This is a genomic window from Dactylosporangium sp. NPDC049525, assembly GCF_040676755.1.
Taxonomy (GTDB): Bacteria; Actinomycetota; Actinomycetes; order Mycobacteriales; family Micromonosporaceae; genus Dactylosporangium.
In genome coordinates, this window is record NZ_JBFAPO010000001.1 from 1 (window position 1) to 57,671 (window position 57,671).

Annotated in this window: 42 protein-coding genes and 1 riboswitch (1 of these 43 running past the window's edge); of the genes, 15 read left to right on the forward strand and 27 right to left on the reverse strand. The window is 71.1% G+C overall.

All coding sequences use genetic code 11. From position 1 onward, the window contains the following. The 4 genes from AB0K00_RS00005 to AB0K00_RS00020 all read right to left on the reverse strand — a co-directional run. Positions 1-536 (reverse strand): TCP-1/cpn60 chaperonin family protein (locus AB0K00_RS00005; RefSeq protein WP_363512709.1); only part of this gene is annotated, 536 nt, incomplete at its 3' end. A 387-nt stretch (positions 537-923) separates the two neighbouring features. Continuing rightward, a complete protein-coding gene (locus AB0K00_RS00010) occupies positions 924-1,127 on the reverse strand; it encodes a cold-shock protein (RefSeq protein ID WP_203848689.1) in 204 nt (67 codons plus the stop codon). A gap of 304 nt (positions 1,128-1,431) precedes the next feature. Beyond that, positions 1,432-3,105 (reverse strand): phenylacetic acid degradation protein PaaN, encoded by a 1,674-nt coding sequence (paaN, locus tag AB0K00_RS00015; RefSeq protein ID WP_363512712.1) that lies wholly within the window; start codon positions 3,103-3,105, stop codon positions 1,432-1,434. A 96-nt stretch (positions 3,106-3,201) separates the two neighbouring features. After that, positions 3,202-4,458 (reverse strand): MFS transporter, encoded by a 1,257-nt coding sequence (locus AB0K00_RS00020; RefSeq protein WP_363512715.1) that lies wholly within the window; start codon positions 4,456-4,458, stop codon positions 3,202-3,204. A 51-nt stretch (positions 4,459-4,509) separates the two neighbouring features. Here AB0K00_RS00020 and AB0K00_RS00025 point away from each other — a divergent pair, with 51 nt between their 5' ends. Then, positions 4,510-5,016: a helix-turn-helix domain-containing protein gene (locus AB0K00_RS00025; RefSeq protein ID WP_363512718.1), complete on the forward strand. Its 507-nt coding sequence runs from the start codon at positions 4,510-4,512 to the stop codon at positions 5,014-5,016. Here AB0K00_RS00025 and AB0K00_RS00030 read toward each other — a convergent pair. Further along, a complete protein-coding gene (locus tag AB0K00_RS00030) occupies positions 5,005-6,030 on the reverse strand; it encodes a GNAT family N-acetyltransferase (protein ID WP_363512721.1) in 1,026 nt (341 codons plus the stop codon). The two genes, AB0K00_RS00025 and AB0K00_RS00030, sit on opposite strands and share 12 nt — an antisense overlap. A 357-nt stretch (positions 6,031-6,387) precedes the next feature. Continuing rightward, positions 6,388-7,656, reverse strand: a complete 1,269-nt coding sequence (gene thrC, locus AB0K00_RS00035; protein ID WP_363512724.1) for a threonine synthase — start codon at positions 7,654-7,656, stop codon at positions 6,388-6,390. A 10-nt stretch (positions 7,657-7,666) separates the two neighbouring features. Beyond that, positions 7,667-7,805, reverse strand: a riboswitch (SAM riboswitch). Between the two features lie 107 nt (positions 7,806-7,912). Between thrC and AB0K00_RS00040 the strand changes: the two genes are divergently transcribed. Next, positions 7,913-8,833, forward strand: a complete 921-nt coding sequence (locus AB0K00_RS00040; RefSeq protein ID WP_363512727.1) for a glucosyl-3-phosphoglycerate synthase — start codon at positions 7,913-7,915, stop codon at positions 8,831-8,833. A gap of 213 nt (positions 8,834-9,046) precedes the next feature. On the opposite strand, the gene AB0K00_RS00045 is transcribed toward AB0K00_RS00040, so the two are convergent. Genes AB0K00_RS00045 through AB0K00_RS00055 form a run of 3 tightly spaced genes read right to left on the reverse strand, consistent with a single transcriptional unit; the run spans position 9,047 to position 13,215 of the window. Then, a complete protein-coding gene (locus AB0K00_RS00045; RefSeq protein ID WP_363512730.1) occupies positions 9,047-9,544 on the reverse strand; it encodes a hypothetical protein in 498 nt (165 codons plus the stop codon). A 36-nt stretch (positions 9,545-9,580) separates the two neighbouring features. Next, a complete protein-coding gene (locus AB0K00_RS00050) occupies positions 9,581-10,456 on the reverse strand; it encodes an ABC transporter permease (protein ID WP_363512733.1) in 876 nt (291 codons plus the stop codon). Continuing rightward, complete coding sequence (locus AB0K00_RS00055; RefSeq protein WP_363512736.1) at positions 10,453-13,215, reverse strand: alpha/beta fold hydrolase; 2,763 nt, start codon at positions 13,213-13,215, stop codon at positions 10,453-10,455. The genes AB0K00_RS00050 and AB0K00_RS00055 overlap by 4 nt, the downstream gene beginning before the upstream one ends. Positions 13,216-13,338: 123 nt before the next feature. Here AB0K00_RS00055 and AB0K00_RS00060 point away from each other — a divergent pair, with 123 nt between their 5' ends. Next, positions 13,339-15,528: an AAA family ATPase gene (locus AB0K00_RS00060; protein WP_363512739.1), complete on the forward strand. Its 2,190-nt coding sequence runs from the start codon at positions 13,339-13,341 to the stop codon at positions 15,526-15,528. Between the two features lie 176 nt (positions 15,529-15,704). Here AB0K00_RS00060 and AB0K00_RS00065 read toward each other — a convergent pair whose 3' ends face one another. Together AB0K00_RS00065 and AB0K00_RS00070 are read right to left on the reverse strand one after the other, a co-directional pair. Next, positions 15,705-16,184 (reverse strand): DUF3263 domain-containing protein, encoded by a 480-nt coding sequence (locus tag AB0K00_RS00065; RefSeq protein ID WP_363512742.1) that lies wholly within the window; start codon positions 16,182-16,184, stop codon positions 15,705-15,707. A 77-nt stretch (positions 16,185-16,261) separates the two neighbouring features. Beyond that, a complete protein-coding gene (locus tag AB0K00_RS00070; RefSeq protein WP_203848668.1) occupies positions 16,262-17,047 on the reverse strand; it encodes a DeoR/GlpR family DNA-binding transcription regulator in 786 nt (261 codons plus the stop codon). A gap of 186 nt (positions 17,048-17,233) precedes the next feature. Here AB0K00_RS00070 and AB0K00_RS00075 point away from each other — a divergent pair, with 186 nt between their 5' ends. Then, a complete protein-coding gene (locus AB0K00_RS00075) occupies positions 17,234-18,199 on the forward strand; it encodes an ROK family protein (protein WP_363512744.1) in 966 nt (321 codons plus the stop codon). Further along, complete coding sequence (gene nagA / locus AB0K00_RS00080; RefSeq protein ID WP_363512747.1) at positions 18,196-19,308, forward strand: N-acetylglucosamine-6-phosphate deacetylase; 1,113 nt, start codon at positions 18,196-18,198, stop codon at positions 19,306-19,308. The genes AB0K00_RS00075 and nagA overlap by 4 nt, the downstream gene beginning before the upstream one ends. Before the next feature lie 45 nt (positions 19,309-19,353). Here the strand turns inward: nagA and AB0K00_RS00085 are convergent, their stop codons facing one another. The 3 genes from AB0K00_RS00085 to AB0K00_RS00095 form a co-directional block, all read right to left on the reverse strand. After that, on the reverse strand, positions 19,354-20,067 hold the full coding sequence (locus tag AB0K00_RS00085) for a phosphatase PAP2 family protein (RefSeq protein ID WP_363512750.1): 714 nt from the start codon (positions 20,065-20,067) through the stop codon (positions 19,354-19,356). 63 nt (positions 20,068-20,130) lie between these two features. After that, the gene (locus AB0K00_RS00090; protein WP_363512753.1) at positions 20,131-21,339 is read right to left on the reverse strand and encodes a serine protease; all 1,209 of its coding nucleotides are present in this window, start codon (positions 21,337-21,339) and stop codon (positions 20,131-20,133) included. Between the two features lie 108 nt (positions 21,340-21,447). Further along, the gene (locus AB0K00_RS00095; RefSeq protein WP_363512755.1) at positions 21,448-23,271 is read right to left on the reverse strand and encodes an NAD(P)-binding protein; all 1,824 of its coding nucleotides are present in this window, start codon (positions 23,269-23,271) and stop codon (positions 21,448-21,450) included. Positions 23,272-23,396: 125 nt separating this feature from the next. On the opposite strand from AB0K00_RS00095, the gene AB0K00_RS00100 reads away from it, so the two are divergent. After that, on the forward strand, positions 23,397-24,509 hold the full coding sequence (locus AB0K00_RS00100; RefSeq protein ID WP_363512758.1) for a hypothetical protein: 1,113 nt from the start codon (positions 23,397-23,399) through the stop codon (positions 24,507-24,509). A gap of 50 nt (positions 24,510-24,559) precedes the next feature. On the opposite strand, the gene AB0K00_RS00105 is transcribed toward AB0K00_RS00100, so the two are convergent. Next, the gene (locus AB0K00_RS00105) at positions 24,560-25,123 is read right to left on the reverse strand and encodes a DUF1684 domain-containing protein (protein ID WP_363512761.1); all 564 of its coding nucleotides are present in this window, start codon (positions 25,121-25,123) and stop codon (positions 24,560-24,562) included. A 140-nt stretch (positions 25,124-25,263) separates the two neighbouring features. Beyond that, a complete protein-coding gene (locus AB0K00_RS00110) occupies positions 25,264-26,265 on the reverse strand; it encodes an acyl-CoA desaturase (RefSeq protein ID WP_363512764.1) in 1,002 nt (333 codons plus the stop codon). Positions 26,266-26,365: 100 nt separating this feature from the next. Between AB0K00_RS00110 and AB0K00_RS00115 the strand changes: the two genes are divergently transcribed. Further along, on the forward strand, positions 26,366-27,319 hold the full coding sequence (locus tag AB0K00_RS00115) for a lactonase family protein (RefSeq protein ID WP_363512767.1): 954 nt from the start codon (positions 26,366-26,368) through the stop codon (positions 27,317-27,319). Here the strand turns inward: AB0K00_RS00115 and AB0K00_RS00120 are convergent. Together AB0K00_RS00120 and AB0K00_RS00125 are read right to left on the reverse strand one after the other, a co-directional pair. After that, positions 27,316-27,558 (reverse strand): hypothetical protein, encoded by a 243-nt coding sequence (locus tag AB0K00_RS00120; RefSeq protein WP_363512770.1) that lies wholly within the window; start codon positions 27,556-27,558, stop codon positions 27,316-27,318. The two genes, AB0K00_RS00115 and AB0K00_RS00120, sit on opposite strands and share 4 nt — an antisense overlap. 148 nt (positions 27,559-27,706) lie before the next feature. Beyond that, complete coding sequence (locus AB0K00_RS00125; protein WP_363512773.1) at positions 27,707-28,717, reverse strand: hypothetical protein; 1,011 nt, start codon at positions 28,715-28,717, stop codon at positions 27,707-27,709. 409 nt (positions 28,718-29,126) lie between these two features. On the opposite strand from AB0K00_RS00125, the gene AB0K00_RS00130 reads away from it, so the two are divergent. Beyond that, positions 29,127-30,239: an EamA family transporter gene (locus AB0K00_RS00130; protein WP_363512775.1), complete on the forward strand. Its 1,113-nt coding sequence runs from the start codon at positions 29,127-29,129 to the stop codon at positions 30,237-30,239. 247 nt (positions 30,240-30,486) lie between these two features. On the opposite strand, the gene AB0K00_RS00135 is transcribed toward AB0K00_RS00130, so the two are convergent. Both AB0K00_RS00135 and AB0K00_RS00140 read right to left on the reverse strand, forming a co-directional pair. Continuing rightward, the gene (locus AB0K00_RS00135) at positions 30,487-36,156 is read right to left on the reverse strand and encodes a ThuA domain-containing protein (RefSeq protein WP_363512778.1); all 5,670 of its coding nucleotides are present in this window, start codon (positions 36,154-36,156) and stop codon (positions 30,487-30,489) included. Between the two features lie 321 nt (positions 36,157-36,477). Further along, complete coding sequence (locus tag AB0K00_RS00140) at positions 36,478-37,341, reverse strand: helix-turn-helix transcriptional regulator (RefSeq protein WP_363512781.1); 864 nt, start codon at positions 37,339-37,341, stop codon at positions 36,478-36,480. Positions 37,342-37,443: 102 nt separating this feature from the next. On the opposite strand from AB0K00_RS00140, the gene AB0K00_RS00145 reads away from it, so the two are divergent. Further along, positions 37,444-38,850, forward strand: a complete 1,407-nt coding sequence (locus AB0K00_RS00145; protein WP_363512784.1) for an MFS transporter — start codon at positions 37,444-37,446, stop codon at positions 38,848-38,850. Here AB0K00_RS00145 and AB0K00_RS00150 read toward each other — a convergent pair. Next, complete coding sequence (locus AB0K00_RS00150; RefSeq protein WP_363512787.1) at positions 38,844-40,394, reverse strand: ricin-type beta-trefoil lectin domain protein; 1,551 nt, start codon at positions 40,392-40,394, stop codon at positions 38,844-38,846. The two genes, AB0K00_RS00145 and AB0K00_RS00150, sit on opposite strands and share 7 nt — an antisense overlap. Before the next feature lie 128 nt (positions 40,395-40,522). Between AB0K00_RS00150 and AB0K00_RS00155 the strand changes: the two genes are divergently transcribed. Continuing rightward, on the forward strand, positions 40,523-44,449 hold the full coding sequence (locus AB0K00_RS00155; RefSeq protein ID WP_363512790.1) for a hypothetical protein: 3,927 nt from the start codon (positions 40,523-40,525) through the stop codon (positions 44,447-44,449). Here AB0K00_RS00155 and AB0K00_RS00160 read toward each other — a convergent pair. Then, positions 44,429-45,373, reverse strand: a complete 945-nt coding sequence (locus tag AB0K00_RS00160) for a TIGR03557 family F420-dependent LLM class oxidoreductase (RefSeq protein ID WP_363514950.1) — start codon at positions 45,371-45,373, stop codon at positions 44,429-44,431. The genes AB0K00_RS00155 and AB0K00_RS00160 overlap by 21 nt on opposite strands. 86 nt (positions 45,374-45,459) lie before the next feature. Between AB0K00_RS00160 and AB0K00_RS00165 the strand changes: the two genes are divergently transcribed. Next, a complete protein-coding gene (locus AB0K00_RS00165) occupies positions 45,460-46,686 on the forward strand; it encodes an MFS transporter (RefSeq protein ID WP_363512793.1) in 1,227 nt (408 codons plus the stop codon). On the opposite strand, the gene AB0K00_RS00170 is transcribed toward AB0K00_RS00165, so the two are convergent. Beyond that, on the reverse strand, positions 46,656-47,042 hold the full coding sequence (locus AB0K00_RS00170) for a hypothetical protein (protein WP_363512796.1): 387 nt from the start codon (positions 47,040-47,042) through the stop codon (positions 46,656-46,658). The genes AB0K00_RS00165 and AB0K00_RS00170 overlap by 31 nt on opposite strands. A 2-nt stretch (positions 47,043-47,044) precedes the next feature. After that, on the reverse strand, positions 47,045-48,838 hold the full coding sequence (locus tag AB0K00_RS00175) for a sigma-70 family RNA polymerase sigma factor (protein WP_363512799.1): 1,794 nt from the start codon (positions 48,836-48,838) through the stop codon (positions 47,045-47,047). Between the two features lie 1,064 nt (positions 48,839-49,902). Here AB0K00_RS00175 and AB0K00_RS00180 point away from each other — a divergent pair. Together AB0K00_RS00180 and AB0K00_RS00185 are read left to right on the forward strand one after the other, a co-directional pair. Next, entirely contained in the window at positions 49,903-50,919 is a 1,017-nt protein-coding gene (locus AB0K00_RS00180; protein WP_363512802.1) for a hypothetical protein, read from the forward strand. Positions 50,920-51,066: 147 nt separating this feature from the next. Continuing rightward, on the forward strand, positions 51,067-53,670 hold the full coding sequence (locus AB0K00_RS00185; RefSeq protein WP_363512805.1) for a Tex family protein: 2,604 nt from the start codon (positions 51,067-51,069) through the stop codon (positions 53,668-53,670). A 665-nt stretch (positions 53,671-54,335) separates the two neighbouring features. Here AB0K00_RS00185 and AB0K00_RS00190 read toward each other — a convergent pair. Both AB0K00_RS00190 and AB0K00_RS00195 read right to left on the reverse strand, forming a co-directional pair. Then, complete coding sequence (locus AB0K00_RS00190) at positions 54,336-54,908, reverse strand: 50S ribosomal protein L11 methyltransferase (protein WP_363512808.1); 573 nt, start codon at positions 54,906-54,908, stop codon at positions 54,336-54,338. After that, positions 54,905-55,240, reverse strand: coding sequence for a helix-turn-helix domain-containing protein (locus tag AB0K00_RS00195; protein ID WP_363512811.1), 336 nt, complete (start codon positions 55,238-55,240; stop codon positions 54,905-54,907). Before AB0K00_RS00195 ends, AB0K00_RS00190 begins: the two co-directional genes overlap by 4 nt. A gap of 71 nt (positions 55,241-55,311) precedes the next feature. Here AB0K00_RS00195 and AB0K00_RS00200 point away from each other — a divergent pair, with 71 nt between their 5' ends. Beyond that, complete coding sequence (locus AB0K00_RS00200) at positions 55,312-56,268, forward strand: zinc-binding alcohol dehydrogenase family protein (protein WP_363512814.1); 957 nt, start codon at positions 55,312-55,314, stop codon at positions 56,266-56,268. A 69-nt stretch (positions 56,269-56,337) separates the two neighbouring features. Further along, positions 56,338-57,177 carry a hypothetical protein gene (locus AB0K00_RS00205; protein ID WP_363512817.1) on the forward strand — a complete coding sequence of 280 codons (840 nt, stop codon included), beginning with the start codon at positions 56,338-56,340 and terminating at the stop codon, positions 57,175-57,177. On the opposite strand, the gene rho is transcribed toward AB0K00_RS00205, so the two are convergent. Beyond that, a protein-coding gene (gene rho / locus AB0K00_RS00210; protein ID WP_363512820.1) for a transcription termination factor Rho crosses the window boundary here: on the reverse strand, positions 57,174-57,671 show its final stretch. Its footprint extends 723 nt past the window's final position; the window shows 498 of its 1,221 coding nt (coding positions 724-1,221); the start codon falls outside the window, past its right edge; the stop codon is at positions 57,174-57,176. The genes AB0K00_RS00205 and rho overlap by 4 nt on opposite strands.

Here is a 57,671-nt window from a genome sequence, read left to right on the forward strand (position 1 = left end):
TTGCTCTCCTCGACAGTGATGACGCCTTCCTTGCCGACCTTGTCCATCGCCTCGGCGATGATCTCGCCGACCGTGGAGTCACCGGCGGAGATCGAGGCCGTGGAAGCGATCTGCTCCTTGGTCTCGACGTCCTTGGCAAGGTTGGCCAGCTCCGTCGCGACAGACGCGACGGCAGCCTCGATGCCACGCTTCAGCGCCATCGGGTTGGCACCCGCGGCGACGTTGCGCAGACCTTCACGAACCAGCGCCTGGGCGAGGACGGTCGCGGTCGTCGTGCCGTCACCGGCAACGTCGTCCGTCTTCTTCGCGACCTCCTTGACCAGCTCGGCGCCGATCTTCTCGTAGGGGTCCTCGAGCTCGATCTCCTTGGCGATGCTCACACCATCGTTGGTGATGGTGGGCGCGCCCCACTTCTTCTCGAGGACGACGTTGCGGCCCTTGGGGCCCAGCGTCACCTTGACGGCGTCGGCGAGGGTGTTCATGCCCCGCTCGAGGCCGCGGCGCGCTTCCTCGTCGAACGCGATAATCTTGGCCATTCGGCGTTGTCCTCCTGGACACTCCGGTTACGCCTCGCGACCCACGTGGGGCCGGCGGCTCACCGCCTGCTTTCGCACCTTCAAGGACCCGGTGGGATCCCCGGTGGTCGGGCCGGATGAGCCCGCGACGACCAGCCTCCCGACGCTCTCGCGCCCAGACGCTGCACCGCCCCGACCGTTGGCACTCACCTGACGCGAGTGCCAACTCCTGTTTAGCACTCTGCCCGGGTGAGTGCAAGCAAACCCGAGGTGACGACACGGGTGGTCGAAGCGCCCTAAAGGTCGACAAACCAGGCATGAATGGTACGAACAATGCCGGAATAGACGCAGGGCACCGTTCCTCATCAATGAGAACGGTGCCCCGGCGGGGTGAATCCAGACGATGTCTCAGGCGAGATGACGGACCTTCTCTGCCTGCGGGCCCTTCTGGCCCTGCGCGATCTCGAACTCGACGCGCTGTCCGTCTTCCAGCGATTTGTAGCCATCCATCTCAATCGCGGAGAAGTGGACGAAGACGTCCTGCCCTCCGTCGACCGCGATGAAGCCATAGCCCTTTTCGCTGTTGAACCACTTGACGGTGCCCTGTGCCACGGTGCACTTCCTCTACTTCGGTCCCTCTTCGTCACTCCGGCTGGCTGTGGGGACCAGCCTTGAGGTCCTCGGCCGGGCACGCCGGGCCTTGGGGTGGCACCGGCGCGAGGATCGACGACCGAAACGGACGGTACACGAGATAACCCGAGGCCCGACAGCCCTAAATCGGACAGCAAGGTCACGAATCATGCGTACGCAAAAGGTTTCCGATGAGACCTTTTCGAGACACCTTCTTGAACGGTTTCTTGCCGGCGCAAACATCGCCAGTCGACTAAGCCGCGACCCGGCGCCGACAAGGCCCCGACTAGGCGTGCCTGCGCGACTGCACCACGCGGAAGCGACTGGCCACGTATGCACCGTCAGTGAGCGCGGCATTGGCGGCAGGATTGGCGCCGCTGGCGTGGAAGTCCGAAAACGCGGCCGACTGGTTCACGAAGACACCACCGGTAAGGTTGACTGACAAATGGACGCCGGCCTGGAGGGCGGCCTCTTCCATCGCGTCCAGCACATCGGCAGCCGTCGAATAGACCGAGGCGGTGAGTGCGCCCTTCTTACCGACCGTGTCGGCGAAGATCCGCAAACTGCCGGCGGTCGAATCGGTGCCGACAACGAAGGAAATAGGACCGAACCACTCAGTGCCATAGGTTGCCGCGGCATCCGCGTCGAGTCGCACGATGAGTGGCGTGCGGACGGTCGCGTTCTGATATACCGGATGCGTAACGTCTGACGATTCCAGCAGCACCGTGCCGACCGTGCGGGCTTTCTCCAACCGGCGCAGGACGCCTTCATTGACGATGGCACCTGAAAGCTCCACGCCCTTGGCCGGATCGCGGGTCAGCGCGGCGACCGCCCCGGCGATCCCGGCGGCGACGTCTTCGAAAGAGCGATGGCCGTCCTCGGTGGCGATGCCGCCGGTGGGCACCAGCACGTTCTGTGGCGTCGTGCACATCTGGCCGGAGTACAGCAGCAGCGAGAAGCCGATGTTGCGGCACATCCCGGCAAAGTCGTCGGTCGAGTCGACGACGATCGTGTTGACCCCGGCCTTCTCGGTGTAGACGGCGGCCTGGCGGGCGTTGTCCTCCAGCCAGTCGCCGAACTCGGTCGAGCCGGTGAAGTCGATGATGCGCACCTCAGGGCGCAGCGCGAGGACCTTGGCGAGCCCCTCCCCCGGCGCCTCGGGCGCGAGGAGAACCAGGTTGGGGTCGAAGCCGGCGTCGGCGAGCACCTCGCGGGCGATCTTGACGGTGATCGCGAGCGGCAGGACGGCGCCCGGGTGCGGCTTGACCACGACGGGGTTGCCGGTGGCGAGGGAGGCGAACAGGCCGGGGAACGAGTTCCAGGTCGGGAACGTGTTGCAGCCGATCACCAGCGCGATGCCGCGGGGCACGATGTGGAAGGTCTTGCTCATCCGCAGCGGATCGCCCTTGCCGGCCGGCTTCTCCCAGGTGGCGGTCGCCGGGGTGCGGGCCATCTCGCGGTACGCGTAGGCGATCGCCTCGAGCGCGCGGTCGAAGGCGTGCGGCGCACCGGCCTGGAACGCCATGACGAACGCCTGGCCGGTCGTCACGTGCACGGCGTTGGCCAGCTCGAACGCGTTGGCGTGCAGCCGGGCGAGGATCTCCACGCAGACCCCGGCCCGGGTCTGCGGCCCGGCGTCGCGCCAGGCGGGCATCCCCGCCGCCGCGGCGATGAGCAGGCCGTCGACGTCGAGATGCGGGTAGCGCACGTCGAGCGGGATGCCGAACGGCGAGACCTCGGTCGCGACCCAGTCCGTGATCGCCGGCTGGTCCTTGAGCGGGAAGTCGTTGCCGAGATACGCGCGGAACGCGGCCTCACCGTCGGCCGCGGCGTGCTCGCCGTAGACGCGGGGGCTGGGCGACTCCGGGTACGCCGACCAGTACGCACGCTCGGCGATCGCGGTCAGCGCCCGCTCGAGGGTGGCGGTGTGGGTGGTGAACATGGGGTGTGAGTTCTCCATGCCAACCATCCTGCCATCTGGGAAGCGCCGATCTTGCGGTTGTGACCGGAAGCCGCGACTGGAACCACGCAACCGCTTCACAACCGCAAGATCGGCCTACTTCCGCACCACTTCCGTGCCCGCGGAGGGTGCGGACGTCAATTCGCGGAGCTTCCGCAAGGGTGACAGAACGAGTGGCACCACGGATAGCAGCTCTCCGGCGCAGGCCAACCAGATTGTCGGATGGACACCGATGGCCGCGCCGAGCAGGCCGCCGACGAGACCGCCGATCGGCATCGTGCCCCAGACGATGAACCGCATGGTGGCGTTCATCCGGCCGAGCAGGGCGTCCGGGGTGATCTGCTGCCGGAAGCTGACCTGGGTGACGTTGTAGACGACGACCCCCACGCCGAACAGGATCATGCCGAAAGCGGCCAGCCAGAGTCTCCAGTCCGCCTGCGCGAACGGCACGAGGAGCCCGCCGAGCGATGCGCCGAGCATCGAGATCCACATCGCCGGCCCCTGGCCGAACCAGCGCACGAACGGCCCGACGAGGAACGCGCCGGCGAGCGCGCCGAGGCCCGTGACGCTGAAGAAGACACCGATCAGCGACGGCGACAGTGCCAGGTCGCGGGCAAGGTAGATGATCAGCATCACGTTGAAGATCGAGCCGAAGAAGTTGCCGGTGCCCGTGCACATCGAGATGGCCCGCAGCAGCCGGTTGCCCAGGACGAACCGGAGGCCCTCCATGATCTCGCGGCCGAGGTGGGCGTCGGCCTTGCGGACCGGACGGTCCTCGATCTTGCGGATCCGCCACAGGGCCAGCGCCGAGACCAGGTAGCTGGCCGCGTCGGTGGCGATCGCCCAGGGCCCGCCGAGCAGCTTGACCAGGCCACCGGCGACCGTCGGGCCGCCGATCTGCGAGGTGGAGCGGACCATTTCGAGCCGCGCGTTGCCCTCGACCAGGTGCTCCTTGCCGACCAGGAACGGCAGGTAGCTCTGGTACGCCACGTCGAAGAAGACCGTGCACACCCCACAGAGCAGGCCCACCACGTACAGCTGCGGCATGCGCAGCTGGTCCATCCACCATGCCAGCGGCACCGAGGCGAGCAGGGCGGCCCGCAGGACATCGGCCACGATCATCGTCCCGCGCCGGCGGAGCCGGTCGACCAGCGCCCCGGCGGGCAGGCCCACCAGCAGGAACGCGGCGGTCTCGCAGGCGGCCAGGACCCCGACCTCCAGCGCCGTCGCGTCGAGGGTGAGCACCGCGACCAGCGGCAGCGCCAGCAGGGTCACCTGCGTGCCGACCTGGCTGATGGTGTCCGCCGTGAACAACAGCCGGAAGTCGTGATCGCGGAGCAGTCCGAGTCTCACCAGCACACTGTCAATGACCGATTGGGAAAAGTCAATCGATAGAATCGGACGATGCGGCGACCAGCTACCGACGCGGAGGCCAAGGCACTCGCCTCCGGCGTCCGCCTGCGCATCATCCGGCTCTGCCTGGACCGGGCGCTCACCAACAAGGAGATCGCCGAGCGGCTCGACGCCAACCCGGCCACCGTGCTGCATCACGTCCGGACGCTGGTCGCGACCGGTTTCCTGGTGCCGCAGGAGGAGCGCCGCGGGCCGCGCGGCACCCGCGAGGTGCCCTACCTGTCGACGACCAAGTCGTGGGACCTCAGCCTCGGCGACCAGGTCTCGGCCACCAACCGGGCGATGCTCGACGCGTTCGAGCACGAGCTCGCGCTCCTGGAGGACACCACCGACACGGTCAACTTCGCCCGCCTCGGCCTGCGGCTCACCCCGCAGGAGTGGCAGGAGCTGCAGGACCGCTTCCAGGTGCTGCTGGACGAGTACGCCGGCCGCGAGCGCACCCACGGCCGGCCCTATTCGATCTTCCTCGCCATGTACGAGGACCGATCACGCGACTGACGCCTGCCAGTTCGCCCAGCGATCCACCGCGCGGAACCCCATCGCCTCGTTGATCGCGATCATGTGTGCGTTGACCTCGGCGTTGAAGGTGTCGATCATCTGTACCGCCGGCTCCTGCGCACGCAAGGTCCGCAGGTTGACCGCCTTGGTGATCATGCCGAGGCGGTGGCCGCGGTGCTCGGGGTGCACCAGGGTGACCAACTGCCAGGCGTGCCAGTCGATGGTCTTCGCGACCCGCATCGCGGTCCACGCGACCAGTTGCCCGGTCGCCTCGTGGATGACGCCGGTCTCGTACCGGCGGGCACCGTACTGGGCGCGGACCTCCGAGGCGCGGCGCAGGCGGTCGGCGTCGATCTTCTCCGGCTCGTAGTCCAGCTCACCGTTCGGGGCCTCGTCGAGGAAGGAGCTGTCCAGCAGCGCCAGGTCCTCGATCAGGTCCTCCGGCGGCAGGTTGCCCCATTGGACGGTTGTGTAGCCGGCCGCCTTCGGCCAGCTCTCGGCGAGCAGCCGGTCCAGCTCGGCGTCGTCGGCGGTGGACAGGTCGAACCGGCGGCGGACGTCGAGGAGCTTGTTCTCGTGGCCGATGGCGGCGGCGAACGGCGCCGCGGAGCCGACCGGCGCACCGTCACGATCGGTGATCACGCTGAAGCCCATCACCGAGGTGCGGCCACGGGCCAGCCCGAAGTCGACCGCGTGCCGATACAGCGCTCGCCCGACGCCCTGGCGGCGGTGCTGCTTGAGCACCAGCAGCTCCAGGATCGCCTTGTCGAGGTTGTCGTGGACCGGCAGGTCCACCTGCAGGAGCCCGACCGGCTCCTCGCCGCGATACGCAAGGAACGTGTGCCGGTCGGCACCCGGCATCGGCAGCCGGATCCGCACGTCGTGCTCATAGCGGCAGACCGGCGGGAGGTCCGGCAGATCGGCGGCGATCGCTTCGTTACCGATGGTGTAGGCCGCGTCGACCGCCGTCGGGTCATCGACGTCCAGCTCGACGATGCGCAGATCCTGGCTCATGCCGCCAGGGTGGCCCACCGCACGCCGGGCGACAACAGATATAACCTGGCCGGAAATTGGTCGAGAGGACGCTCGCCAACACCTCCGGTGTTGTGGTCGCGGGCCTGGACCAGGGTCCGGGCCTCGCGGCGACACGTCCTCCCGCATCGAGCATCCTGGCGCGCGGTCCCGAGGTCGTCAAGTCCCTCGGAGGGTGGCTTCGAGACGCTCGGCTTGACCGCGATCACCGTGCGTCGCGGTCGACTCCGTCGATCGGCTGAGTCGCTCCTCGTCCAAGCGTGGAAGCGCTCTCTCAAACGCAGCCGGACCGACACCGAGCGTCACCGCTTTTCGCCGGTTGCACAAAAAAATCAGCCATCAGCTCAAAAGGCCGGCCTCGCGCACGGACTTCAGCGACGGCTTCACCCGGTGCGTCGGACCGACCGAGCCGGCCACCGCGTCGAGGGTCTTGAGCCCGTCACCGGTGTTGAAGACGACCGTCTCCTTCGTCGGGTCGAGCTTGCCGGTCTCGACCAGCTTCTTCAGCACCGCGGCGGTGACCCCGCCGGCGGTCTCGGCGAACACGCCGGTGGTCCGGGCGAGCAGCTCGATGCCGGCGCGGATCTCGTCGTCGTCGACGTACTCCATCCAGCCGCCGGTGCGCCGCACCGACTCCAACGCGTAGACCCCCGCGGCCGGGTCGCCGATGTTGAGCGACTTCGCGATGCCGGTCGGCTTGACCGGGACGATCTCGTCGGTGCCGTTGTGCAGCGCGACCGCGATCGGGTTGCAGCCCGCGGACTGCGCGCCGAACACCGCCCACTCCGTCGCCGGGACGAGGCCGATCTCGACCAGTTCGCTGAACGCCTTGTCGATCTTCGTGAGCAGCTCGCCGCTGGCCATCGGGATGACGACCTGCGCCGGGATCCGCCAGCCGAGCTGCTCGGCGACCTCATACCCCAGGGTCTTGGAGCCCTCGGCGTAGAACGGCCGGACATTGACGTTGACGAACGCGGTGTCCTCGAACTCGTCGGTCTCCGTCAGCTCCGAGCACAGCCGGTTGACGTCGTCATAGGACCCCTCGATCGCGACGACGTCGCCGCCATAGACGGCGCTCATCACGACCTTGCCGGGCTCCAGGTCGGCCGGGATGAACACGGTCGAGGGCACCCCGGCCCGCGCGGCGTGCGCAGCGACCGAGTTGGCCAGGTTGCCGGTGGAGGCGCACGAATAGCGGGTGAACCCGAGCGCCTTCGCGGCGGTCAACGCCACCGAGACGACCCGGTCCTTGAACGAGTGGGTCGGGTTGGCCGAGTCGTCCTTCACCCACAGCTGCCCGGTGATGCCGAGCTCCTTGGCCAGCAGGTCGGCCTTGACCAGCGGGGTCAGCCCCGGGTCGAGGGTGACGCGGCTGGCGGGGTCGGTGCCGACCGGCAGCAGCGGCGCATAGCGCCAGATGTTCTGCGGGCCCGCCTCGATCTGCTCCCGGGTGACCCGGCTGAGCGCCGCGGCGTCATAGCCCACCTCGAGGGGGCCGAAACACTCGTAACAGGCGTGCTGGGCAGCGAGCGGGAACTGGGCGCCGCAGCCACGGCAGACCAGGTGGCGGGCGGGCGAGTCGGTGAAGACGCTGAGCGTCGAGGTCATGGAGGCCTTCCTCTCATCTTCCCCAGGTGCATGGCCTTGCGCACCGGGACGGATTTGGCACCTACCGCGACCGGCCTCAACGTCGAGACGCGTCGCAGGGGTTGCCGGGGCTTCATCGGGCCGTATCCCTCTGCCCCTCTGGATGAGGTATTCAGTTGTGTCGTGCGCGTATGTCCTGCGTGTTTCAGTGTAAGGGCCGACACGGGCCGTGCCGTATGAGTCATCTCACGAGATGGACCTGACTACGGTTTCACTCATGCATCCCGACGCGGCGGACTGGTTCGCCAAGCGCACCTCGACCTGGCGTGACTGGCCCCTCGCCGACCTGCACCGGCGCAAGGGCGACACCCGCGTCAGCGTGGTGCTGCCGGCGCTGGACGAGGAGCCGACCGTCGCGGAGATCGTCACCGGCGTGCGCTCCCTCATGCCCCTCGTCGACGAGGTGATCGTGGTCGACTCCGGCTCCGTCGACCGCACCGCCGAGGTCGCCCGCCGGGCCGGCGCCGCGGTCCACCACCGCGACGACATCCTCCCCGCGACCGGCTCCCGCCCCGGCAAGGGTGAGGTGCTGTGGAAGGCCCTGGCCGTCGCCACCGGCGACATCCTCGTCTACGTCGACGCCGACCTCACCGACTTCCGCCCGCACTTCGTCACCGGCCTGCTCGGCCCGCTGCTGGAGGACCCGGCGACCCTGATGGTGAAGGCCTTCTACGACCGCCCCCTGCTCGACGTCTCCGCCGCCGGCGGCGGCCGGGTCACCGAGCTCGCCGCCCGCCCCCTGCTCAACGCCTACTTCCCCGAACTGGCCGGCGTCGTGCAACCCCTCGCGGGCGAATACGCCGCCCGCCGCTCACTGCTGGAGTCGCTGCCGTTCGCGGCCGGCTACGGCGTCGAGACGGGCCTGCTCATCGACACCTACCGCGCCGCGGGCCTCGACGCCGTCGCCCAGGTCGACCTCGGTCAGCGCACCCACGGCCACCAGGACACCGCCGCCCTCGGCCGCATGGCCGCCACGATCCTGCACACCATCCACTTGCGCGTCTTCCCCGACCGCGCCTCGTGGCCGACCCTCACCCAGTTCGAACGGCATGACGTCACGGTCACCCCCACCGACCACGACATCGCCCTTCCCGACCGCCCCCCGATGACGTCGGTCCCCGGCTACCGCTCCGCGTAGCCACCGCCGCTCGGCCCGCCGTTTGCCTGCTCCGGTCCGCCGTGGGCGCGGCCCGCCGCTCCCGTCAGCCACCGGTCGGGCCTTGGCGGCCCTCCCTGCCAGGTCCGTGTGCGGTCACCCCGCCGCGACCTACGGCCGCGAAGAGCCGCGGCCGCGGACGGCCGCGACGCGACCTGCGGCCGCGATCACCCGTCGGCGGCGCCCCGCCCGGCATCAGGCGATGAGGTCGCGCTCTTCCAGCTCGACCGGCTCGGGGGTGAACTGCCAGAGCGTCGACGTGGTGATGCCCGCGCCCAGGAGGGCGGCGGCGACCGCGGCCCACTCCGCCAGCAGCAGCCACGCCGGCGTGTCGATCACGGCGGTCGGGGCCTCACCGGTGAACGACGCGACCACGACCACCACCGCGACCAGCGCGAGCAGCACGAACGTCAGCACCACGGTCAGCCGCAGCGCCCAGTGCCCGAGCCTCCTGCCGGTGGCGAACAGCAGGGCGCAGACCAGGACCAGGGACGCGACCGCCGCGGACGCGAACGCGCCGATCAGGGTGAAGATCTGCGCCGTGAGGGCCTCGGCCGGGCCGTTCATCGCGTTGGACGAGGGCCGGTAGCTGGTCCAGCCGGCGATGTTGGCCTGGTCGTAGTAAAGGGTGCCGGACAGCACGGCGAGGCCGAGCACGAGCAGCCACGCGCCACGCAGCGCCGAAGTTCGCATGGACCGGCACCCTACCGGTCAGTACGTGAAACGGCTTCAGCTGACGACGTCTTTTCGCAGGAATCGCCACCACGCGAGGGAGAAGAAGATCGTCGCGTACGCAAGGGAGGCGATGCAGCCCTTGACGATGTCGTCGGTCTGCAGCGGCGTGGACAGCAGGCCGAGCCACGCGTCGCCGTAGTGGGTGGGCAGGAAGTTGCGGATCGTCCCGAGGGCGGTGATCTGGTCGAGGATGTTGGACAGGATCTGCAGCAGGACCGCGCCGCCCACCGCACCGAGCGGGGCATCCGTCGACACCGACAGCAGGAACGCGAGCGACGCGACGACCAGCAGCGAGACGCACAGGTACCCGACGATCTCCAGCAACCGCACCACGCTCGTGCCGGCCGCGATCTCGCCGCCGATCGGGGCGTTGAGCGGGGCCCAGCCGTAGCGCAGGGTCCCCGCGAGCATGGCGGTGCCGACCAGGACCAGCATCGCGACGAGGCAGTAGAGCAGCGCCACGGTCACCTTGATGCCGAGCAGCCGGGCCCGCGGGACGGGCATCGCCAGCAGGTACCGCAGGCTGCCCCACGACGCCTCGCTGGCCACCGTGTCGCCGCAGAAGAGGGCGATGACGACCACCAGCAGGAAGCCCGAGGAGACCAGCAGGGTGAACAGGGTGAAGTTGGCGCCGCCGGCCGTGGCGAGGTCGGCCAGGCGGGCGAACTCGCCACCGTTGCCGCCCTCGTCGTCGCCGCCGTTGTCGAGCTGGAACGCGACGAGAATGATCAGCGGCAGCAGGACCATGAAGCCCAGCGCCATCTGGGTGCGCCGGCGGGCCGCCTGACGGCGGATCTCCGTCCACAGCGAGAGGGTCGCCCCGGGCTTGTACCCCGGCGCACCGCCGACGACATCTACGGACGTTGTCATGACCGCTCCCCACTGGCCTTGGTGTCGCCGCCGACGAGCGACAGGAACGCGTCTTCGAGCCGCCGCCGCGGGGTCACCCGGTCGATCCCGATGCCGGCCCGCACGAGCGCGGCGACGACCTCCGACCTGGGCACGCCGTCGATGTCGACGACCAGCCCGCTGCCGCCGGACCAGGCGACCGAGCGGATCCCGTCGAGCTCCTCGAGGACCTTCTCGGCGGCGTCCACGTCGGACACGTCGAGCTGGACGGTCGGGGAGTCGCCGACGATGTCGTCGACCTTGCCGGCCGCGACGACCTCACCCCGGTGCATGACGACCACGTCGGTGCAGGTCTGCTCGACCTCCGCGAGCAGGTGGCTGGAGACCAGGACGGCCCGGCCCCCGGTCGCGTAGCGGCGCAGCACCTTGCGCATCTCGGCGATCTGCGGCGGGTCCAGCCCGTCGGTGGGTTCGTCGAGGACGAGCAGCTCCGGCAGGCCGAGCATGGCCTGCGCGATGGCGAGGCGCTGGCGCATGCCGTGGCTGTAGGTCTTCACCCGCCGGTTGACGGCCGTGCCGAGGCCCGCGATCTCGAACGCCTCGTCGAAATGCGCGTCGTCGTGGGGCCGGCCGGTCGCCGCCCAGTACAGGTGGAGATTCTGCAGACCGGTCAGGTGTGGCAGGAAGCCCGGCCCCTCGACCAGGGCGCCGACCCTGGACAGCACCGGCGCACCCGGCAGGAGCTGGTGACCGAAGACGAGGATCTCGCCCTGGGTCGGCCGGGTCAGCCCCATCAGGACCCGCAGCGACGTCGTCTTGCCGGCGCCGTTGGGTCCGAGGAGGCCGACCACCTGTCCACGCTGGACGGTGAAGTCGACCTTCGCGACGGCGACGAAGTCCCCGTAGGTCTTGCGCAGCCCCCGGACCACGAGGGGCGTGTCGGTGAGGTCCGGGTCGACCCGGCGCTCGATGCGCCTGGCCCGGCCGCGGGCGATCAGCAGCGTGACGGTGAGCCCGACCGCGAGGAGCGCGACGAGCCCGGCGAGGACGTACCGCCAGATGATGTTCGGGTTGGCGAGCGGCGTCCCGGCGACGTTCGGCAGCGTCACCGCCCCGTCGACGGCGACCTGGTAGACGACCGGGTCCGGCGGCGACCAGTAGGCGGTGTCGGCGGCCGCGACGGTGATCCGCACCCGGCTGCCCGCCTCGAAGCGGTGCACGATGGCGGGCAGCGTCACGGTGACCGGCTGCGCGTCGGCGATGCTCTTGGGCAGCCCGGTCAGCCGGACCGGGGCGATCAGCCCGTCGGGGATCGACGCGGCGCCCTTCGCGGGCACGTCGTACAGCTTGACGAAGAGCACCGCCTCACCGGTCGGCGACGCGGCCCGGATGCGCACCGTCGGCGCGCCGGCCACGTCCATCGTCGCCGGCAGTGCGGCGGAGGTGTAGTCGGCGTGCTGGCCGGGGATCTCGGCGGAGACGCCGTTGCCGAGCAGGCTCGCGATGTTGGCGATCGGCAGCGAGGAGATCGCGGCCGGGTTGCCGTTGGGCGGGTTGGCGATGTCCTCCGGCCCGCCGGTGAGCGACACGCTCGCGGTGGAGGTGCCGGCGATGCCCGGGTACGCGTCCAGCTTCGACGCGGCCGTGACCAGCCCCCGGCCCTGGGCGTTGAGGCCCGAGACCCGCGAGTAGGTGAAGCTGTCCTCCGGCGCCTTGCCGTTGCCCTTGACGTAGTGATCGAGCCACTGCGCGGTCAGGAACCGCAGCCGGTCGACCTCGGACTGGGGGCCCGTGCCGCCGTCGTGGCCGCCGGTGAACCAGGCGACCCGCACCGGGGTGCCGGCGGCGGCGATGCCACGGGCGTTGGCGTCGCCCTCGCTGAGCGGGAACAGCGTGTCGACCTGGCCCTGGATCACCAGCGTCGGCGCCTTGATCCGGCTCAGGACCGGTGCCGGGCTCGACCGCCGCAGCAGCGCGATCGCGTCCTCGTCGGCCTTGCCGGTCGTCGCGATGTCCAGGTACGCCTCGCAGATGTCCCTGGCGAAGCGCCCGCACTGCGCGTCGCCGCTGGCAGTGCGCTGCGGCGTGGTACCACCGCCGCCGCCGCTCAACACGTCACTGACGGGGTCGGCACTGCCGGAGCCGAAGAACAGGCCGGCCCACTGCTTCTTGAACACGCCGGCGGAGGGGCCCTGGCCGGTCGACTCGGGCAGGAAGACCCGGGACAGGTCGTTCCACGTGATCATGGGGACGATCGCGTCGACCCGGGGGTCCTGCGCGGCCAGCAGGAGCGCCAGCGCGCCGCCGTAGGAGCCGCCGACCGCGGCGACCCGCGGGTCACCGCCGGCGTCGGTCTGGATGTCGGGGCGGGCGGCCAGCCAGTCCAGCAGCCGGGAAGCGTCCTTGACCTCCCAGTCCGGGCTGTCGACGTGGATCTCCCCGGTCGAGCGGCCGAAGCCCTGCGCGGTCCAGGTGAGCACCGCGTAGCCGAGGTCGGCGAAGTCCTGGGCGTCGGACTTCACGCTCTGCTTGGTGCCGCCGAAGCCGTGCGCGAGCAGGATCGCCGGTTTCTTGCCGCTCTTCTTGGGCAGGTACAGCGTCGTGTCGAGGGTCACCTCGGTCGCGTCGTCGGGGCCGGTGCGCACCGTGATGCGCTGTTCCTCGGTGCGGAACGTGGCGGGCGAGGGAATGACCGCCCAGCCGACCAGTCCGACCAGCAGCAGCGTGATCACCGAGCCGGCGATGACCCTGCGCCGGTTGAGACGCGGTAAGAGACGCATCGGCCAAACGTACGCAACCGATGTTGCGCCCTGGCGAATTCCTCAGCACGCTCTCAGCAAGCGGTCCCGGCGAGTGCTCTCGGCTGGCGGTCGGGGCAAGCGGCCGGGTTATAGGCTCGCTGCGTGTCCGCGACGTTGACGCTCACCGCGAGTCTGCGCCCGGCGGCGCTGGACGCCCGCCGTGGCGTGGTCCGGCTCCACCCCGAGGTGCTCACCGCGCTGGGCCTGCGCGCCGGTGACCCGATCACGCTCACCGGCCGGCGCGAGTCGGCCGGGATCGCCGCGGTCGCCGAGGCCAGCGCCAGCCGCGCCCTGCTCTACGCCGACGATCTCCTGCTGGGCAACCTCGGGCTGCGCGACGGCGGCCAGGTGACCGTGTCGGCGGCGCCGCTGCGGGCGGCGGCGTCGGTGACCCTCGCCGGCCCGGCGGAGATCGCCGCGGTCGTGTCCCCGGAGATGCTCCGGCTGGCGCTGCTCGGCAAGGTCGTCACCGTCGGTGACAACGTGTCGCTGCTGCCGCAGGACGTGTCGCTCACGTCACTGGACCCCGGCGTGTTCGAGGCGGCGCGGCGCAGCCTGTCCAACACCGTCGGCTACGCCTGGACCAGCGCCCTGCTCACCGTCGTCACCGCCGACCCCGGCTCGGGGTCGCTGGTCACCATGGACACCGCGGTCGGCTGGCAGCACGGGCACGCCACACACGCCCCGGGCAGCGTGATCACCGCGCCCGCCTTCGAGGAGGACGTGCCGTCGCTGGACGACCTCCCGGGCCTGCGCGCGCAGGCGGAGCAGCTGGTCGAGCTGCTCGACCTCGGCTTCCACCACGGCGACGTCCTGACGAAGCTCGGCACGTCGGTGTCGCTGGGGGTGCTGGTGACCGGCCCCGCCGGCTCCGGCAAGTCCGACCTCGTCCACGTCGTCGCGACCAGCGTGGAGGCGCGGGTCGTGCCGCTGTGGGCCCCGGAGCTCGCGGCGCTCACCAACAACGACGCGGCCGCCCGGCTGCGCAAGGCCGCCGGCGAGGTGCGCGCGCCCGGCCCGGCGATCCTGCTGGTGGCCGACGTCGAGGCGCTCGCCCCGCGCGACCAGCCCGGCCCGCTGTCGACCGTGTTCCGCCAGCTGATCGGCGAGCTCATCCGCGACGGCGAGGCGGTCGTGTGCACCACCAGCCGCCCCGAGTCCGTCGACCCGGCCCTGCACTCCCCCGGCCTGCTGGCGCACACGATCGCGGTCCCGCTGCCCGACGCCGCCCTGCGCCGCGAGCAGCTCACCGTCCTCACCCGCGGCATGCCCCTGGACGAGGGCGTCCGGCTCGACGACGTCGCCGCCCGCACCCCCGGCTTCGTCGCCGCGGACCTGGCCGCGCTGTCTCGCGAGGCCGGCGTACGGGCAGCACTGCGCCACCGCCGCGAGGGCGAACCGCCGCTGGTGCTCATGGTCGACTTCGACGCGGCCCTGGAGGTCGTGCGCGCCACCTCGATGGCCGACTCGTCCCTGGAGCTGGCCAAGATCACCCTCGACGACGTCGGCGACATGGTCGAGGTGAAGCAGACCCTCACCGAGTCCGTCCTGTGGCCACTGTCCTATCCGGACGCGTTCGCCCGCCTCGGCGTCGAGCCGCCGCGTGGCGTCCTGCTCTACGGCCCACCCGGCTGCGGCAAGACGTTCCTGGTCAAGGCGATTGCCGGCACCGGCAAGGCCAACGTCCTGTCGGTCAAGGGCGCCGAGCTGCTGTCGAAATGGGTCGGCGAGAGCGAGCGCGCGGTCCGCGAGCTGTTCCGCCGCGCCCGCGAGGCCGCACCCACCCTGGTTTTCCTCGACGAGGTCGACGCGCTCGCCCCGACCCGCGGCCAGGCCACCGACGGCGGCACCACGGACCGGGTCGTCGCCGCCCTGCTCACCGAGCTCGACGGCGTCGAGTCCCTGCGCAACGTCGTCGTCATCGGCGCCACCAACCGCCCCGACCTGGTCGACCCGGCGCTGCTGCGCCCCGGCCGGCTCGAACGTCTCGTCTTCGTCCCACCCCCGGACGCCGACGCCCGCGCCGAGATCCTGCGTGCCGCGTCGAAGCCGGTACCCCTCGCCGCGGACGTCGACCTGAAGGCGCTCGCGGTGTCACTGGAGCGATTCTCCGCCGCGGACTGCACGGCGCTGATCCGCGAGTCCGCCCTGGCCGCGATGCGCGAGTCGCTGGAGGCCACCGAGGTGACCGCCGCGCACGTGGCCCTCGCCCGCGACCGCGTCCGCCCGTCCCTGGACCCGGTCCAGGTCGCCTGGCTCGCCGCCTACGCCGAACAACAGCAGTCCCGCTGACGCCCCCAGCCGCCGTCTCGCCCTGCTCCTGCCCCCTGCCCCCTGCTCCTGCCAGCGGGCACCCTGGCGCTGCCCGCCCCTCCCCACGCGCGAACAGACGTTGGTCAATCAGCAACGGGCTGTTGCAACGCCAAGCGGCAACGCGCCGCGCGGCGAATGCGGCGCGAGCGCCAGGATCAGCGGCGGCGGGAGCGGGACGCGCGCAGGCGGCGCAGGCGCTGGACGACCACGGGGTCGTGTGCCAGTGCCAGGGGGTTGTCCAGCAGAGCGTTGAGCAGCTGGTAGTAGCGGGTCGCGGACAGGTTGAACGTGTCGCGGACGGCCTGCTCCTTGGAGCCGGCCTGGCGCCACCAGCGCCGCTCGAAGTCCAGGATCTGCTTGCTGCGCTCGTCGAGCTCCGGCGGCTCCTCCGCCTCGGCGACGTCCAGCACCTCGGCGTCCTCAGCGGCGTCCGAGCCGGCATCCGAGCCGGCATCCGAGCCGGCATCCGAGCCGGCATCCGAGCCGGCATCCGAGCCGGCATCCGAGCCGGCATCCAGGTCGGTGTCCGAGTCGGGGAACAAGCCAGGGGACAGATCGGTGTCCACGAAGTCGTCGGCGTCCTGGGTCGACGGCTGCGCCGGGACACGAGCGGCGGCGAGGTCGTCGCGCTTCATCGTCGCTCCAAAGGCTCCGGTCCGGGGTCCGCCCAGCCTACCGGCGCACACCCGTGATCGCCCGCACCCGCAGCGGGCTACGCAGTCACGATCTTGACGCCGGCAGCCGTGAACGCGGCCAGGGTCTCCGGGGTGGCGTTGAAGTCCGTGACCAGCGTGTCGATGCGGTCGATCGGGCAGATGCGGGCAAACGCGTGGCCGCCGAGCTTGGAGCTGTCGGCGATGATGACGACCCGGCGGGCGCGGGCGACCATGAGGCTGTTCATCGCCGCCTCGCCCTCGTGGTGGGCGGCCGCGCCGAGGGTGACGTCGAGCGCGTCGACGCCGAGCAGGGCGATGTCGAGGGTGACGTCGCGCAGGATGTTGCCGCCGAGTGGGCCGACGAGCTCGAAGGACTGCGGGCGCACCACGCCACCGGTCACCACGATCTTCATACGGGAGCGCACGAGCAGCTCGTTGGCGATGTTGAGGGCGTTGGTGACCACGGTGAGCTGGGCGTCGTCGACCCCGCCGGTCAGCTCGGGGCGCACCGCCAGGGCGCGGGCGACCTCGGTGGTCGTGGTGCCGCCGTTGAGCGCGACGACCATGCCCGGCGAGACCAGGGCGGCCGCGGCGGCGCCGATGCGCTGCTTCTCGGGCGCGTGCTTCGCCGTCTTGTACCGCAACGGCAGGTCATACGAGACGCCGTTGGCGACCGCACCGCCGCGGGTGCGGGTGATCATCTGCTGCTGCGCAAGCTGGTCGAAGTCGCGGCGGATCGTCGCCTGCGAGACGTCGAGGCGCTCGGCCGCGTCCTCGACGCTGATCCGCCCGCTGTCGGTGAGGATCTCGAGGAGCGCGTTCCAGCGCGCATAGCGGTCCACGGGCCCCTCCCCTGCGCGTACGGTGCGAGATGTGTGCACAATGATGCGCGAAACTACGGGTAAACGCAAAGGCAACTGCTCAAACTAACCCGAGGGGTACGGTTGCCAGCCTGCCCGACCGTGCGCAATGATGCGCAAACCCGCCGAGTTTCATGCCACATCGATCAGCGCGAGGACGAGCTACACATGACGCAGACCGTGATCGCCCTCGATGTGGGGGGCACCGGGATCAAGTGTGCACTGGTCGGCGCCGACGGCGACACACGGCACACGGTCCTGCACTCCGAGCGACACGCCACCGGCCGCGAGCGCGGCTCCGACGCCGTCGTCGCGACGATCCTCGACATCGCCGAGGGCCTCGCCGAGACCGCGCGCGCGAAGGGCCTCGACCCGCGGGCCGCCGGCGTGGCCGTGCCGGGCGTGATCGACGAGCGCAACGGCATCGCCGTCTGGGCCGCCAATGTCGGCTTCCGCGACGTACCGCTCAAGGCCCTGCTGGAGGAGCGCCTCGGCCTGCCCGCAGCGCTGGGTCACGACGTGCGCGCCGGCGGGCTCGCCGAGGCCCGGCTGGGTGCCGGTCGGGACCACTCGTATGTGCTGGTCATCCCCATCGGCACCGGCATCGCCGCGGCCAACGTCGTCAACGGGCAGGTCTACACCGGCGCGCACGGTGCCGCCGGCGAGATCGGCCACATCGTGGTGCGCCCCGACGGCCCGATGTGCGGCTGCGGCCAGCGCGGCTGCCTGGAGGCGATCGCCTCCGCATCGGCGGTCGGCCGCCGGTACGGCGAGCAGGCCGGCCGCCCCGCCACCGCCGAAGAGGTCGCCCGGCTCGCCGCCGAGGGTGACGCGATCGCGGTCGCCGTGTGGCAGGAGACCATCGACGCCCTCGCCGACGGCCTGATGACCGGGATCGCGCTGTTCGACCCGGCGGTCATCGTGCTCGGCGGCGGGCTCGCCGAGGCGGGTGAGGCATTGCTGGCCCCGCTGCGGGCAGGGGTCCACGCACGCGTGACGTTCCACCGCGAGCCGACCATCACCCGCGCCGCGCTCGGCGACGAGGCCGGCTGCCTCGGCGCCGCCCTGCTCGCACTGGACAGCCTGCACGCACTGGACAGCCCGCACGACGACAGCTCAGGAGGAACGCAATGACGGTGGTGTCCGGCGTACGGGTGATCGCGGGCGACCGCGTCATCGAGGACGGTTTCGTCCGGATCGAGGGCGACCGCATCGCCGAGGTCGGTTCGTCGCCTTCCGGCGCTGCGTCCGGTGCCACCGTGGTGCCCGGGTTCGTCGACATCCACGTCCACGGCGGCGGCGGCGCCACGTTCACCACAGGCGATCCCGAGGCGGCCCGCACCGCAGCGGCGTACCACCTGCGCCACGGCACCACCACGCTGCTGGCGAGCCTCGTCACCTCGCCCCCCGACCTGATGCTGTCCGCCACGAAGGCATTCGCGCCCCTGGTCACCGAGGGCGTCCTGGGCGGCGTGCACTTCGAGGGCCCGTACCTGTCGCAGGCCCGCTGCGGCGCGCAGAACCCGGCGTACCTGCGCCACCCGTCCCTTGACGAGCTCACCGCCCTCATCGACGCCGGCGACGGCGCGGTCCGCATGGTCACCGTCGCCCCCGAGCTCCCCGGCGCCCTCGACGCGATCAAGCTGCTCGTCTCCCGCGGCGTCGTCGCCGCCATCGGCCACACCGACGCCACCTGGGAGGAGACCCTCGCGGGCGTCGACGCCGGCGCCACGGTCGGCACCCACGTCTTCAACGGCATGCGCCCACCGCACCACCGCCAGCCCGGCCCCGTCTTCGCCCTGCTCGGCGCCGCCCCGGTGACCTGCGAGTTCGTCGCCGACGGCGTCCACCTGCATGACGGCACCCTCGCCTTCGCGGTCTCCGTCACCGGTGCAGCCCGCGCCGCGCTCATCACCGACGCGATGGCCGCCGCCGGCATGCCCGACGGTGAGTACGACCTCGGCGGCCAGGGCGTCGCGGTCGCCGACGGCGTGGCCCGCCTGACCCGCGACGGCTCGATCGCCGGCAGCACCCTCACCATGGACGCCGCCTTCCGCCGCGCCGCGGGCGCCGGCCTGTCCCTCGTGGACGCCTCCCGGATGGCCTCGACCACCCCCGCCGCCGCCATCGGCCTCGCCGACGAACTCGGCACCCTGCGCCCCGGCCTCCGCGCCGACCTCGTCCTGCTCGACGAGTCCCTTCACGTCACCCGCGTCATGCGCGCCGGCACCTGGCTCTCATAAGCCTCGAGTAAGCCTCGCGAGTTTGCTGAAACGGCGAGTTTGCTGCTACCGCAAACTTGCTGTTTCGGCGAACTTCGGGGGTGCGATGGGGCCGGACCAGCCGCGGGTGGTGAACCAGGACGGCAGCGGGATGGTGTCCCAGGGGACGCGTTGCAGGACGCGGTCCAGCACGACGCCGAGGCAGATGGCGGCGAGGCCGTCGGTGAGCCAGTGGAAGCTCAGGAACGTCGTGGTGAACAGCACCACGGCCGGGGCGGCGTAGCGGATCGCGCGCAGCTGGCCGGGGCGCAACAGGCCGCCGAGGAGGATGGCGAGCACCCCGTACCAGACGATCGCGTTGACCACGTGGCCCGACGGGTACGACATCCCGGTCGGCACGTGGAAGAGGTATTCGGGGTGCACGACCTTGTGATCGCTGGCCGCGGTGCGGTCGGTCCAGATCTTCAGCGGGCCGATCGTCAGGTAGGTGATGGCGTAGCCGCCGATGACGGGCAGGGCGGGGCGGACGGAGTGGGTGCGCCAGCCGACGTAGGCCGCGGTCAGCACGGCGAGGGGGGTGAGCACCTGGCCGCCCTGGCCGAGGTAGTTGAAGACGCGGGCCGTCCAGTACGCCCATGACGGGCGGTGCGCGTCGACGACGTCACGGACGGCGAGGTCGACCGACAGCAGTGGGGTGCGCAGCGCCAGGGCGACCGTGATCGCCGCGAAGAGTGCCAGGAGCACCAGGTCGAACCACAAGGCCGGGCGCACGTTCCGCATGTCGGAAAACCTACCCGACGGCGCGAAACGGGCCCGGCCCCTGCACAAGACCTCTCCAGACCTCTACAGAAGGTTCCTGATGTCCGCCGCGATGTGATCCATGCGGACGCCGGAGTTCGGGCAGCCGCCGAAGTGGTGCAGCGCGATGACCTTGTTGGTGCGGCGGGAGATGACGGGCGAGCCGGAGGAGCCGCCGTCGGTGTCGCAGTAGTAGGACATGTCGGTGTCGACGTCGTAACCGTCGTACGCGGGGTTTGCCACGGCGCAGTTGCCGCTGCGCTCGCTGGTGTCGTGGGTGGTGATGACGGTCGGCATGCCGCGGGGGTGCTGCGGGATGTAGAGCTCCTCGCCGCGGACCGGGGCCCGGTCGTCCATCTGCAGGTAGCCGAAGCGGGCGATCGCGTCGAAGTTGCGGACGGTGAACAGCGTGTAGTCGAGGATGTCGTCGGTGGCGAGGACCTGGTCGGCCATGACCTTGGTGGGCCGCAGGGTGGCGCCGCCGCCGCACTGCGCGCACTCGTAGTTGAACCAGACCTCGGTGTTGCGGGCCTCACGGGTCGTGGTGAAGCAGTGGTGGTTGGTCATCATGCGGTTGTTCGCGCCCAGCCGCCACGCGGTGCACAGCTCGACGCCATTGATGAGGATGCGTGCGACGGGCTTGGCGTTGGCGTACGCGACGGGATCGGCCGACTTGTAACAGACGGCGTCCTGCTTCTCGTCGTGGCCGCAGATGCTCTCCTCGTGTCGCTGCGCGGCGGCCGCGGCCTTGCGCTTGGCCTCCGCGTCGGCGCGTTCCGTGGGGGTCTGGCCGCGGGCGACCTGGTCCACGCTCAGGCCGAGGTTCGCCAGCTTCGATCGGATGCCGAGCGGGTCGTCCTTGGCCTTCTCGACGCTGACCACGGCCGACTCGCCCGAGACGGACATCGACCAGTTGCCCGTGTCCTGCAGCTGCGCGGCGGTGTACCGGTGGACCTCGGTCCCGCTCACGTCGGACACCTTGACGGTGTCGCCGGGGTCGAGCTGGAGGCGGGAGAAGTGCACCTTCACGTAGTCGGCGCCGGGGTAACGGAACGTCGTGGCGCGCTCGATCGCGCCGCCCGTCACCGCCTCCAGGACTCCCGACGGCTCGGGCGCGGGCTCTTCGTGCGCGGGCGCCGCGAACGCGGCCGCCGGCGGTCGTGCGGGGGCGAACGACGTCGCCGCGGCGACTCCCGCCCCGGTGAGCGCGACGACGGCGCACACCCCGGACACCAGCAAAACCCTTCGGCGCATGAGCGCATTCCTCCCGATGGTCCGCATGAAGGGCCGCCCGGACTGTTAGGGGTAAATCGGGCGATCCGCCCCATTCAACGACGGATCCCAGGCAGAGGAGGCGGGAACTCAGGGAGTTGGGTCGAGCGTGCCGCCGGTCTGAGCCAAAAGGTTGCCCAGGCCCAGCCGGGTCGCTACCACGATGAGCAGGTCACTCTCGCACAGCACGTAGCCGGCCGGCGGGCTCCAGATCGTCTGCCGGCCCCCGTCGGTGGTGACCGCGAGCACCCGGACCTCGCCGACGTCCTCCGCCGCCGCGACCGCACCGCCGTCGAGGTCGGACGCGGCGACGACCGGCACCTCGGCCAGCAGCAGCACCCGGCGGTCGACGGGGATCGTGCCGATCACCTCGCGCTCCAGCAGCGCGGCCGCGAACGCCGGCGCGGCGAGGTAGGAGACGCTGCGCGACGCGGTGATGCCGAACGCCCGCTGGACCCGGTCGGCGAACGCGCCGTCGAAGAGCCGCAGCACCACCCGCAGGTCGGGCTTGAGCTGGCGACCCTCCAGCGCCGCCTCCAGGTTGGCCTGGTCGTCGGTGGAGACCACGACCAGGGCCCGGCTGGTGTCGACGGATGCGGCCCGCAGCGTGGCGATCCGGCTCGCGTCGCCGACGATGAACGGCACGCCGCGGTCCCGGGCCGACTGGGCACCCCGGGCGTTCTCGTTGCGGTCGATCACGACGACCGGCACACCGAGGTCGACGAACGCGTGCATGACCCGGGTGCCGACGTTGCCGAGACCGACCAGCACCACGTGGTCCGACAGCGGCTCGCGCAGCCGGCCGAGCGCGAGGGCCAGCTTCGCGTTGACGACCGTCTCCACGACCGCGGCCGTGATGACGGGGATCAACGCGATGCTGACCAGGCTCAGCAGCACCGTGACCACCTTCTCGGGCCACCGCGCCTCCAGGTCCGGCCCGGCACCGACGAGCTCGGACAGCAGCGTCACGTACGCCGCGTCCCACCAGGAGATCTGCTTGTAGTGCGCGATGATCCCGGTGCCCACGGCGAGCAGGCCGAGCATGATCATCGCGGTGGTCCAGAGCCGCCGCCCGACCAGCCCCCGGAAGGTGCGCACCGGATGGCGCAGCCAGCGCCAGCGGCGACGCCTGCGGCGGACCGGCACATGCTCCGGGCCGTCCTCGCGGCCCATGACGGTGCTGACCGGTTCGCCGGTCGCGACGGCCAGGACGAGGTCGGCGGCGGCCTGGTCGGCGGGCAGCAGCACCGGCTCGCCGTCGCCGGCGGTCACCGCGAGCCCGCAGATCACGTCCTCGGCGCGCACCTCCGAGCGCCGGGCCACGAACAGGGTGCGGCGCGCGACGCGGACGTGCACCGGGGCGACCTCGCCGAGCGCCTCCGACACGAACGCCGGCGCCGCCATCTGCGCGTCGGACAGCACGCGGGCGTCGGCGAAGAGGCGGCGGACGCTGTACCCCAGGCGCAGGTTGAACATCCGGATGACCAGCCGCAGCCCGGGGTTGATCTCCTGCGCCTGCAACGCCGCGTCGAGGTTGCCGATGTCGTCCTGCTTGACCAGCGCGAGCGCGTCGGCGTCGGCGAGGCCCGCCAGCTCGAACGCGTCCCGGTCGGCGTGGTCCGCCTCGATGACCCGGCCGCCGTGCTCGCGCAGCAGGCGGGCGATGTCGGGCCCGTGCCGGCGGGTGACGCTGGGCAGGATCGCCGTGACGTGCACCCCGTACTGGTGGATCAGCTCCTCGATCAGGCGATGCGCCAGAGGGTCGTCACCCCAGACGACGATCTTCTTCGTGGCCGCCGGACCGGGCGGCCGGTGCGCGCCGCCGGGAGGTTCGAGGGACCACGGACGGGTGATGGCCTGAGCGCGGGGAAGGCCGCTGCGGAGCCGCCGCATCAACCAGGACTCGGACTCCACGGGACGATCCTAACGAAGATCACCAACCCCTGATGTCCCGGTCGATGGAAGAACGTGCGCGTCACTTTGTCCAGGTTGGTCGTTGAACTGACGATCGGATTTGTCGACCAGATTGGTTTACGAGGATGAACACGTGGTTTCGCCGGGCGGTCGGTACCGTCGGTTTGGCCGGTGGCATTTTGCTGCTCGGTGCCGGTGCCGCACATGCCGATGACTCCGCCCTGGTACCCGGCCAGCTGGACGATCTCTTCTCGCCCGCCGGGGGTCCCAACAACCAGTCGCTGCAGCTCGAGGCACACGGCTCGCGCATCGACACGAGTGCGGCCAGCAGTTCGCAGGCAGGTCGCCGCACCACCAGCACCAGCACCACGACGCGTGGCGGGGGGCAGCAACTGCCCAACGTCCTGCAGACGCTGCCGCTGAACACGGTCCTGCCGACGGAGATGCTGGGCCTGCCCCGCACGACGTCGAGCAAGGTCTCCAACCTCTCGTCGGTGCCCGGGAACGCCATTCCCGGCGGCCTGCCGACCGAGGACTCCGTCGCCGCGCTGCCGCTGGTCGGCTCGCTGCAGCAGTTCGGCCTGCCGGGGATGGCCGGCATGCCGGTCGACGCCGGTGACACGCTGCGGGGCACGTCGATCGCCGACACCCGCACCGCGTTCCCGAACGTGGGGACCGAGGCGACCAGTCTGCCGGTGGGCAACGGCACCGGCGGTGGCCTGCCGCTGGTCGGCGGCGCCGGTGGCGGCCTGCCGGTCGTCGGCGGCCTGGTCAACGGCCTGCCCGTGCAGGGCACGCTCAAGCCGGTCGACGACTTCGCCATCCCGGTGGGCGCCGCCGGGAAGCGCTCGGGCAACCAGCGGGTGCAGCGCATCCAGGGCACCGAGGCGGGCACCGGCCTGCCGATGGTCGGCGACCTCCCGCTCGGCGGCAGCGACGTGCTGAAGAACGACTCGATCACCGGCGTCCCGGTGATCGGCGGCGTCGGCCCGACCCCCGGCGTCAGCACCACCGCGGTCGCGAACCGCTTCGTGCCGACGACCGGCGCCCTGCCGCAGGCGGCGAGCCAGCTGCCACTGGTCGCCGAGAAGACCTACGCGCCGAAGCACTCCACCAGGTACAGCCCGCGGCACTCCGCCGCCGAGGAGGCACTGCCGGTCGTCGGTGGCCTCCCGCTGCTCAACGGCGTCGCGGGCGGCAACCTCCCGCTCGTCGGAGGGCTGCTCGGCGGCGGCTGACCCACCGCCGTTCCACGAGAAGGCCGGTCCCCGCGGTGGGGGCCGGCCTTTCACGTGTATGCCAGTTCGCCCGCCCTGATCTCGGCGTCGAGGCGGTTCTCGTACGGCGCGAGCGGGCACGCCCACGCGTCGTCATAGGCGCAGCTCGGGTTGTAGGCGTAGTTGAAGTCCAGCCGCACCCGGCCGTCCGGCTGCGGCACGACGCCGCGGCCGTGGGTGCCCTTGACGGTGTCCGTCAGGTAACGGCCCGCGCCGTAGGACTCCTTGCCGCAGGTCGCGTCGCGGAACGGCAGGAACAGCCCGCCGCCATACGCCGCCAGCCAGAACAGCGTCAGCCGGCCCCACGGGGTCGGCAGCACACCGACCCGCTCGTAGCGCAGGACGCCGTCCTCGCCGCCGGTCGCGATCTCGAGCGAGCCGTCGGCGGGCTCCACCGGCACCACGACGGAAAACGCCGGGTCGACGGGGAAGTACCGCAACGGACCAGGCGCCGCGGACTGCGGATGGGTCGCGAACAGCTCGTCGCGCCGCGCCCGGAACCCGGCGACGTCCACATCGGACAGGTACATGGCGGCGACCCGGGCCCGGAAGTCGGCGAGCGACAGTGCGTCCACGCCCCGACCGTACCCGGTCACACCTTGGAGGAACCGTAGACCAGCACCTTCGGCACCGCGCCCCGGCGGCAGGATCGTGCCGTTCAAAGGGAAAGTCCCGAGCCCCCCGTGAAGGCCCGGGACGTCACGCGGGGCGTGCGCTACTTGCGCAGCGGCGCTCCGGCGGCGTGCAGGTGGCGCAGCGCCTGGGAGTAGGAGCCGACGAAGGTCTCGGACACGTACGGCACGCCGATCTCGGCGCAGTACTTCTCGACGATCGGCTGGGCCTTGCGCAGGTTCGGGGTCGGCATGTTCGGGAACAGGTGGTGCTCGATCTGGTAGTTCAGGCCGCCGAGCAGCACGTCGACCCACACCCCGCCGCGCACGTTGCGAGAGGTCAGGACCTGCTTGCGCAGGTAGTCGAGCTCGTCCTCACCGGTGAGGGTGGGCATGCCCTTGTGGTTCGGCGCGAACGTCATGCCCAGGTACAGGCCGAAGAGCCCCTGGTGCACGGCGATGAACGCGATCGCCACCCCCGGCGACATCAGCGCGAACACGGCGACCAGGTAGATGACGAAGTGCCCGTACAGCAGGACGCCCTCGATCTTGGAACGCTTGATCTTGCCGAGCGCCCGGGCGCTGGCCACGTGCAGGTTGAACCCTTCCAGCAGCAGCAGGGGGAAGAACAGCAGCGCCTGGCGGCCGCCGATGAACCGGGCCACACCCTTGGCCTCGTTCGCCTGCCGCGTCGACCAGACCAGGATGTCCGGCGCCACGTCCGGGTCGTGCTCCTCATGGTTGGGGTTGGCGTGGTGGCGGGTGTGCTTGTTCATCCACCAGCCGTAGCTCATCCCGATGCCGAGGTTGCCCACCAGCATGCCGCAGACCTCGGAGATGGGCCGGCCACGGAACACCTGCTTGTGCGCCAGGTCGTGGGCGACGAGCGCGACCTGGGCATACGCGACGGCGAGCACGGCGGCGACCAGCAGCGCCCACCACGACGAGCCGGTGAGGGCAAGGGCGGCCCAGCCGCCGACGTACAGGGCACCCACCAGGGTGAACCGTACGGCGTAATAGCCGGGCCGGCGGTCGAGCAGACCGGCCGCACGGATGTGTTTGGACAACGTCGTGAAGTCGGACGTGCGGTCGGCCAGGATCGTCATGTGTCCAGCGTCTCGACATCGCGCTCAGACATCGAGCCGGGCAGCCCCGCTGTTTATGGTAGGGCTGGCCCTACCATCAGGGACCGTTAGGGTGGGTGGGGTGCCAGTGCTCATCGGCTCCTACGCCGACCAGATCTCGATCTTCGACGACGACTTCAAGCCCGCGGCCGCACCGATCCGGACGTCCTCGCCGTCATATCTCGCCGCGGGGCCGACCGGGGTGATCTACACGGTCGCCGAGCTCGACGAGGGTCACGTCGCCGCGTTCCGCCTCGACGGCACCCCGCTCGGCTCGCTGCCGACCGGCGGTGCCTCCCCGTGTCACCTGGCCATCACCGACGGGTTCGTCCTGTCCGCCAACTACCAGGGCGGCAGCGTCTCCGTGTTCGCCCTCGACGCCGACGGTGGCCTGGCCGCGCGGACCGACCTGGTGCAACACACCGGCCGGAGCGTCCACCCGGAGCGGCAGTCCGCGCCGCACGCGCATCAGGTGACGGTTCGCGATTCCATGGTGTACGTGGTGGATCTCGGCCTCGACGAGATCATCCACTACCGGCTGACGGCCGCCGGCACCCTGCAACGGGAGCGCGTCACGAGCACGACCCCGCTGGGCAGCGGCCCGCGGCACCTCGCGCTGCATCCTGACGGCCGGGTCTTCGTCGCCAACGAGCTCATGTCGACCGTCACCACGTTCGACGCGGACTTCGAGGTCCTGGACGTGCGGCCGTCGGTGCTGGTCCCGCCCGCGGGTGACAACTTCCCCAGCGAGCTGCTCATCTCGCCGGACGGCACGCGGCTCTATGTGGCCAACCGCGGCAACGACACCGTCACCACGTTCGCGGTGACCGACGCGGGGCTGTCCCCGCTCGACGAGGTGTCGACCGGCGGCACCTGGCCGCGCCATTTCACCCTGATCGACGGCGCCCTCGTGGTGGCGAACCAGCACTCCGACACGGTCACGCTGCTGGAGCTGGACCCGGGCACCGGCGTGCCCCAGCCCGGCCGGGTCGTCCTGGAGCACCCGTCGCCGAGCGTGGTCCTGCGCGTGCCCTAGGCGCTCTCCTCCCGCACCACCATCGGCGCGGTGTTGAACTCCATCGCATCGAGGGCGGCCCGCAGCCTGGGCAGGTCGCCCTCGGCCAGCTGGAACGAGGCCCGGCAGATCTTGTCCACCCACAGCGACACCACCACGGTGCCACGCATCGGGTGACAGGTCACCCGCATGGTGCGGTCATCGCTTCGCACGTCTTCGAACACGTCGCCCGACTTGGGCAGCGCCACAAGCTCACCCATGCACTCCATGCTGCGGTACTGAACGCACGTTCTTCAACCCTCGGGATCCCCTATCGCCCACGCACTCATCCGCGCGGCCGTCCGCCACCCCGCCGCCCCGGCGGGCGACGACGGCGGTGGGCGTGGCTCGAGGGGCGCCGCGGGTGGGTCAGGCGGCTTCGGTGAGCGGGGTCTTGCCCGTGAGCGGGACGGCCTCGACGGCGGCGCGGAGGTCCTGGGTGCGGTCGGTGTCGGGGTTGACGGCCGTGACGGAGATGTCGAGGCCGGGGCGGGTCTCGGCGGCCCGGGTGTTCTTCGTGCGCTGCTGCGGGACGCGGCGCTTCTTGCGGGTGATCGTGGAGGCGACGATGGCCGACTGGCGGGCGGCGTCGAGCGTGTCGCGCAGCTCGGCGGCCTCCTCCGCGACCTCGGCGGCCTCCTCGGCGAGCGCGTGGGCGGCGACGACCGCCACGTCCGCGGACTTGACGGCGGTGCGCTCGGCCGCGGCGGCGGCGTCGTAGAGCCGGCGGGCCCGGCTCTCCGCGGAGCGGCGCAGCTCGATCTCGCGGGCCTGCAGCTCATGCAGCTGGTCCCAGCCGGAGGCGCCCCGGAAGACCGACTCGAGAGCGTCGACGGTGATGTCGCCGCGCTTGAAGGCGGCGAGGGCGGCGCGGGACACCTCGCGCTTGTCTTCCTCTTCGGCGTCGGTCGGCGCGTCCGGGTCGGTGGCCGCAGCGGCGCGCAGGGCCTCCTCATAGGCCTTCTGCGCGACGTCGAAGGTGGCCCAGGCGGCCTCGCGGGCCTGCTGGGCGGCGAGGGCGCGGGACTGCGCCTCGACCACCTCGATCTGGGCGCGCTTCGCGGCGGCGGCGGTCGCGGCGGCCTGGCGGATCAGCTCGCCGGCCTCGACGCGGAGGCGGGCCCGCTCGGTGGGGCTGAGGCTGGCATCGGCCTCGGCGACCTCGGCGCGGCGCTCGGCCCGGTTGATGCGGTGCAGGCTCCACCGGGACAGGATCGCGGCGAACAGGATGAACAGGACGATGAAGCCGATCATCGCGGCATACAGGGCCAGGGCGCCGGTGATGGGGTCGAGGCCGAGGATGCCCCGGCCGCCGTCGAGGGTCCAGGGCAGGCCCCCTCCCGAAGATGACCCGTGCGTGGCGGGTGCGGAAAGAGCCACGGCGCGACCTCCGGCTGTGCGTGTCGCTACAGCGTAATGGTCATGACCAGGGCGGGTCGACCCATCGAAGGGTGACAATTCGATGAAAAGCCGGACACGAGCTGTCACTGCCGAGCGTAAAAGGCCCGGTCAGCTGGGGTGCCGCGACAGCGGACGGTGATGATCACCAGGACACTGTCGGGCACTTGTCACCAGAACGTGATCGTGAACGGTAATTCAGGTGTCCCGCCCGCGGGTGATCGCTACCGTGCGCGGCATGTGCTTGCGTGTCGTGCTTTCGCCGCCCATTCGCTAGCGGGCAGGCGAACGACCCCGAAATAGCACCCGGCCTCGGCGCCGGGTGCCGGTGACGGCTGCCCGCATTTCGTGAAGGTTCGCATTGTCACGACAATTCGGGAGTCACTCACAAATGGGACATAATCCTTCTCTGCCCGTCGGGCGGGGACTGTTCTTCATCGCATTCGCGGCCGTCTCGTGGGGTGTCGGCGGGTTCGTCGCCGCCGTCCTGTACGGCCACAGCGGGCTCGGTCCGATCGCGGTCACCTTCTGGCGGTACCTCGGCGGCATCCTGCTGCTCATGGCCATGCGGCCGTTCAGGACGAGGGACGAGGCGCCGCGCAGCAGGACCAGGACCATCCTCAACGGCCTGGGCATGGCCCTCTACCAGGCGGCGTACTACGTGGCGATCGACCTGGCCGGCGTCGCCGTCGCCACGGTCGTCGTCCTCGGGTCGGGGCCGGTGCTGGTCGCCGTCGGCGCGCGGGTCTTCCTCGGCGAGCGGCTCGGCCGGACCGGCGCCGCAACGATCGCGGTCTCGCTCACGGGGCTGGTGCTGCTGGTCAACGCGGACGGCTCCGGGAAGAACCCGGTGGCGGGGCTCGCCGTGGCGCTGGTGTCCGCGGCCGGGTACGCCGCCGTCACGCTGCTGAACCGGGCGGCGAAGGACGACCCGTTCGAATCGGCGCTCGGCGGGTTCGCGGTCGGCATCGTGGCGCTGCTGCCGCTCGCCCTGATCGAGGGGCTGCTGCCCACGCGCGGCGGGCTCGGTGCGACGGTCGGGCTGCTGGCGTTCCTCGGCGCGGTGCCGACCGCCCTGGCCTATGCGCTGTTCTTCGCGGGCCTGACCGTGGTCAGGGCCACGACCGCAGCGGTCGTGGCCCTGGTCGAGCCGGTCGCCGCGGTGACCCTCGGCGTCCTGGTCCTGCACGAGCCGCTGACGGCGTGGTCAGCGGCCGGTGCGGGACTGCTGGTGCTGTCGGTGCTGATCAGTGGTCAGGGGGAACGCCGCGACCGCACGACGGCGGTCACCGCGAACGCCCCCGCCGCGACCGCCGCGGCGAGTCCCCACAGCCACAGGTGCGAGGACGTCGACGGGGGTGGTGGCGCGGCTCTGGACGAGGCTGGCGGCGGTGACTGCGCCGGTCGCGACTCCACTGTCGACGTGGCCTTGACCGGGCTCGCGCCCGGGCCGGTCACCACGACGGTCCACGTGCCCGGCGTGAGGACCGGGCCCGAGGTGTAGAAGCCGCGGCCCTCCGCCGCGGGGTTGAGCTGCAGGGGACCGATCGTCCTGCCACCGGCCGCGGACGCGGTCAGCACCAGGCGGAGGTCACCCTCGGCGGGGCGGCCGTCCGCGCTGAACGCGCGGACGGTCACCCCCTCGGCGCCGTCCCCGGCGACCTCGAGCTTGAGGTCGCCGGGAACGTCCGCGTGCGCGGTGCCGGGGGCGAGCCCCAGCACCACGAACGCGAGCAGAGCAAAAACAAATCTCACAGCTTGCCGTTCTTCTTCACCCGGTTCGGGTCCTCGTCGAGGCGCCCGGTGCCCTTCAGCGACTTGCCGGCATTGGCCTTGACGCCGGCGTTGTTCGGCGGCGTACCGCCGAGCCGCACCGTCATCGCGTCCGCGTCACGGATCAACGTGTCGCGGATCTCCGCCTCAGGCACGAGCTTGGCGGTCACCAGGTCCCGGAAGGCCTTGAGCTCCTTGAGGGCCTTCGTGTCGTTGCCGTTCGCCTCGGCCTTGCGGGCCTTGGCGAGCTGGTCCGACAGCTGGTTGTACGCCTTGGTCGTCAGGCGGCTCGTCGCCTTGAACCGGTCCAGCAGGTTCTGCATGTCCCGGAACGAGGTGGTGACGAAGAACCGCACGGTGCTGGTGGTGGCGTTGCCGGCGTTGTCGGTGCCGACCACGACCAGTTCGTGCAGGCCGAGGTCGAGCTCGTACATGGCCTGCAGGGTGCCGGTCTGGTAGGCGCCGCCGTCCAGCGAACCGGTGACCGACCTGATGCCGGAGACCGGGTCGATGGCCTGCCAGGTGACGCGGACGTCCTGGCTGTCGCCGTAGAGCTGGCCGTCGGCGAGGCCGGCGACGATGACCGTCGGCGCGGTGCCGTCGATCTTCAGGATGGCCGACTTGAGCGTCTCCACGTTGCCGGCCGCGTCGGTGGCCTTGTAGAGCAGCTCGTGCTGGCCGTTGCCGGTCACGTTGACCGGCGTGGTGTAGACCGTCCACGGACCGCCGTCGAGGGACCATTCGACCTTCGACACGCCCGCGCCGGCGTCGGTGGCGGCGAGCGTCACCGGGGTGGCGCCGTTGTGCCAGCCGGCGTCGGTCGCCGGTGCGAACGCCGCCGTGGTGACCGGCGCGGTTGCGTCGATCTTCACGGTGGTGGTCTGCACGGCCGAGACGTTGCCCGCCTTGTCCGTGGCCCGCGCCTTGACGGTGTGCGTGCCGTCGCCGCTGATGGCAACCGGAGCGGTGTAAGCCGTCCAGGTGCTGTCGGCGTCGAGCTGGTACTCGATCTTGTCGACGCCGGAGCCGCCCGCGTTGTCGGTCGCCGCAAGGGTCACGGTGACCGGCCCGGTGTACCAGCCCGCGGTGGGCGGAACATCGGAGGAGACGGTGGAGGTGGCGACCGGTGCCGTCGTGTCCACCGAAGCGGTGCTGAGGTGGAAGTAGTCGAACGACGCCGGCTTCGACGCGGTCTGCCCGGCACCGAGGGTGTACAGGCCGACCTTCAGGCTCGCGGACAACGCGTTCGTGAGCGTGTCGAGCGGTGTGTAGGTGACGCCGTCCGCCGAGTACGAGGCGGTGTAGGCGTTGCCGGCCTTGGCCAGCCGCAGGTGCCAGACCGAGGCGGTCAGGTTGTTCGCCCCGGGCTGCGGGTTCTGCACGGCACCGGCGATCTCGCTGCGGAACTCGAGCCGCCGCGTGACCGGCTGCCCCGGCTGGTTGTCCACGACGAAGTCGAGCTTCACGTAGTTGTCGTCGTCGACGTAGACGATCAGGCCGCCCTGCTGGTACTGCTCGTTGAACAGCGAGCCGTCGACCTTCGTGTCGAGCGTGAAGTCACCGGTGGGTGCCTTCTGCAGGATGAAGTTCGCCGGGTTGCTGTTTCCGGTGCCGTAGATGTCGCCGTTGGGAACGTCGACCTGCAGGGCACCGCCCGAGACGCGGTACTTGGTGGAGTCCTCCCGCACGATCGCGTTCCACCGGCAGTGGTCCAACGTGGACCCGGTGAACTCGTCGTTCGGGTCGACACTCGCGACGTCGTCCGGCGCCAGCAGGAAGTGGTCGAAGCTCGCGTTGACCACCGGCGCGGTCGTGCCGCCGTTGAGCGCGAACAGGCCGACCTTCGGGTTGGCGATGCCGGCGAGCGCCGCCGACCGCCCGACCGGGACGAACGTGGTGCCGTCGGCCGAGTAGGACGCGGTCAGGTTCGTGCCGTCCGAGGCGATCCGCACGTAGTACGTGTCGCCAGGCTGCGCCGGGATCGCGTCGGCACCCTCGTTACGGGGAGTGCCGGCGGTCTCGCGGATAAACTCGATCTTGCGCGAGTCGCCGTACAGCAGGTCGACCTTGGCGTAGTTGTCGTCATCGCCGTAGACGATGAGACCGGCCTGCTGGTAGTTCGCCGCCGCGGTCAGGGTGATCTTCGTGGTCGCCTGCCACGCGCCGGACGGTGCCGGCTGCAGCACCAGGTTGGTCGCGTCGTTACGGCCGCCGTAGAGGTCACCGGCCGCGGTCGGCAGGATCAGCGAGCCGCCCGCGACGGAGAACGTCTGGTTCTCCCGGACGACCGTCCACTTCGTACGGTCCAGCGAGGACCCGGTGAAGTCGTCGGACTTCGCGCCGAAGCACGAGGTGTTCGGCGCCTCCGCCCGCACGACCACGCTGCTGTACCCCTTCGCCCCGCGGGCGTCGGTGACGGTCAGCGTCGCGGTGAAGGTCCCCGGTGCGGTGTAGGTGTGGCTCGCGTTGGCGGTCGTGGCCGTGCCGCCGTCGCCGAAGTCCCACGCGTAGGTGAGCGGGGTGTCGCCCTCGGCGTCGGTCGCCGAGCCGGTGAACGCCACGTTGAACGGCGTCGTCCCGGTCGGCGGGGTGGCGGTCGTGGTGACCACCGGCGGCGCGTTGTCCGTCACGCCGCGGCCGATGAAGTCGACCCAGTTGATGTTGTAGCCGGCTCCGGACCCGGTGGCGATGAAGTACAAGGGTCCGGATGTGGTGCTGGCGGCGACATCCACCGTCAGGTCCACATAGGTCTGCCAGCCGCCGGTGCCCGGCACCGCGACGGATCCGACGATCGGGCCGTCGAGTGCGCCGGTGCGGATCTGGATCGTGCCGCCGGTGGCGTTGTTGCTGGCGGCGCGGATCCGCAGCTGGCTGATGCCGGTGAGGTTGGCCGGCGCGAAGGAGAACCAGTCACCCTCCTCGACGAAGCCGATGTTCTGGAAGCCGCCCTGCGGGTCGCCGGTCGTCTCCGTCCGCACGCCCGGGTCGCCGCCGGCGGTCGAGCCCGGCACCCGCCCGGTGGCCGCGAAGTACTCGGCCTGCTTGCGCTTGGGCTGCAACTGGACCAGTGACCGCCCGGTGAGCGGACCGGCACCGCCGGCGCCGCCGTTGTCCACATAGGACGCCTCGATGACGGCGAAGACGTCGGCGTCCGCGCCGTGCCCGCTGGCCAGCGACGTCTGGACCGTGCCGCTGCAGCCGGTGTACTGGTTGAGCGGGTGGGCGTGCTCGTCGTGACCCAGCAGGTACTGGACCTGGACGCGACTGCAGTCGATCGTGCCGTCCTCGGGGTCGGTCACGGTCACGGTGAACGCGACCTGGTCACCCCACTGGTAGAAGCCGCCGTCCGGCGGCAGCGTGATGGTGACCTTCGGCGCGGTGTTGCCGACGGTCACCGGCACGTTCGCCGTGCCGCTGCGGCCCTCGGAGTCGGTGACGGTCAGCTGGGCGGTGAAGTTGCCGTTGCTGGTGTAGGTGTGTGTCGGGTTCGCCTCGGTGGACGTACCCCCGTCGCCGAACGACCACGCGAAGGTGATCGCCTGCCCGTCGGGGTCACGGGAGCCGGCGCTGGAGAAGTGCACGGCGAGCGGGGCGGCGCCGCTGGTCGGGTCGGCCGCGGCCTGCGCGATCGGAGCCCGGTCACCGGCGATGTAGTCGATGCGGTAGACGCCGGAGTCGTCGTTGTTGCCGCCGAAGCCGGTGCCCCACTCGATGAGGTAGAGCGCGCCGTCGGGGCCGAACTCCATGTCCATCGGGCGGATCGTGCTCATGCCGACCAGGGCCTGGTTGATGTCCACAAGGGACTTACCGTCGGTGCTGACCTGCATCGTGTAGAGCTTGTTCTGGTTCCACTCGCCGAAGATGGCCTTGCCGTCGTAGTACTGCGGCCACTTGGTCTCCGACGTGGAGTCGGCGTTGTAGCGGTAGACGGGACCGGCCATCGGCGCGCCGCCACCACCGATCTCGGGGAAGCGCGGGTTGCCGTCGTAGTCGTAGTCGACCGTCGCCGCGATGACCGGCGGCAGGTTCGTCAGACCGGTGTTGTTGGGCGAGTCGTTGACCGGCGCGGCACAGTCGAACGCCGCGCCCGACGGGCCGGACGGGAACGTGAAGTCCCGGTAGGGCACGTTCGCGCCGGTGCAGTACGGCCAGCCGTAGTTGCCGGGCTGCGCGACGATGTTCCACTCGACGGTGTTGCCGGGCCCGCGGTTCGGGTTCGCCTGGGCGGCGTCCGGGCCGTAGTCGCCGACGTAGAGCGTGTTCGTCTTCGGGTCGACGCCGATGCGGAACGGGTTGCGGAAGCCCATCGCGAAGATCTCGGGACGGGTCTTCGCGGTGCCGACCGGGAACAGGTTGCCCGACGGGATGGTGTACGTGCCGTCGGCCTGCGGCTTGATCCGGATGACCTTGCCACGCAGGTCGTTGGTGTTGCCGGCGCTGCGCTGCGCGTCGTAGTCCTGCCGCCCGGACCGCTCGTCGAGCGGCGCGTAGCCGTCGGACTCGAACGGGTTGGTGTTGTCACCGGTGGCGAGGTACAGGTTGCCGGCGCTGTCGAACGTCATCGTGCCGCCGGCGTGGCAGCAGGTGTTGCGTTGCGTGTCGACCTGCAGGACCTGCTTCTCCGTGCTCAGGTCGATCGTGTCGCCGACCGCCGTGAACCGGCTCAGGACGTTGCGTGGTCCGCCGCCGTTGGGTGCGTAGTACAGGTACACCCAGTGGTTCGTCGCGAAGCCGGGGTCGAGCGTGATGCCGAGCAGCCCGTCCTCGTTGCCGGTGAAGACCGGGACGGTCGCGGCGGTGACGGTGGTGTGCGTGTCCGGCTTGACGATCTGGACGCGCCCGTCACGCTCGATGTAGAAGACCCGCCCGTCGGGCGCGATCGCCAGCTCCATCGGGTTGTTGGTGTTGCTGTCCAGCGTGACCTTCTCGAAGCCGCTGGTCAGCGTGGCGCTGCAGTCCGACTTGAGCACGCCGGCGGCGGTCTCGATGCCGCCGAGCAGGTGCCCGAGGAACAGCGGGTCCGTGTAGGACTCCTGGGTGTGGCCGGCGCCGGTGTACCAGGAGCGGCCGCCGTCGTAGTCACGGCACCAGGAGAACGGGTGGTCCGCGCCCATCGCCCCGGTCCCGGGCGTGTAGCTGGTCTCGTCCAGGCTGGCCAGGACGTGCACCTTGGCGCGGGGGTTGGCGCGGAAGTTGTACCACTCGTCGAAGCGGCTCCACCGGTCCGGCAGGTCCTTTGTGGACGGATGCGCCGGGTCCTCGACCTTGATGGTGGCCTGCTGCTGCGCCGGGTGGCTGGTGAAGTAGGCGCCGACGAGCTCGCCGTACCACGGCCAGTCGTACTCGGTGTCACTCGCGGCGTGGACGCCGGCGTAGCCGCCGCCGGCCTTGATGTAGCGCTCGAACGCGGCCTGCTGGTCGGCGTCGAGCACGTCCCCAGTCGTGGACAGCCAGACGACGACCTCATATTTGGCGAGGTTGGCGTCGGTGAACGCGCCGCCGTCCTCGGTCGTGTCGACGGTGAAGCCGTTGGCGGCGCCGAGCTGCTGGATCGCGGCGATGCCGGCGGGGATGGCATCGTGCCGGAACCCGGCGGTCTTGGAGAACACCAGCACGTCGAACGGGTCGACGGCCTGCGCCTGCGGCACGGCGGGAGCTTGTACGGGCGCCTGGACGGGCGCGGCATTGGCGGCCTGGGCGGGAAGAGCGACTGCGGCTGTAGCTGTGAGGGTTATGGAGGCAAGGCTGAGTAGCGCGCGTGACGCGCGCCGGCGGGTGGTGAACACGAAGCTCCTTGTGCGGGGTGGACACAGGTTGCTGCGCGCAACGGTTCGCCGAAACCGCCACGCGTGTAGGAATCGGACTTCTCCCGCCGAGGAGTCGTCCGTCCCGAATGTGGTTCGTTGTGTTGCCTAACAAACTAACGGCGCTGCTCCCCCCGGTAAAGAGGTGAGCCAATATGTGCGGATTCAGCAGGCTCCGCGGTGCTCGGCACAGCCGGCGGACACGCCGCCCACCTCGCCCAGGCGCGCCAGCGCCGACGCCGTCGCCGCGTCGGCGGGGGTGTAGACGATCATGCGGGCCTCGGGGGTGCCCGCGAGTTGCAGGCTCTGCGTGGCCAGGCGCAGGTCGCCGAGGGCGGCGTGGCGGAAGATCTTCAGGCGGCTGCCGGGCACGGCCACGTCGTGCGACTGCCACGCCGTGGCGAAGGCGGGGCTGGCCGCGGACAGGTCGCGGACGAAGCCCTCCCAGGCCGGCTCGCCCAGGTGCCGGGCGAAGGTGGCCCGCATCGTGGCCACCATCAGCGGCAGCTCCTCGGCGAGATTCACGAACGGCATGCAGCACTCAGGGGTGACGAACAGGTGCCACAGGGCGTTGCGTTCGCGACCCTTGCGGCGGACCAGGTCGGTGAAGAGCTGCTCGTAGGTCGCGTTCCAGGCGAGGAGGTCGTATCGGCCGTTGTACACGCAGGCCGGCAGCGACATGCCGTCGAGGATCAGCTGGACCTGCGGCTCGAGAGGGCAGCCGGCCGGCTGCGGCGTGAAGGCGGGCACGTCGGCCAGCCGGTACAGGTGCTCCCGCTCGGCCTCGTCGAGCCGCAAGGTGCGGGCGATGGCGTCCAGGACCTGGACGCTGACGTTGATCGCGCGGCCCTGCTCCAGCCACGTGTACCAGGTGACCCCGACCCCGGCCAGCTGCGCCAGCTCCTCGCGGCGCAGGCCCGGGGTCCGGCGCCGGAACCCGGGCGCCAGGCCCACGTCGGCGGGGCCGATCCTGGCGCGCCGGGACCGCAGGAACGCGGCCAGCTCGGCTCGCGACGTCGTCACGCTCACGCCTCCCATCGTGGTCCGGCCCGGCGGGCGTTGCCAGGTGGTGCTGATACCAGGATGAGCGGGCTCTCGTTACCAGTGTCGGCGACGCCCGAGGCTGACGCCATGACCGCTCTCGTTGCCCCACCATCGACCGCACGGGCCGGCGGCGCCCTGCTGGCAACCGTGCTCGGCGGGCAGTTCATGGCCGTCCTGGACGTCTCCATCGTCAACGTCGCGGTGCCGTCGATCCGCGCCGACCTCGCCGCGTCCGGGGCCGGCCTGCAGTTCGTCGTCACCGGGTACGCCGTCGCCTACGCCGTCCTGCTCGTCACCGGCGCCCGCCTCGGCGACCGGCACGGCCACGGCCGGGCGTTCCAGGCCGGCCTCGCCGGGTTCACCGTCGCGTCGCTGCTGTGCGGCCTCGCCCCGGCGACCGGCCCGCTGATCGCGTGCCGCCTCCTGCAGGGCGCCGGCGCGGCGCTGATGGTGCCGCAGGTGTTCAGCATCATCCAGCGCACCTTCACCGGCCCGGCCCGCACCCGCGCCCTCGGCTTCTACGGCGCCGTCCTCGCCGGCGCGGCCGTCGCCGGCCAGGCGTTCGGCGGCTTCCTCACCGGCGCGGACCTGCTCGGCCTCGGCTGGCGCCCGGTCTTCCTCGTCAACGTCCCCGTCGGGCTGGCCCTGCTGCTCCTCGGCCGCCGGCACCTGCCCCGCGACCGCGGCTCGGCCACCCGCCGCCTCGACCCGCTCGGCGTGCTGACCCTCGCGTCGGCGGTGCTGACGCTGGTCCTGCCGCTGGTCCTCGGCCACGAGTCCGGCTGGCCGTGGTGGACCTGGGCGAGCCTCACCGCCAGCGCCGCACTCTTCGGCGCGTTCACCCTCGTCCAGCGGCGCAGCGCGGCACCCCTCATCTCGGCGCGGGTGCTGCGCTCACCGGGCCTGCTCCCCGCGGCGGCGGCGATCCTGGCCGTGATGGCCTCCTACGCCGGCTTCCTGTTCACCCTCGGCCTGCACACCCAGAGCGACCTCGGCTACACCCCCGCAAAAGCCGGTCTGGTACTGGTCCCCGCCGCCGTCGGCTTCGCCGCGAGCAGCCTGAACTGGCGCCGGCTCCCCGCCCACTGGCACCGCCGCGTGATCCCTTTCGCCCTGTTCGTCGTCACCGTCGGCTACGCCCTCATGGCCTGGACGATCCGCGACGGCCGGCCACTGGGTCCCGCGTACCTCACGGTCAGCGCGGTCTACGGCCTCGCCCTCGGCGCCGCGTTCAGCCCGCTGATCGGCGTCGCCCTGGCCCACGTCCCCCCGGCGGTCGCCGCCGACGCCAGCGGCGTGGTCGCCACCGTCACCCAGCTCGCCGCCGTCCTCGGCGTCGCCACCTTCGGCACGGTCTATCTGTCCCTCGCCCCAGCACCGTCCGCGGCCGCGACCACCGACGCCACCCTGTGCGTCGCCGCCCTCCTCGCTACCGCCGCCGCCCTCACCATCCCCAAACACTCCCGCCGGAACGACGGACCGGAGGGTCAGTAGGCCTGCAGCGACCACTTCTGGTTGGAGGCGGCGCTGCAGTCGAAGATGATGACGGGGCTGCCGGCGCTGTTGCTGCCGTTCTCGACGTCCAGGCAGCGCTTGGCGTTCACGTTGCGCAGGGTGCCGTCGCCGACCACGGTCCACTTCTGGGCGGGGGTGCCGTTGCAGGTGAACAGTCGCACGGGCGTCCGGTTGGCGGTGCCGGCGTTGAGCACGTCGAGGCAGCCGCCGTCGGCGCGGATGGTGCCGTCGCTCTGGAAGCTCCAGCGCTGGTTGGTGCGGCCGCTGGCGCGGTCGTCGCAGTTGTCGATGACGGCGCGGTTGCTCTCGCCGGAGCGGTATTCCAGGCACTTGGCGGAGCCGGCGCCGCGGAGCTGGCCGCTGACCAGCGGGGGTGGCGCCGCGGTGCTGGTGGACTTGGACGGGGATGCGGAGACACTCGGCCGTGGGCTGGCGGACTTCGTCCGGCTCGGCGACGGGACCGCCGAGGTCGGACCGCCGGTCGGCGACGCGGCGCCGGCGTCCTTGGTCAGCTCCGGCAGGCCACCGACACCGCCGTACCGCTGCGGGCTGGCCTCGCCCGCGGCCGGGACCGGGTCGTTGCCGGTGTCGCGGACCAGCTGCAGGACCACGGCGGCGGTGACCAGGAGGATCAGCACGGCCACGGCGACCGCGCCGACCGGGTACCGGCGCCAGGCGGCGATCCGGCGGCGCGATCCGCGGTAGTCGGGGCCGTCCTCGTCGCCGGGGTCGTCGGTGACGATCGCGAAGGCCGGCGGCACGTAGTCGGCCACGGTCGGCGAGTCGTCCGCGGTCACCACGACCTGCGCCACCCCGACCGGCGCCGGCTCCGCGGCAACCTCGTCGACCGGCTCCTCGGCCTCGGGTGATGCCGCCGCGGGTGATGCCGCCGCGGACGACTCGAACGCGGATGACTCGAACGCGGGCGACTCGAACGCGGCGGGGTCCACCAGCGACGGCGACTGGACCATCGGCTTGCTGAGCGCGACGGGCTCGTCCAGGAACGGCACGGCGCTCGCCCTGACCTCACCGGCAAGCGTGCCGACCGTCGCCGGGTCCTCCACCTCATCAGCGAAAGGGTCGTCGACCTCGACAGCGGACGGGTCCTCCGCCTCGACAGCGGACGGATCCTGCGCCTCGTCAGTGGACGGGTCGTCAGCGGTCGCGTCGTCCGCCTCGTCAGCGGGCGGGTCCTCGACCTCGTCGGCAGGAGGCTCGTCCGGCTCCGCGGGGTCGTCGCCCAGCGCGTCGGCGAACAGGACGTCGAAGTCCGGCCTGTCGTCCTCGACGGGAATGGTCGGGATCGAGGCGGTCGCGATCGCGGTGGGGCCGCCGCGGCGTTGGCGGGGGATCGCCGCACCTGTCGGGAACGTCGGCTTCGCCGGGTTGAACGGCTCTGGCAGGAGCGGGACCTGCGCGGATGTGGAGGCCGCCGGCGGTACGCGATGCCGCGCCGCCCGGTCTGCCCGCTGCGGCGTGGTGCCCGGCTGTTCCTGCTCGTTGCCGTCTTCAGCGACGGACATACCCGACGTACTCCTTCCAACGGCCACCATTGCCCGCTGCACCGTAGCTTGCAGACGCAAGGACGCGCGACCGGCCGTTCGGCCCCAACAGGAGCGGTCCGTTGCCATTGGCCGGTAAGTTTTCCCGCATGGCTCCTGACGGCTGGGAAACGTTCGCGGCACAGCACACGGTGTGGGGCCGGGTGACCGACGGTGCGTCACATCGCGACCGGGCGGTGACGCTCGTGCGCCAGCTCGCCGAGGCGCGGGCGCGGGCGGCGGCCCTGCTCACCGACGATCCGTGGCAGGACGGTGACTTCGCCCGGCGGATGTCGCAGCAGGTGGCGAGCCTGATCGGGTTCCTGCCCGACGACGTGCGGTTCAGCGGCGCCGAGGCGGAGCTGCTGGTGACGACGCCGTTCCTGCACGACGCGCTGTGGGCGACCATCGCCGCGGCCGAGCGTGGGGTGCAGCCGGGCGACCTCGAGCCGTCGCAGGACGCCTCCAGCGACCGGGCCGCGTTCGAGCGGTTCTCGCAGACGTATGCCCAGCCGCACCGCCGGGCGCTCGCCGCGATCCGGGCCGGCCGGCGGCAGGCCGCCGCCGAGCTGGGCTGGTGGCTGCTGCACCGGTGGATCGGCCGGCGTCCCGCGGCATACCAGCCGGCCACGATCGAAGCGCTGATCCGGGGGCCGGAGGGGCAGACGCAGGACCTCGCGACCGTGCTGAACGACGAGCCGCAGAAGCGCCTGGCGGAGCTGCTGCGGGCGATCCGCGCGGACCCGGCGTTCCTGAACCGGCACGACCGGCCGGAGTCGCTGGTGTCGGCGGACCGGCACGGCACGAGGGAGCGGCTGGTCGCGTTCCTGCTGACGATCGCCAGGTGGCTCGCGGTCGAGGCGACGGTGCTGCCCGAGGTCATCGGCGAGCACCTCGGCATCGGCGACCCGGTCACGCCCCGCCAGGTCATCGACACGGTGCACGTGGCGCGGTGGGACCTGCGCGGTGCGACGCTGGTGCTCAACGCCGACTGTGCGCACCCGTCGATCGAGGTGGCGCTGCGCGTACACATCGAAACGCTGAATCAACTGCTCGCTGAGGCACAACGGGCGGCGTCCAGGGACGAGTCCCTCGCCGCGCTGCGGCACCTGCCCAACCGGGCGGCCACCGACGAGGTGCGGCCCGCGATCGTCGACGGTGCGCCGGCCTACCAGTCCGCGGGGGTCCGGTTCCGGCTGGCCGAGGACCGGGTGCGGGAGCTGCTGATGGGCGAGCAGCTGTATGGCGACCCGGCCCTTGCCATTCGTGAGCTGTATCAGAACGCCCTGGACGCGTGCCGCTACCGGGAGGCGCGCACGGAGTTCCTGACCCGCACCACCGCGACGAGCCCGGCGCAGTGGGACGGCCGGATCCGCTTCGAGCAGGGCGTCGACGACGCCGGCCGGCCGTATCTGGACTGCGTGGACAACGGCATCGGCATGGGGGTCCGGGAGCTCAGCGAGGTGTTCTCGCAGGCCGGCGTGCGGCTCGCGGACCTGCCGGAGTTTCTCGAGGAGCAGGCCGAGTGGGCCCGGCTCGACCCGCCGGTGCAGCTGTTCCCCAACAGCCGGTTCGGCATCGGCGTGCTCAGCTACTTCATGCTCGCCGACGAGCTGACCGTCGAGACGTGCCGGATGGGCCGCGACGGGCAGGCGGGCGAGCGGCTGCGGGTGTCGATCGCGGGGCCGGGCAGCCTGTTCCGGATCCAGGTGCTGGGCCCGGGCGGCGACTCGGGCACTACCGTGCGGCTGCACCTGCGCGAGGGCGTCACCGTCGCGTCGGTCGAGGAGCTGCGCAAGCTGCTGTGGGTGGCCGAGTTCACCACCGACGCGACCGACGGCGTGGAGACCCAGCACTGGGCGCCCGGCGAGCTGTCCGAGGCGGCGAGCGCGATCGATGACGACGACGAGGACGAGGAAGGCGTCGGCGCCGGGGTGGTCCCGACCGAGGGGTCGCGGGTGTGGTGGTGCAAGGGCACCGGCGCGCTGCTCGCCGACGGCCTCTACGCCGGCAAGGAGATCTTCGGCGCGGTGGTCAACCTCAACCGGGACCTCGCGCCACGGCTGTCGGTCGACCGGACGAAGATCCTGGCCTACCGCGAGGACGACGTCGACCGGCTGCTGTGGGAGGCGGTGCCGGCGCTCACCGCGCCCGGCACCACGCTGCTCGGCTACGAGTGGCTGTGCCGGCTGGCGCCGATCCGGCCGCTGGTCGCGGACCTCATCTTCGAGCAGGCGATCGAGCGCGGCCACGGCAAGTGGGACATGGACGGCGAGACCGTCGACGCGGCGGTCACCGGCTGTTTCGTGGCCAACGACGGGCCGGTCGGCGGGCCGGACGAGCTGGTCGAGTGGCGCTTGACCGCGCTCGCGGCCGGCGGGCGCTACCGCAAGGTGCTCAAGCCCGGCGCCGACTGGAAGCGGGCGCTGCGCTCCCGGCCGTCGGACGCCCTGCTGCTCAGCGTCGACGTGGACGGCACCGGCCCGTGGCTGGATCCGGTCGACATCGTGCCGCTGGTGCACCTGGTGCGCGCCGCGCGCAAGACCGGCCGCAGCGCGCTGGAGATCGCGGCCCGGCTCGACCAGCTGGGCTACGAGCCTTCGGTGGGTGCCGCGCAGGTCGGCGTCGACCCCGACGACCTGGTGTTCACCAGCCGTGACGTGGACGGCACCCGGCCTTGGATGCATCCCGACCTGCCGGTCCACCTGGTACACCTGCTGCGGGCGACGCACAAGACCGGCCGGCCGATCCAGCAGATCGTTGCCAGGCTGCGGCAGCTGGGCTTCGACGTGGACGTCGACGTGGACATGCTGCCGATCGAGCAGTTCGGCCCGAAGGACCTGACGATCGCGAGCCGCGACCTGGACGGTTCGCACCCGTGGCTCGACCCGCGGGAGCCGGTGACGCGGCTGCACGTGCTGCGCGCCGCGCACAAGGTGGACCTGCCGGCCGACGAGACCGCGGCACGGCTGGCGCTGCTGGGCTATCCGCTGGAGCCCGGCTGGGAGTCGCTGACGGTCGAGTCCGACGACCTGGTGCTGATCTCCCGGGACCTGGACAGCACGTCACCGTGGCTGGACCTGCTGGAGGAGGTGGCGCCGGTGCACGTGCTGCGCGCCGCCGAGCGGACCGGCCGGCCGGTGGCGGAGGTGGTGTCGCGGCTGCGCAGCTTCGGGTTCACGCTCGGCGGCAACCTCGACGCGCTCGACGTGGTGAAGCTTGAGGCGGAGGACCTGCAGCTGGCGAGCCGGGACCTGGACAGCTCGCAGCCGTGGCTGGACTCGTCCCGCCCGGTGCCGCTGATCCACCTGCTGCGGGCGGCGGAGGCGACCGGCCGGGACGTCGGCGACGTGGCCACGCGGCTCGCGGCGGTCGGGTACCGGGTCGACGTCGACCCCGACGCGATCCTGATCGACCACTTGGAGCCCGACGACCTGACGATCACCAGCGAGGACCTCGACGGCTCCGACCCGTGGCTGGACCCGATGAAGGCGGTCCCGACGATCCGCATCCTGCGGGCGGCGCAGCGGACCCGGCGCAGCGTGCACGACATCGCGGCCCGGCTGACGTTCCTCGGATACGCGGTGAGCCTGCACGGCTCCGGTCCGTCGCTGGACCAGGTCGAGCCGGACGACTTGCTGATCACCAGCCGGGACTTGGACGGTTCGCAGCCGTGGCTGGACCTCGACGAGCAGGTGCCGCTGCCGCACCTGCTGCAGGCGGCCCGGCGGGTGCGCCGGCCGGTGCACGAGATCGCCGCGCGGCTGGAGACGCTGGGCTACAACGTCGACGTCGACCTCAGCAGCATCCAGGTCGACTCGGTGAAGCCCAACGACCTCCTCCTGGCCAGCACCGACCTGGACGGCTCGCGGCCCTGGCTGGACGCCGGCCAGCCGGTGCCGCTCAACCACCTCCTCGCCGCGGCGCAGAAGATCCGCAAGCCGATCGAGGAGGTGTCCAGCCGCCTGCGTGCGCTGGGATATTCGGTACCGGACGTCGACTCGCGCCTGCCCCGGCTACGCCCCGGCGGCGTGTAGGGCCGGCAGCAACTCGGCCTGCGACCAGGCCAGGAACTCCTCCTGGTGGCCGCCACCGATCTGGACCAGCGCGACGTGGGTGAAGCCGGCGTCGACGTACTTGCGGACCGCCGCGACGTGCTGGTCCAGGTCGGGCCCGCACGGCACGGACGCGGCGACGTCGTCCTCGGTGACGTTCGCGGCCGCGGCGTCGAAGGCGCGCTGGTCGGGCAGCTCGGCCAGGACCGGCCACTGCAGGCCGAACCAGCGCCACTGGTCGAGGGCGCGCTTGCGGCATTCGGACTCGTCCGGCCCGTAACAGAGCGCGACCTGCCCGTACGCCGGCTTGCCCGGGATGCGCAGAGAGGCCTCCGGCGAGACGGCCACGGTGCCGTCCAGCGGCTTGGCGAGCGCGAGGGAATCGTCGCCGGACACGGCGAGGACCACCGGGACACCCTCGTCGGGGCGGTCCCACAGCCGTGCCTCGGGCACGTCGAAGTAGGTGCCGCCGTGGTGCACCGTCTCGCCGGCCAGCAGCGGGCGGATGATCTCGAGGGCCTCGGCGATCATCTCGTGCCGCTGGGTGCGGTGCGGCCAGGGGCCGATGATGTGCTCGTTGAGGTTCTCCCCCGCGCCGAGGCCGAGCGTGAACCGGCCCTGCGACATGGCGCCGATCGTCGCCGCCTGCTGCGCCACGACCGCGGGGTGGTAGCGACGGGTCGGGCAGGTCACCATGGTCATGAGTTCGATGTTCTGGGTGGCGTACGCGACGGCGCCGAGCACCGACCAGGCGAACGGTGAGTGTCCCTGCTCGACCAGCCACGGGTTGTAGTGATCGGAGATCGCCGCGAAGTCGTACCCGGCCTCTTCCGCGCGCACCGCGTCGTCGACGAGTTCGCAGGGCCCGGTCTGCTCACACATCAGTGTGTAACCGAAGTTCACCATGGCCTCCGGGTACCCCGTGCCGCCGCTGTTACGCGCCTTGGCGATCATCCTTGGAGAATGCCCAGCACGTAGGCGAGAATCAATCGATGTCTCCCTATCTACCGGTGATCCGGCACCCCGTGTTCAACCGGGTCCTGCCGGGGCTGGTGCTCTCGGCGCTGGGCGACGGCATGAGCGCGGTCGCGGTCGGGTGGCTGGCACTGCAACTGGCGCCCGACCACGCGCGCGGACTGTGGGTGGGGCTCGCCATCGCCGCGTACGCGCTGCCCGGCGCCCTCGGCGCGATCGTGTTCGGGCCGCTGCTGCGCAACCACGGCGGCGCGCAGCTCGTCGCGTGCGACGGCATCCTGCGGGCGGTGTTCCTCGGCGCCGTCGCGCTGCTGTCCGCCTGCGGCGGCCTGTCGATCGGCCGGTACGTGGTGCTGCTCGCCATCTCCGCGCTGCTGTCGGCGTGGGGCTCGGCCGGCCGGTACACCGTCATCGCGCAGGTCCTGCCGAGCACCCTGCACCTGCCGGCGAACGCGCTGCTCACGGTCATCGCCGAGGCCTCGACGGTGGCCGGCCCGGCGATCGCGGGCCTGCTGATCGCGGTCCTCGGCGCGCCGGCGGTCCTCGCGGTCGACGCCGCCACGTTCGCCGTCCTCGCGGTGTCGTTCCTGCAGATCAGGTCGCTGACGCCGGCCCAGGAGCCGACCGGCGACCGCGGCGAGGGCTTCGCGGTCATCGGCCGAGACCCGCACCTGCTCGGCCTGATGGTCCTGACGTTCTGGTTCTTCCTGCTGTTCGGCCCGGTGCCGGTCGCGGTGCCGCTGTTCGTGTCGAGCGCCGGCGAGATCGGGCTGCTGTACACGGCCTTCGGGGTGGGCGCGGTCATCGGCGCGGTCGTCACCGGGCACCTGCGCCGGCTGCCGCTGTGGCCGACCACGATCGGCGTGGTGATCGGCTTCGGGCTGCTGCTCGTGCCGCTCGGCCTGACGTGGCCGCTGTGGGCGCACATGATCACGCTCGCGTTTGCCGGGCTGGCGTGGGCGCCGTACCCGGCGACCAGCATGTCGCTGTTCCAGCGTACGGTCCCGGCCGGGCAGTTGCCGCCGGTGCTCGCCGCCCGCGGCGCGGTGCTCGTCGTGTCGACCCCGCTGGGCACGCTGCTGGGCGCGCCGCTGGTGCAGGCGGTCGGGGCGTCGGCCACCTTCGTCACCTGCGGCGCGGCGACCGCGGCGGTGGGGCTGGTCGCGCTCGCCGTCCACCTGCGGATGCGGACCCGGTCACGGCGCACGCTGCTTCAGGCGACCTCGTCCAGCACGTTGCGATAAGAGCACAGGCGCCGGGTGTACTCCCGCAGCACGTCGATCGCCTCGTCCAGATCGTCGGTCAGCACGTCGGGCAGGTCGATCAGCAGCCGCCGGCCGTCGACGGTGCCGTAGCCGCTGACCTCGAACGCACCTTCCCGCACCCACAGGTCGACGCCCAGGTCGACGGTGGTCCGGTCGTACCGCAGCACCACCCCGACGAGCGCGAACGGCGCCTCGCCCGGCCCGATCCGCCCGATCAGCTCCCAGTGGATGGGGCCGTGCGTGGCGGCGACCTGCTGCCCGTACCGCTGGAAATCCTCACAGGCGTCGTTCAGCGCACCGAGCAGTGTGGCGGCGCCACCCGATCTCGCGTCCATGATCATCCTCCTGCTGCGCGATAGGCGGCGCCGACCCCGGTCGGGGTGGTGCCGTTGCTGTAGAGACCGGTGTCGCCCGCTTTCGAGGTGTACAGGATGAACCAGGCATACCGCTCGACGAAGGACAGCCCTTCGAGCATCGACGTCGAGCTCTTCACGAAGCTGACCTGCTGATCCATGCTCGGGTAGACGGTGCCGCCTTCGAAGCGCATCAACGCGTACTCGGTCAGCCAGATAGGCAGCTTGTACTTGTTGTACACATTCTGCAGGTAGCGCTTGAGCTGGTTCGGCGCGTCCGGTCCGAAGTCGCCGCCGTACCAGTGCAGCGTGATGAAGTCGACCCGGTAGCCGCGCGACTTCGCCCCGCTCATGAACCGGTCGAGCCAGCCGCCCGCGGTGTCGCCGCCGTATGCGACCGACGGGCTGCCCAGGCGAAGCCCGGACGCCTGCAGCTTCGGCCACAGGTCGAGGACCTGCTCGGGGCTCATGTTCGACTGCTCTTTGAGGTCCGGCTCGTTGAACCCGAGCAGCACCTTGCCGTTCGCCTTGGCCTTGGCCACGTCGGCGTCGACGTTGGTGGTGCCCCACACCATCGGCACGAACTCGACGCCGCTGGTCGCGCCGAAGCTGGGGCTCGGGGACCAGTTGTAGTACCAGCCGGCCTTCATGTCCTTGACCGCGGCCTGGTTGAAGTTCACCTTGCCGTTGGTGCTGACGCCCTTCTTCGGGCTCTTCACCGCCGGTGGCAGTGCCGCCGGCGCGCTTGCGGTTTTACTGGGGGCCGCGCTCGACGGCGGGGCGCTGCTGGGCGCTGCGTTGCTCGAGCTTGGCAGTATCGAGGGCGACTCGCCCGGCTGGGACACCACCGCCGGCTGCTGCTCGCCCTGGGTGGTCACGTAGACGGCGCCGGCCGCCCCGGCGATCGCGACGGTCGCGGCGACACCGGCCAGGGCGGGCTTCACCGCACCGAACCAGCCGGCGATGAGCGCCTTCAGGCCTCCGCCGCCCATCGTCAGCGCTCCGGTTTTCGCAGCGGCCGCGGTGAAGACGAACGGCACCGGTACCAGCGAAATCCCGGCCAAAAGACGCTCCGCGGCGACCATGTCCATCCACGCCCGGTCGCAGCGCTGGCACTCGCGGGTGTGCCGGGCCAGCCGCTTGCGCCACAGCGCGCTCGGCCGTCCGTCCCAGCTGGTCACGATGGCGTGCAGCTCAGGACAGCGGGGCCGCACGGCGAGGGCCCGCACCACGGCCCGGGCCGCGTCGAGCTGCGCCTTCATTCGCTGGATCCGCACCGCGGCGTGCTGCTTGGAGATCCGCAGCGCGTCGACGACCTCTTCCCGCTCGAGCTGCCCGGCGGCCTCCAGCCACCACAGCGACAGCAGCTCCCGGTCGTCGTGGTCGAGCCACCGGGTCGCCTCGGCGACCTCCTGCCGCTGCCCGGACAGCCGCAGCCGGGTGATGGCCAGGTCGGCGAAGTCGGCGCCGGGGTCCGCGGTGTCGGTCGGGTCGGCCCAGTCCCCCACCAGCGGCGCCTGCGTCTGCCGGCGGTGCCGGTCCCTGACCTGGTGCATCGCGATGGCGACGGCCCAGGACCGGAAGCTGTCGGGCTCGCGCAACCGCGGCAGCCCGTCGACGATGCGGAGCATGGTCTCCTGGACCACGTCGTCGACGTCGGCGTGCCCCTGCAACGCCCGTCCGACGATGTTGTAGATCAGCGGCAGGTACTCAGCGACCAGGGCATCCAGCGCCCTCTGATCCCCGTCCCTCGCCGCGATCACCGTGGCCGCGCCCATCCGCATCCTCCTGTCGAACTATTCAGGAGACGGATCGGCCCAGGGTCAATAACGCTTTCTCCTCGAATTTTTCCAGCTCACGTTGGGCTCATGGTCAAACTACGCTCCGTTCGAGGTTCGGCAGGCAGACCTGCGGTTGCAACAGACCTGCACAGCACCTCGAACGGCCGCCGCGCCACCGCGCACGTCGTCGGGTCGGACCGGCCTCGACCCGCCGCTCCTTCCGGTACCGGGACCCGACCCGGTCACGGATCACCGGTGGGCTCCTGCGCAGTCTTGTAAACGACGTCCAGTTGTTCGTGCCCGGCCGCCTGCCGAGGACCGACTTGCCCACACCCGCCTCGCCGCGCATGTTTTTTTCTCAGCTACGCCTGGACGGACGACGAGCTTGCCCACGCCGAACATGCCTTCTTCAGCTGCACGCCTTCTTCAGAGGCACGCCTTCTTCAGAGGCACACGAACGAGTGACGCAAGTGTTGGGCAACATCGTCCACCTGAGACGGACATTGTTATGACGCTAGAAGTTCTAGACGGCGCGGTGATTCGCATTTTTCGCGGAGTGTGACTGCTTCACTGTGCCGGGCAACGATCAGCTATTCCAGTCGCCGTAAAGAGCCATCAAGATCACTTGATCATGTACTTGACCTGCGCATACACGGGGACGTACTTTTCCTCATTCCGGACTTTGCGCAAGGCTTGCGATGTGCGATCGTATTTGCCGTGGTCCTTATTCGAAGGGCTGTGTTGAAGGGGGTTCCTGGATGGCCCGGCAAAGGCGCGGCGGAAGGCACCGGCGCCCACGGGCCGGCATGACGATCACCATCACGGTGCAGATGGATCTATGGGCCGCGGCCAGGATCTTGACGCCGGTCATGCTGGCAGCCGGACTCGCAACAAGAATGTTGCGGGACAGTGGTCACATCTGACCCCCGATAGGGACCAGATGTGACCACCCGGGAGCGGGGCTCTCCACGCCTCCTACAGCAAGGAGCCTCGCTCCCCGGCAATGCTGGCACGTTTCTTGGCGAATGGAAGCGTCGTACCGACAAGCAGGAGGGCAATCCGTGGCACACGATCCGTTCGACGCGGCCGGGATGTACCGGGCCGTGCCGCAGATCGACAACCCCAGGGTCATGCGGCCGACGATGCGGTTGATCGGGCCGGACGAGGCGCGCGGCATCCTGTTGAAGGCCGATTCCGACCCGGACTTCCACCAGCGGCCGGTCAGCCAGCGCGACGTCCGCCGGTGGGAGCAGCTCATGCGGACGGACCGGTTCGTGTCGTTCCTGCCGAACGGGCCGCTGTGCTTCGACGATCGCGGGTTGCTGATCAACGGCAAGCACCGGTTGACCGGGCTGACCCGCCAGGAGCGGCCGCACGGGTTCGTCGTGTTCGACAACGTGCCGCGATGGATGTTCAAGTACTTCGACACGATGCGTCCTCGCAGCCTCAACGACGTGTTCGCCATCGGCGGCCGCATGACCGGCACGCAGACCGGCTCCACGATGCGGCTCGCGATGCGCTACGAGGAGTTCCTCTTCGGCAAGCGGTCGGCGCACGGCTGGCGCGACTGGAACGGTGTCCGCGACGAGCACGCCGACGTCGACGAGTTTCGGACGCGGCGGGAGGAGTTGACCGACTGGTATGGCGACGCGGCCAAGTCCTATCCCAAGTCGAAGATCGTCATCGCCGCGCAGATGGTGTTCCGCATGTACCAGCAGCTGGCCTGGCCGGAGAACGGCGACAAACTGCAGGAGTTCTGGACAGCGTTGGCCGGCGGTACAGCGCCCGCACCGGACGCGCCGGCGCTGGTGCTGCGCGACTGGGCGAGGGATCGGGGCGAGGCCAGGGAGCGGATCGCCGCCAAGCGCGAACTGCACTTGCTGCTGTTGTTCGAATATTTCGCCCAGCACGCACAGGGCCTGGGCATCGAGACCGATGGCGTGCGGTGGGGGTACGGACTGCCGATGGCGCTGCCGTTCCACCCGGACGGGCCGGAAGTGGCCCTCGAGAACGTCAAGCGGGAGCTGGAGCGGATGAACGACGAGGCCGAGTCGATCACTGGCGTGCCCGCCGCCTGAAGCCGGCGTCCCTCCGCGCGAACCGTGACGCGCGGGTCGAATGCAATCTTGTCCGCGGTCACGACGCGTGAGTATGTGTGCGCCTCCGGCGGAACACATCCCGCTGGCTTCGCGACGTGCGAGGTCCGTGGGGCAGAATGCAGGATCGTGACGACCTCCATTCAGCAGCGGATCGCCGAGGAGCTCGGCGTCAGGGAGCGGCAGGTGACCGCCGCGGTCGAGCTGCTCGACGGCGGCGCGACCGTGCCCTTCATCGCCCGGTATCGCAAAGAAGCGACCGAGATGCTCGACGACACCCAGCTGCGCACTCTGGAGGAGCGGCTGCGCTACCTGCGGGAGATGGAGGAGCGCCGCGCGGCGATCCTCGAGTCGATCCGCAGCCAGGGCAAGCTCGACGACGCCCTCCAGGCGCAGATCATGGCCGCGGACTCCAAGGCCCGGCTCGAGGACATCTACCTGCCCTTCAAGCCGAAGCGGCGCACCAAGGCGATGATCGCCCGCGAGGCAGGCCTTGAGCCGCTCGCCGACGGGCTGCTCGCCGACCCGAGCGTCGACCCGCTGGCCGCCGCCGCGGTCTTCGTCGACCCGGAGAAGGGTGTCGCCGACGCCGCCGCGGCCCTGGACGGGGCCCGGGCGATCCTGGTCGAGCGCTTCTCCGAGGACGCCGACCTCATCGGTGAGCTGCGCGAGAAGATGTGGTCGCAGGGCCGGCTCGTGTCGAGGATGCGGGACGGCAAGGAGTCCGACGGGGCGAAGTTCTCCGACTACTTCGACTTCAGCGAGCCGTTCACCAAGCTGCCGTCCCACCGGATCCTCGCGATGTTCCGCGGCGAGAAGGAGGAGATGCTGGACCTGGTGCTGGAGCCCACCCAGGACCCCGATCTCCCGTCGCTGTATGAGCCCACGATCGCCGCGAAGTTCGGCATCCGCGACGAGGGCCGCCCCGGGGACAAGTGGCTCAACGACACGGTCCGGTGGGCCTGGCGCACCCGGGTCCTCGTCCACCTCGGGATCGACCTGCGGATGCGGCTGTGGCAGGCGGCCGAGGAGGAGGCGGTGCGGGTCTTCGCCGCCAACCTGCGTGACCTGCTGCTCGCCGCGCCGGCCGGCACCCGCGCCACGATGGGCCTGGACCCGGGCTTCCGCACCGGCGTGAAGGTCGCCGTCGTCGACGCCACCGGCAAGGTCGTCGACACGCACACGATCTACCCGCACGTCCCGCAGAACAAGTGGAACGAGTCCCTGGCCGTGCTGGCCGCGCTGTGCCAGAAGCACGACGTCGAGCTGATCTCGATCGGCAACGGCACCGCCTCCCGCGAGACCGACAAGCTCGCCGCCGACCTGGTCAAGCAGTTCCCGGCGCTCAACGTGACCAAGGTGATGGTCTCCGAGGCGGGCGCGTCGGTGTACTCGGCCTCCGCGTTCGCCTCGCAGGAGCTGCCCGGCATGGACGTGTCGCTGCGCGGCGCCGTCTCCATCGCCCGCCGCCTGCAGGACCCCCTCGCTGAGCTGGTGAAGATCGACCCGAAGTCGATCGGCGTCGGGCAGTATCAGCACGACCTGTCCGAGTCGAAGCTGTCGCGCTCCCTCGACGCGGTGGTCGAGGACTGCGTCAACGGTGTCGGCGTCGACGTCAACACCGCTTCGGCTCCGCTGCTGACCCGGGTCTCGGGCATCGGCGGCAGCCTCGCCGACGCAATCGTCGCGCACCGCGACGCGCACGGGCCGTTCCGGTCGCGCAAGGCGCTCAAGGACGTGGCGCGGCTCGGCCCGAAGGCGTTCGAGCAGTGCGCGGGCTTCCTGCGCATCCCCGACGGCGACGACCCCCTCGACTCCTCCAGCGTGCACCCCGAGGCGTATCCGGTGGTCCGGCGCATCCTGTCGGCGACCGGCACCGACATGAAGACGCTGATCGGCAACGGCACGGCCCTCGCCAAGCTGAAGCCGGCCGACTTCGTCGACGACACGTTCGGCCTGCCGACCGTCACCGACATCCTCAAAGAGCTGGAGAAGCCGGGCCGCGACCCGCGCCCGGCGTTCAAAACGGCGACCTTCGCCGACGGCGTGGAGAAGATCTCCGACCTTTCGCCCGGGATGCTGCTCGAGGGCGTGGTCACGAACGTGGCTGCGTTCGGCGCGTTCGTCGACGTCGGCGTCCACCAGGACGGTCTGGTGCACGTGTCGGCGCTGTCGTACACGTTCGTGAAGGACCCGCGGGAGGTCGTCAAGCCCGGCGACATCGTGCGGGTCAAGGTCCTGGACATCGACATCCCGCGCAAGCGGATCTCGCTGACCCTGCGCCTGGACGACGAGGCCCAGCAGTCCGGCGCCCCGGAGGGCAGCGGCGGCGGCCGTCCCCGCACCACGGACGGCGGCGCCCCGCGCAGCGGGGGTGGCGGCGGTCAGCGCGGCCCCGGCGGTCGCGGCGGCGCCGGCGCCGGTGGCGGTGGTGGCGGTCAGGGCGGTGCTCAAGGCGGTGGCCAGCGCGGTCAGGGTGGCGGTGGCGCCGGTGGCGGCCAGCGCGGCGGCTCGGGCGGTGGCGGTGGCGGTCAGCGCGGCGGAACGGGCGCCGGCGGTGGCGGTGGTCAGCGCGGCGGCTCGGGCGGCAGCGGTCAAGGCGGCCGCGGCGGCGACTCCCGTGGTGGCGGCGGCCGGCAGCGTGACAGCGGCAGCCTGCAGAACAGCGCCCTCGCCGACGCGCTCCGTCGGGCGGGCCTGGACAAGGGCTTGGACGGCCTCAACAAGAACTGACGATTGCGCGCCCCGAAGGACGGGGATGGCCCCCTACGCCGCGTGCGAATCGCGCGGCGTGGGGGGCTCCTGCGTTTGCAGGCGCGGGTCCCGCTCTCACCTGCGCTCCGACAACCCTGCGCTCCGACGAACCTGCGCACCGACGCCCCGAAGGATCTGCGGTGCCTGGAGCCCGTTGCGAATTGACGGCTCGCAGGCCTAGGCGCGGCGGCGCATCCCGACACCTGCGATCGATCTGCACTTCGCACAACTCGCACAACCCGGTGGATTACTGGTCGCCGACAAACAGGGATCCACCAGCAAACAGGGATCCACCAGGTTGTGCGCCACCGCGACTCACGTGGCGGCGACTCGCGCGGCCGCTACTCGCGGGCCGGCGGCCGCTACTCGCCGGGCGGCGGGCGACGGTCGGCGGCGCAACAGCGGCAGCCTGCAGAACAGCGCTCTCGCCGACGCGCTGCGCCGGGCGGGCCTCGACAAGCGCGCCCTCGCGGACGCGTCGCGCCGGGCGGGCCTCGACGAGCGCTTGGACGGCCTGAACAAGAAAGAGCGGCCAGGTCGCCGTATCGCGGCGGCGCTACGTGGCGTTCGGTGGTGTCGACCGGCTATCTACACCGTACCCTGGCAGGAGAAATTGATCTCCAATGTCGTCACCAGGCCACTACTCAGCGCAGGCGCCAGATCGTGGTGCGCATCGTGCACTGATCTTCAAGTTTAACGCGGACCGGGACCTCGTACGTGGCGAGCGCCTCGAACAGCCGCGTCGGCAGGTAGCCGCGGCCGGGGTCGCCGACGAGGACCTCGGCGCCACTGCGGCGCAGGAAGCCCAACACCCGCTCCGCGACCGGGCCGCTGTAGAAGACGTCGCCGGCGACGATGACCTCGGCGGCGACCGGGACCGATGACGTCACGATGTCCACGCCGTTGGCCCGGGCGTTGCGGGCGCAGGCGGCCAGGGCGGCCGGGTCGGTGTCGACCGCGGTGACCGTGCAGGCGCCGGCGCGGGCGGCGGCGATCCCGACCAGGCCGGAGCCGGCGCCCAGGTCCATGACGCTGCGGCCGGCGACGTACAGCGGCTGGTCGAGCAGGAACCGGCCCAGGGCCATGCCGCCCGGCCACGCGAACGACCAGAACGGCGGCGGCGCGTCGCTGCGGTAGTTCCCGCCCGTGGCGTCGAACAGGCCCGCGTCCTCGTCGGCCAGGTCCAGGCTCAGCTCGGGCAGCAGGGGCAGCGTCATACCGCGGCCGGGAAACGGTGGATGTTCGACTCGACCCAGGTCCGCAGCTGCGCGAGCGGCGCGTTGGCGTCCCGGCCGAGCTGGGTCAGCTCGTATTCGACCCGCAGCGGCACCTCGGCGAAGACCTCCCGCGTGATCAGTCCGTGCTCCTCCAGCTTCCGCAGCGTGACCGTGAGGACCTTGGGGCTGATGCCCTGCAGTCTGGTCCGCAAACTGCCGAAGCGCTGCGGCCCGTCCTCCAGGGCGCCGAGGGCGAGGGCGCTCCACTTGTTGGCCAGCAGGTCCAGCATGTCGCGGCACGGGCAGCAGGCCGCGTAGACATCGTCGGGCACCGCCCAACAGTACCCAATGGAAACTCGCAACCCTTGCAGGTAACTAGGGCGTCCTGGGTAGCGTCGGCGGCATGGGAACGAACATGCCGGCCGTGATCAGCACGTCGCGCGGCCTCAAGGATGTTGAACTGCCCGTGCCCGCGCCCGGGCCGCGGGACCTGCTCGTGCAGGTGCGGGCCGTGTCGGTGAATCCGGTGGACTACAAGGTCCGGCGGGGCGGCGGGGACAAGGTGCTCGGCTGGGACGCCGCCGGGGTCGTCACCGCGGTGGGCAGCGAGGTGAGCCTGTTCGCGCCGGGTGACGAGGTGTACTACGCGGGCAGCATCGACCGCCCGGGCAGCAACTCGCGGCTGCACCTGGTCGACGAGCGGATCGTGGGTCGCAAGCCGCGGTCGCTGGGCTTCGCCGCCGCGGCCGCGCTGCCGTTGACCACGATCACGGCCTGGGAGACGTTGTTCGACCGGTTCGGGCTGGAGGCGGGCGCCGCGGGCACGCTGCTGGTGCTCGGCGCCGCTGGCGGGGTCGGCTCGATGGTGATCCAGCTGGCGAGGGCGCTGACGGGGTTGACCGTGATCGGCACCGCGTCACGTGACGAGTCTCGCAAGTGGGTGCTGGATCTCGGCGCGCATGACGTCGTGGACCATCACGACCTCCCCGAAGGGGTCGACTACATCTTCTCGCCGAGCACGGCGGGGCGTATCGAGCGGTTCGCGGAGATCCTCCGGCCCGGCGGCGCGATCACCGCGATCGACGAACCCGAAGGGCTGGACCTGTTGCCGCTCAAGGCGAAGAGCATCAGCTTCCACTGGGAGCTGATGTTCACCCGGCCGCTGTTCCAGACCCCGGACATGATCGCCCAGCATGACCTGCTCAACCGGGTCGCGGACCTCGTCGACGCCGGCACGGTCCGCTCGACGCTCACCACCCGGCTGTCGCCGATCACCGCCGCAACGCTCACGCGAGCCCACGAAATGGTGGAAGACGGACATATGGTCGGCAAGGTGGTGGTCGCGGAGCCGCTAGAGTAATTCCTCGAAGTCTCCCCATCCCCCGTGGGAAGGACCGTCGTGGACTGGCCTCCGTACCTTGAGTTCAGCGTGCCCATCACGCTGGCCGTCTGGGCTGCCGCGGTGACGGTGAGCCTGTGGCGCTCCCGCCCCCGCCTGCCCGAGCCCGGGCCGACCCGCACCGACCTGCCGGGGCAGGAGCCGCCGGCGGTGGTCAGCCTGATGGTCAACCGGTGGCGTTCCGACGAGGACGCGATCGACAGCACCCTGCTGGACCTGGCCGCGCGGGGCTTCCTGGAGCTGCGGGAGACCGGCGAGGAGCCGGTGCAGACGACGGCCCGCCTGCGCAAGGGTGACGGGCGCAGGCTGACGCCATATGAGCAGCAGATCCTGGACCGGGTGCACCGCCTGTCGGTCAACGGGGAGACCTCGCTGGCCAGCCTGGCCTTTGACAGCTGGACCGAGGCGCGCAGGTGGCGGCGGACCTTCTACCGGGCCGTGGTGGAGGAGGCGCGCACGCGTGGGCTCTGCCGGCCGCGCCTGTCCTCGACGACGCGACGCGCCCTGCTGCTCGGCGCGATCGTGCCGGCGGTGCTGATGTTCGTGACGTGGTGGTGGGTGGACGACCAGCTCAGCGCCAAGATCCCCGACCAGGTGGCCGGCGCGATCATCGGCCTCGGCGCGATCTACCTGGCGCAATACTTCGTGGTCGACTTCGGCTGGGCCGACCAGACCACCCCTGAAGGCGTGGCCGCGACGGAGAGCTGGCTGGCGCTGCGCGAGCACCTGACGACGCTCGAGGGCGTGGCTGATCTCGCCCCGGCCGACGTCGCGTCGTGGGGTCGGGAAATGGCATACGCCTCGGCGTTGGGCGTGCTGTCGGCGGACGAGGCACTGGTCCGTCTCACGCCCGGGGCACGCTCCCGCTAGCTCGCGTTGCCGCGCAGGAGCATGGTCAGGAACTCGGCGTTGGACTGGGTCTTCGCCAGCCGGTCCAACAGCTGCTCGGTCGCCGACTGGTTGCTGGCCGACAGCGCCTTGCGGAGGCGGGAGACGGCGAGCAGCTCGTCGGGGTGCAGGATGACGTCGTCGCGGCGGGTGCTGGAGGCGTCGATGTCGATCGCCGGGAAGACGCGCCGGTCGGCGAGCTTGCGGTCGAGCTTGAGCTCGGCGTTGCCGGTGCCCTTGAACTCCTCGAAGATGACCGTGTCACCGGTCGAGCCGGTCTCCACGAGCGCCGAGGCGATGATGGTGAGCGAGCCGCCGTTCTCAATGTTGCGCGCCGCGCCGAGCAGGCGCTTCGGCGGGTAGAGCGCGTTGGCGTCGATGCCGCCGGTCAGGATGCGGCCGGAGGCGGGTGCGGAGTTGTTGTAGGCCCGGCCGAGCCGGGTGATCGAGTCGAGCAGCAGGACCACGTCGTGGCC

What these genes read in the sequence shown, in the direction of transcription:
- thrC (WP_363512724.1), bottom strand. Translation starts at nt 7,656, where the DNA reads ATGACCTCGACGCTCAGCGTCTTCACCGACTCGCCCGCCCGCCACCTG.
- AB0K00_RS00090 (WP_363512753.1), bottom strand. Translation starts at nt 21,339, where the DNA reads ATGCGCCGAAGGGTTTTGCTGGTGTCCGGGGTGTGCGCCGTCGTCGCG.
- AB0K00_RS00075 (WP_363512744.1), top strand. Translation starts at nt 17,234, where the DNA reads ATGACGCAGACCGTGATCGCCCTCGATGTGGGGGGCACCGGGATCAAG.
- nagA (WP_363512747.1), top strand. Translation starts at nt 18,196, where the DNA reads ATGACGGTGGTGTCCGGCGTACGGGTGATCGCGGGCGACCGCGTCATC.
- AB0K00_RS00155 (WP_363512790.1), top strand. Translation starts at nt 40,523, where the DNA reads ATGGCTCCTGACGGCTGGGAAACGTTCGCGGCACAGCACACGGTGTGG.
- AB0K00_RS00040 (WP_363512727.1), top strand. Translation starts at nt 7,913, where the DNA reads ATGCATCCCGACGCGGCGGACTGGTTCGCCAAGCGCACCTCGACCTGG.
- AB0K00_RS00120 (WP_363512770.1), bottom strand. Translation starts at nt 27,558, where the DNA reads ATGGGTGAGCTTGTGGCGCTGCCCAAGTCGGGCGACGTGTTCGAAGAC.
- AB0K00_RS00110 (WP_363512764.1), bottom strand. Translation starts at nt 26,265, where the DNA reads ATGACGATCCTGGCCGACCGCACGTCCGACTTCACGACGTTGTCCAAA.
- AB0K00_RS00190 (WP_363512808.1), bottom strand. Translation starts at nt 54,908, where the DNA reads ATGACGCTGCCCCTGCTGCCCGAGCTGAGCCTGGACCTGGCCGACGAG.
- paaN (WP_363512712.1), bottom strand. Translation starts at nt 3,105, where the DNA reads ATGGAGAACTCACACCCCATGTTCACCACCCACACCGCCACCCTCGAG.
- AB0K00_RS00055 (WP_363512736.1), bottom strand. Translation starts at nt 13,215, where the DNA reads ATGCGTCTCTTACCGCGTCTCAACCGGCGCAGGGTCATCGCCGGCTCG.
- AB0K00_RS00045 (WP_363512730.1), bottom strand. Translation starts at nt 9,544, where the DNA reads ATGCGAACTTCGGCGCTGCGTGGCGCGTGGCTGCTCGTGCTCGGCCTC.
- AB0K00_RS00160 (WP_363514950.1), bottom strand. Translation starts at nt 45,373, where the DNA reads ATGGTGAACTTCGGTTACACACTGATGTGTGAGCAGACCGGGCCCTGC.
- AB0K00_RS00085 (WP_363512750.1), bottom strand. Translation starts at nt 20,067, where the DNA reads ATGCGGAACGTGCGCCCGGCCTTGTGGTTCGACCTGGTGCTCCTGGCA.
- AB0K00_RS00145 (WP_363512784.1), top strand. Translation starts at nt 37,444, where the DNA reads ATGACCGCTCTCGTTGCCCCACCATCGACCGCACGGGCCGGCGGCGCC.
- AB0K00_RS00030 (WP_363512721.1), bottom strand. Translation starts at nt 6,030, where the DNA reads ATGAGCCAGGATCTGCGCATCGTCGAGCTGGACGTCGATGACCCGACG.
- AB0K00_RS00025 (WP_363512718.1), top strand. Translation starts at nt 4,510, where the DNA reads ATGCGGCGACCAGCTACCGACGCGGAGGCCAAGGCACTCGCCTCCGGC.
- AB0K00_RS00150 (WP_363512787.1), bottom strand. Translation starts at nt 40,394, where the DNA reads ATGTCCGTCGCTGAAGACGGCAACGAGCAGGAACAGCCGGGCACCACG.
- AB0K00_RS00100 (WP_363512758.1), top strand. Translation starts at nt 23,397, where the DNA reads ATGAACACGTGGTTTCGCCGGGCGGTCGGTACCGTCGGTTTGGCCGGT.
- AB0K00_RS00165 (WP_363512793.1), top strand. Translation starts at nt 45,460, where the DNA reads ATGTCTCCCTATCTACCGGTGATCCGGCACCCCGTGTTCAACCGGGTC.
- AB0K00_RS00200 (WP_363512814.1), top strand. Translation starts at nt 55,312, where the DNA reads ATGGGAACGAACATGCCGGCCGTGATCAGCACGTCGCGCGGCCTCAAG.
- AB0K00_RS00050 (WP_363512733.1), bottom strand. Translation starts at nt 10,456, where the DNA reads ATGACAACGTCCGTAGATGTCGTCGGCGGTGCGCCGGGGTACAAGCCC.
- AB0K00_RS00170 (WP_363512796.1), bottom strand. Translation starts at nt 47,042, where the DNA reads ATGGACGCGAGATCGGGTGGCGCCGCCACACTGCTCGGTGCGCTGAAC.
- AB0K00_RS00130 (WP_363512775.1), top strand. Translation starts at nt 29,127, where the DNA reads ATGGGACATAATCCTTCTCTGCCCGTCGGGCGGGGACTGTTCTTCATC.
- AB0K00_RS00175 (WP_363512799.1), bottom strand. Translation starts at nt 48,838, where the DNA reads ATGGGCGCGGCCACGGTGATCGCGGCGAGGGACGGGGATCAGAGGGCG.
- AB0K00_RS00065 (WP_363512742.1), bottom strand. Translation starts at nt 16,184, where the DNA reads ATGAAGCGCGACGACCTCGCCGCCGCTCGTGTCCCGGCGCAGCCGTCG.